60 protein-coding genes and 1 tRNA gene (2 of these 61 only partly in view) are annotated in these 55282 nt (G+C 73.0%); 25 read left to right on the top strand and 36 right to left on the bottom strand.

Annotation, left to right across the window (positions count from 1 at the left end; genetic code table 11):
* The 4 genes from FB388_RS27525 to FB388_RS27540 all read left to right on the top strand — a co-directional run.
* A protein-coding gene (locus FB388_RS27525) for a carbohydrate ABC transporter permease (protein ID WP_142105030.1) crosses the window boundary here: on the top strand, positions 1-657 show its 3' portion. It extends 261 nt beyond the left edge of the window; 657 of the gene's 918 nt are visible here — the last part of the coding sequence; its start codon lies beyond the left edge, outside the window; it ends in the stop codon at positions 655-657.
* Positions 654-1454, top strand: a complete 801-nt coding sequence (locus FB388_RS27530) for a carbohydrate ABC transporter permease (protein WP_142105031.1) — start codon at positions 654-656, stop codon at positions 1452-1454. The genes FB388_RS27525 and FB388_RS27530 overlap by 4 nt, the downstream gene beginning before the upstream one ends.
* A gap of 11 nt (positions 1455-1465) precedes the next feature.
* On the top strand, positions 1466-1825 hold the full coding sequence (locus FB388_RS27535) for an MmcQ/YjbR family DNA-binding protein (protein ID WP_142105032.1): 360 nt from the start codon (positions 1466-1468) through the stop codon (positions 1823-1825).
* Positions 1826-1921: 96 nt separating this feature from the next.
* A tRNA-Leu gene (locus FB388_RS27540) sits at positions 1922-1994 on the top strand.
* A 6-nt stretch (positions 1995-2000) separates the two neighbouring features.
* Here FB388_RS27540 and FB388_RS27545 read toward each other — a convergent pair.
* Positions 2001-2657: a TVP38/TMEM64 family protein gene (locus tag FB388_RS27545; RefSeq protein WP_142105033.1), complete on the bottom strand. Its 657-nt coding sequence runs from the start codon at positions 2655-2657 to the stop codon at positions 2001-2003.
* A 93-nt stretch (positions 2658-2750) separates the two neighbouring features.
* Between FB388_RS27545 and pcaC the strand changes: the two genes are divergently transcribed.
* Positions 2751-3149, top strand: a complete 399-nt coding sequence (pcaC, locus tag FB388_RS27550; protein ID WP_142105034.1) for a 4-carboxymuconolactone decarboxylase — start codon at positions 2751-2753, stop codon at positions 3147-3149.
* Between the two features lie 129 nt (positions 3150-3278).
* Here the strand turns inward: pcaC and rdgB are convergent, their stop codons facing one another.
* Positions 3279-3869, bottom strand: coding sequence for an RdgB/HAM1 family non-canonical purine NTP pyrophosphatase (gene rdgB / locus FB388_RS27555; protein ID WP_142105035.1), 591 nt, complete (start codon positions 3867-3869; stop codon positions 3279-3281).
* On the bottom strand, positions 3866-4618 hold the full coding sequence (rph, locus tag FB388_RS27560; RefSeq protein WP_142105036.1) for a ribonuclease PH: 753 nt from the start codon (positions 4616-4618) through the stop codon (positions 3866-3868). Before rph ends, rdgB begins: the two co-directional genes overlap by 4 nt.
* Before the next feature lie 57 nt (positions 4619-4675).
* Between rph and FB388_RS27565 the strand changes: the two genes are divergently transcribed.
* On the top strand, positions 4676-5170 hold the full coding sequence (locus FB388_RS27565; protein WP_142105037.1) for a DUF2231 domain-containing protein: 495 nt from the start codon (positions 4676-4678) through the stop codon (positions 5168-5170).
* Here the strand turns inward: FB388_RS27565 and FB388_RS27570 are convergent, their stop codons facing one another.
* The 5 genes from FB388_RS27570 to FB388_RS27590 are packed head-to-tail and all read right to left on the bottom strand — an operon-like array spanning position 5171 to position 8246.
* Entirely contained in the window at positions 5171-5959 is a 789-nt protein-coding gene (locus tag FB388_RS27570; RefSeq protein WP_142105038.1) for an MBL fold metallo-hydrolase, read from the bottom strand.
* A gap of 10 nt (positions 5960-5969) precedes the next feature.
* The gene (locus tag FB388_RS27575; protein WP_142105039.1) at positions 5970-6371 is read right to left on the bottom strand and encodes a hypothetical protein; all 402 of its coding nucleotides are present in this window, start codon (positions 6369-6371) and stop codon (positions 5970-5972) included.
* On the bottom strand, positions 6364-6726 hold the full coding sequence (locus FB388_RS27580; RefSeq protein ID WP_142105040.1) for a hypothetical protein: 363 nt from the start codon (positions 6724-6726) through the stop codon (positions 6364-6366). Before FB388_RS27580 ends, FB388_RS27575 begins: the two co-directional genes overlap by 8 nt.
* 50 nt (positions 6727-6776) lie before the next feature.
* A complete protein-coding gene (murI, locus tag FB388_RS27585) occupies positions 6777-7616 on the bottom strand; it encodes a glutamate racemase (RefSeq protein ID WP_142105041.1) in 840 nt (279 codons plus the stop codon).
* 9 nt (positions 7617-7625) lie between these two features.
* Positions 7626-8246 (bottom strand): rhomboid family intramembrane serine protease, encoded by a 621-nt coding sequence (locus FB388_RS27590; RefSeq protein ID WP_142105042.1) that lies wholly within the window; start codon positions 8244-8246, stop codon positions 7626-7628.
* 137 nt (positions 8247-8383) lie between these two features.
* Between FB388_RS27590 and FB388_RS27595 the strand changes: the two genes are divergently transcribed.
* The gene (locus tag FB388_RS27595; protein WP_142105043.1) at positions 8384-9049 is read left to right on the top strand and encodes a hypothetical protein; all 666 of its coding nucleotides are present in this window, start codon (positions 8384-8386) and stop codon (positions 9047-9049) included.
* Between the two features lie 10 nt (positions 9050-9059).
* On the opposite strand, the gene FB388_RS27600 is transcribed toward FB388_RS27595, so the two are convergent.
* The 3 genes from FB388_RS27600 to FB388_RS27610 are packed head-to-tail and all read right to left on the bottom strand — an operon-like array spanning position 9060 to position 10813.
* Positions 9060-10010 carry a PLP-dependent cysteine synthase family protein gene (locus FB388_RS27600; RefSeq protein ID WP_142105044.1) on the bottom strand — a complete coding sequence of 317 codons (951 nt, stop codon included), beginning with the start codon at positions 10008-10010 and terminating at the stop codon, positions 9060-9062.
* A gap of 19 nt (positions 10011-10029) precedes the next feature.
* Positions 10030-10308, bottom strand: a complete 279-nt coding sequence (locus tag FB388_RS27605; RefSeq protein ID WP_142105045.1) for a MoaD/ThiS family protein — start codon at positions 10306-10308, stop codon at positions 10030-10032.
* 49 nt (positions 10309-10357) lie between these two features.
* Positions 10358-10813: a M67 family metallopeptidase gene (locus FB388_RS27610; RefSeq protein WP_211362389.1), complete on the bottom strand. Its 456-nt coding sequence runs from the start codon at positions 10811-10813 to the stop codon at positions 10358-10360.
* Positions 10814-10889: 76 nt separating this feature from the next.
* Between FB388_RS27610 and FB388_RS40580 the strand changes: the two genes are divergently transcribed.
* On the top strand, positions 10890-11168 hold the full coding sequence (locus FB388_RS40580; RefSeq protein WP_246122461.1) for an Rdx family protein: 279 nt from the start codon (positions 10890-10892) through the stop codon (positions 11166-11168).
* 13 nt (positions 11169-11181) lie between these two features.
* Here the strand turns inward: FB388_RS40580 and FB388_RS27620 are convergent, their stop codons facing one another.
* Both FB388_RS27620 and clpS read right to left on the bottom strand, forming a co-directional pair.
* Positions 11182-11736, bottom strand: coding sequence for a DUF2017 domain-containing protein (locus FB388_RS27620; protein WP_142105047.1), 555 nt, complete (start codon positions 11734-11736; stop codon positions 11182-11184).
* Complete coding sequence (clpS, locus tag FB388_RS27625) at positions 11733-12029, bottom strand: ATP-dependent Clp protease adapter ClpS (protein ID WP_142106335.1); 297 nt, start codon at positions 12027-12029, stop codon at positions 11733-11735. Before clpS ends, FB388_RS27620 begins: the two co-directional genes overlap by 4 nt.
* 57 nt (positions 12030-12086) lie before the next feature.
* Between clpS and FB388_RS27630 the strand changes: the two genes are divergently transcribed.
* Both FB388_RS27630 and FB388_RS27635 read left to right on the top strand, forming a co-directional pair.
* The gene (locus tag FB388_RS27630) at positions 12087-13388 is read left to right on the top strand and encodes a nicotinate phosphoribosyltransferase (RefSeq protein WP_142105048.1); all 1302 of its coding nucleotides are present in this window, start codon (positions 12087-12089) and stop codon (positions 13386-13388) included.
* A 2-nt stretch (positions 13389-13390) separates the two neighbouring features.
* Positions 13391-13939, top strand: coding sequence for a nicotinamidase (locus tag FB388_RS27635; RefSeq protein WP_142105049.1), 549 nt, complete (start codon positions 13391-13393; stop codon positions 13937-13939).
* Between the two features lie 81 nt (positions 13940-14020).
* On the opposite strand, the gene FB388_RS27640 is transcribed toward FB388_RS27635, so the two are convergent.
* Positions 14021-14893 (bottom strand): acyl-CoA thioesterase, encoded by an 873-nt coding sequence (locus tag FB388_RS27640; RefSeq protein ID WP_170225854.1) that lies wholly within the window; start codon positions 14891-14893, stop codon positions 14021-14023.
* Positions 14894-15020: 127 nt separating this feature from the next.
* Here FB388_RS27640 and FB388_RS27645 point away from each other — a divergent pair, with 127 nt between their 5' ends.
* Positions 15021-17036: an ATP-dependent DNA helicase gene (locus FB388_RS27645; RefSeq protein ID WP_142105051.1), complete on the top strand. Its 2016-nt coding sequence runs from the start codon at positions 15021-15023 to the stop codon at positions 17034-17036.
* Here FB388_RS27645 and FB388_RS27650 read toward each other — a convergent pair whose 3' ends face one another.
* On the bottom strand, positions 17037-17465 hold the full coding sequence (locus FB388_RS27650; RefSeq protein ID WP_142105052.1) for a MarR family winged helix-turn-helix transcriptional regulator: 429 nt from the start codon (positions 17463-17465) through the stop codon (positions 17037-17039).
* A gap of 78 nt (positions 17466-17543) precedes the next feature.
* Between FB388_RS27650 and FB388_RS27655 the strand changes: the two genes are divergently transcribed.
* A complete protein-coding gene (locus FB388_RS27655; protein ID WP_142105053.1) occupies positions 17544-18476 on the top strand; it encodes an SDR family NAD(P)-dependent oxidoreductase in 933 nt (310 codons plus the stop codon).
* A gap of 749 nt (positions 18477-19225) precedes the next feature.
* Here the strand turns inward: FB388_RS27655 and FB388_RS27660 are convergent.
* Genes FB388_RS27660 through ctaD form a run of 4 tightly spaced genes read right to left on the bottom strand, consistent with a single transcriptional unit; the run spans position 19226 to position 24886 of the window.
* Complete coding sequence (locus FB388_RS27660) at positions 19226-19957, bottom strand: peptidyl-tRNA hydrolase (protein WP_425468575.1); 732 nt, start codon at positions 19955-19957, stop codon at positions 19226-19228.
* Between the two features lie 45 nt (positions 19958-20002).
* Positions 20003-21868 carry an SEC-C metal-binding domain-containing protein gene (locus tag FB388_RS27665; RefSeq protein WP_142105054.1) on the bottom strand — a complete coding sequence of 622 codons (1866 nt, stop codon included), beginning with the start codon at positions 21866-21868 and terminating at the stop codon, positions 20003-20005.
* A gap of 17 nt (positions 21869-21885) precedes the next feature.
* Positions 21886-23124, bottom strand: a complete 1239-nt coding sequence (serB, locus tag FB388_RS27670) for a phosphoserine phosphatase SerB (RefSeq protein ID WP_142105055.1) — start codon at positions 23122-23124, stop codon at positions 21886-21888.
* Positions 23125-23137: 13 nt separating this feature from the next.
* A complete protein-coding gene (gene ctaD, locus FB388_RS27675; protein ID WP_142105056.1) occupies positions 23138-24886 on the bottom strand; it encodes an aa3-type cytochrome oxidase subunit I in 1749 nt (582 codons plus the stop codon).
* Between the two features lie 168 nt (positions 24887-25054).
* Between ctaD and FB388_RS27680 the strand changes: the two genes are divergently transcribed.
* Positions 25055-25813 (top strand): ABC transporter permease, encoded by a 759-nt coding sequence (locus FB388_RS27680; protein WP_142105057.1) that lies wholly within the window; start codon positions 25055-25057, stop codon positions 25811-25813.
* Here FB388_RS27680 and FB388_RS27685 read toward each other — a convergent pair.
* Both FB388_RS27685 and FB388_RS27690 read right to left on the bottom strand, forming a co-directional pair.
* The gene (locus tag FB388_RS27685; protein ID WP_142105058.1) at positions 25797-26606 is read right to left on the bottom strand and encodes a PIG-L family deacetylase; all 810 of its coding nucleotides are present in this window, start codon (positions 26604-26606) and stop codon (positions 25797-25799) included. The genes FB388_RS27680 and FB388_RS27685 overlap by 17 nt on opposite strands.
* 71 nt (positions 26607-26677) lie before the next feature.
* Positions 26678-27022, bottom strand: a complete 345-nt coding sequence (locus FB388_RS27690) for a MerR family transcriptional regulator (RefSeq protein WP_142105059.1) — start codon at positions 27020-27022, stop codon at positions 26678-26680.
* Positions 27023-27080: 58 nt separating this feature from the next.
* Here FB388_RS27690 and FB388_RS27695 point away from each other — a divergent pair, with 58 nt between their 5' ends.
* Together FB388_RS27695 and FB388_RS27700 are read left to right on the top strand one after the other, a co-directional pair.
* A complete protein-coding gene (locus FB388_RS27695; protein ID WP_142105060.1) occupies positions 27081-27854 on the top strand; it encodes an alpha/beta fold hydrolase in 774 nt (257 codons plus the stop codon).
* 3 nt (positions 27855-27857) lie between these two features.
* Entirely contained in the window at positions 27858-28667 is an 810-nt protein-coding gene (locus FB388_RS27700; protein ID WP_142105061.1) for a TIGR03619 family F420-dependent LLM class oxidoreductase, read from the top strand.
* 4 nt (positions 28668-28671) lie between these two features.
* Here the strand turns inward: FB388_RS27700 and FB388_RS27705 are convergent, their stop codons facing one another.
* The 4 genes from FB388_RS27705 to FB388_RS27720 all read right to left on the bottom strand — a co-directional run bounded on the left by FB388_RS27705 (position 28672) and on the right by FB388_RS27720 (position 34418).
* Positions 28672-30555 (bottom strand): serine/threonine-protein kinase, encoded by a 1884-nt coding sequence (locus FB388_RS27705; protein WP_142105062.1) that lies wholly within the window; start codon positions 30553-30555, stop codon positions 28672-28674.
* A gap of 72 nt (positions 30556-30627) precedes the next feature.
* On the bottom strand, positions 30628-31431 hold the full coding sequence (locus FB388_RS27710) for an FHA domain-containing protein (RefSeq protein ID WP_246122462.1): 804 nt from the start codon (positions 31429-31431) through the stop codon (positions 30628-30630).
* A gap of 34 nt (positions 31432-31465) precedes the next feature.
* Complete coding sequence (locus tag FB388_RS27715) at positions 31466-33316, bottom strand: AAA family ATPase (protein WP_142105063.1); 1851 nt, start codon at positions 33314-33316, stop codon at positions 31466-31468.
* On the bottom strand, positions 33297-34418 hold the full coding sequence (locus FB388_RS27720) for an NDMA-dependent alcohol dehydrogenase (RefSeq protein ID WP_142105064.1): 1122 nt from the start codon (positions 34416-34418) through the stop codon (positions 33297-33299). Before FB388_RS27720 ends, FB388_RS27715 begins: the two co-directional genes overlap by 20 nt.
* Before the next feature lie 154 nt (positions 34419-34572).
* On the opposite strand from FB388_RS27720, the gene FB388_RS27725 reads away from it, so the two are divergent.
* The 3 genes from FB388_RS27725 to boxB all read left to right on the top strand — a co-directional run bounded on the left by FB388_RS27725 (position 34573) and on the right by boxB (position 39430).
* A complete protein-coding gene (locus FB388_RS27725; RefSeq protein ID WP_142105065.1) occupies positions 34573-36168 on the top strand; it encodes a benzoate-CoA ligase family protein in 1596 nt (531 codons plus the stop codon).
* A 152-nt stretch (positions 36169-36320) separates the two neighbouring features.
* On the top strand, positions 36321-38012 hold the full coding sequence (boxC, locus tag FB388_RS27730; RefSeq protein WP_142105066.1) for a 2,3-epoxybenzoyl-CoA dihydrolase: 1692 nt from the start codon (positions 36321-36323) through the stop codon (positions 38010-38012).
* 5 nt (positions 38013-38017) lie between these two features.
* Positions 38018-39430, top strand: coding sequence for a benzoyl-CoA 2,3-epoxidase subunit BoxB (gene boxB, locus FB388_RS27735; protein WP_142105067.1), 1413 nt, complete (start codon positions 38018-38020; stop codon positions 39428-39430).
* Between the two features lie 20 nt (positions 39431-39450).
* On the opposite strand, the gene FB388_RS27740 is transcribed toward boxB, so the two are convergent.
* Positions 39451-40410: a helix-turn-helix domain-containing protein gene (locus FB388_RS27740; RefSeq protein WP_142105068.1), complete on the bottom strand. Its 960-nt coding sequence runs from the start codon at positions 40408-40410 to the stop codon at positions 39451-39453.
* Between the two features lie 153 nt (positions 40411-40563).
* On the opposite strand from FB388_RS27740, the gene FB388_RS27745 reads away from it, so the two are divergent.
* Both FB388_RS27745 and FB388_RS27750 read left to right on the top strand, forming a co-directional pair.
* Positions 40564-41364: an alpha/beta hydrolase gene (locus tag FB388_RS27745; protein WP_142105069.1), complete on the top strand. Its 801-nt coding sequence runs from the start codon at positions 40564-40566 to the stop codon at positions 41362-41364.
* Positions 41361-42152 carry an MBL fold metallo-hydrolase gene (locus FB388_RS27750; protein ID WP_142105070.1) on the top strand — a complete coding sequence of 264 codons (792 nt, stop codon included), beginning with the start codon at positions 41361-41363 and terminating at the stop codon, positions 42150-42152. Before FB388_RS27745 ends, FB388_RS27750 begins: the two co-directional genes overlap by 4 nt.
* A gap of 24 nt (positions 42153-42176) precedes the next feature.
* Here FB388_RS27750 and FB388_RS27755 read toward each other — a convergent pair whose 3' ends face one another.
* Positions 42177-43226 (bottom strand): D-2-hydroxyacid dehydrogenase, encoded by a 1050-nt coding sequence (locus FB388_RS27755; RefSeq protein ID WP_211362240.1) that lies wholly within the window; start codon positions 43224-43226, stop codon positions 42177-42179.
* Positions 43227-43380: 154 nt separating this feature from the next.
* Here FB388_RS27755 and FB388_RS27760 point away from each other — a divergent pair, with 154 nt between their 5' ends.
* A complete protein-coding gene (locus FB388_RS27760; RefSeq protein WP_142105071.1) occupies positions 43381-44232 on the top strand; it encodes a helix-turn-helix transcriptional regulator in 852 nt (283 codons plus the stop codon).
* 7 nt (positions 44233-44239) lie between these two features.
* Here FB388_RS27760 and FB388_RS27765 read toward each other — a convergent pair whose 3' ends face one another.
* Positions 44240-45118 (bottom strand): alpha/beta fold hydrolase, encoded by an 879-nt coding sequence (locus FB388_RS27765; protein ID WP_142105072.1) that lies wholly within the window; start codon positions 45116-45118, stop codon positions 44240-44242.
* 54 nt (positions 45119-45172) lie between these two features.
* On the opposite strand from FB388_RS27765, the gene FB388_RS27770 reads away from it, so the two are divergent.
* Complete coding sequence (locus FB388_RS27770) at positions 45173-47119, top strand: AfsR/SARP family transcriptional regulator (RefSeq protein ID WP_142105073.1); 1947 nt, start codon at positions 45173-45175, stop codon at positions 47117-47119.
* Positions 47120-47125: 6 nt separating this feature from the next.
* Here the strand turns inward: FB388_RS27770 and FB388_RS27775 are convergent, their stop codons facing one another.
* Entirely contained in the window at positions 47126-47749 is a 624-nt protein-coding gene (locus FB388_RS27775; protein WP_170225855.1) for a DUF1707 SHOCT-like domain-containing protein, read from the bottom strand.
* A 16-nt stretch (positions 47750-47765) separates the two neighbouring features.
* Positions 47766-48980 (bottom strand): FAD-dependent oxidoreductase, encoded by a 1215-nt coding sequence (locus tag FB388_RS27780; protein ID WP_142105075.1) that lies wholly within the window; start codon positions 48978-48980, stop codon positions 47766-47768.
* A gap of 81 nt (positions 48981-49061) precedes the next feature.
* On the opposite strand from FB388_RS27780, the gene FB388_RS27785 reads away from it, so the two are divergent.
* The 3 genes from FB388_RS27785 (at position 49062) to FB388_RS27795 (ending at position 51141) form a co-directional block, all read left to right on the top strand.
* Entirely contained in the window at positions 49062-49559 is a 498-nt protein-coding gene (locus FB388_RS27785; protein WP_211362241.1) for a MarR family transcriptional regulator, read from the top strand.
* A 146-nt stretch (positions 49560-49705) separates the two neighbouring features.
* Positions 49706-50293 (top strand): class I SAM-dependent methyltransferase, encoded by a 588-nt coding sequence (locus FB388_RS27790; protein ID WP_142105076.1) that lies wholly within the window; start codon positions 49706-49708, stop codon positions 50291-50293.
* On the top strand, positions 50290-51141 hold the full coding sequence (locus FB388_RS27795) for an MOSC domain-containing protein (protein ID WP_142105077.1): 852 nt from the start codon (positions 50290-50292) through the stop codon (positions 51139-51141). The genes FB388_RS27790 and FB388_RS27795 overlap by 4 nt, the downstream gene beginning before the upstream one ends.
* Before the next feature lie 17 nt (positions 51142-51158).
* Here the strand turns inward: FB388_RS27795 and FB388_RS27800 are convergent, their stop codons facing one another.
* From FB388_RS27800 to FB388_RS27825, 6 genes are all read right to left on the bottom strand, one after another.
* Positions 51159-51695, bottom strand: coding sequence for a hypothetical protein (locus FB388_RS27800; protein ID WP_142105078.1), 537 nt, complete (start codon positions 51693-51695; stop codon positions 51159-51161).
* Positions 51696-51820: 125 nt separating this feature from the next.
* Positions 51821-52261, bottom strand: coding sequence for a hypothetical protein (locus FB388_RS27805; RefSeq protein ID WP_142105079.1), 441 nt, complete (start codon positions 52259-52261; stop codon positions 51821-51823).
* Positions 52262-52341: 80 nt separating this feature from the next.
* Positions 52342-53544 (bottom strand): glycoside hydrolase family 10-like protein, encoded by a 1203-nt coding sequence (locus FB388_RS27810; RefSeq protein WP_142105080.1) that lies wholly within the window; start codon positions 53542-53544, stop codon positions 52342-52344.
* 78 nt (positions 53545-53622) lie between these two features.
* Complete coding sequence (locus FB388_RS27815; RefSeq protein WP_142105081.1) at positions 53623-54000, bottom strand: VOC family protein; 378 nt, start codon at positions 53998-54000, stop codon at positions 53623-53625.
* Complete coding sequence (locus tag FB388_RS27820) at positions 53997-54764, bottom strand: SRPBCC family protein (RefSeq protein WP_142105082.1); 768 nt, start codon at positions 54762-54764, stop codon at positions 53997-53999. The genes FB388_RS27815 and FB388_RS27820 overlap by 4 nt, the downstream gene beginning before the upstream one ends.
* Positions 54761-55282, bottom strand: partial view of an ArsR/SmtB family transcription factor gene (locus FB388_RS27825; protein ID WP_142105083.1) — the 3' portion only. 69 nt of this gene lie beyond the right edge of the window; 522 of the gene's 591 nt are visible here — the last part of the coding sequence; its start codon lies off the right edge, out of view; the stop codon is at positions 54761-54763. The genes FB388_RS27820 and FB388_RS27825 overlap by 4 nt, the downstream gene beginning before the upstream one ends.

Below are 55282 nucleotides of genomic sequence, written 5' to 3' on the forward strand. Positions count from 1 at the left end.
CTCGTCCTGATCGTGTTCTTCGCGCTGCTGCCCACCGCGATCGGGCTCGTGCTGGCCGCCCTGCTCACCCGGGCGCGCCTGCGCGGCCTGCCGTTCTTCCGCACGGTCGTGTTCCTCCCGCAGGTGGTGGCCATGGTGGTGGTCGGCGTCGCGTGGCGGCAGCTCTACGCGCCCGACGGCTCGGTCAACGACCTGCTGTCGCTCGTCGGGCTGGGCGGGGTCGCCCGCGCCTGGCTCGGCGACCCGACGTTCGCGCTGCCGGCCGTCGGCGTCATCGGCACCTGGGTGCAGACCGGGCTCGTCACGCTCCTGCTGATGGCCGGCATCAGCCGCATCCCCGACCAGCTGTACGAGGCGGCCCGGCTCGACGGCGCAGGCCCGGTCCGGGAGTTCTTCGCGATCACGCTGCCGTCGGTGCGCGCCGAGCTGGCCGTCGCGCTGACGCTCACCGTGATCGCCGCGCTCAAGACGTTCGATCTCATCTACATCACCACCGGTGGCGGGCCGGGCAACCGCACGTCGGTGCCCTCGTACGAGGTCTACAACCGGGCGTTCCGGCTCGGCGAGGTCGGCTCTGCGGCCGCGGTGGGCGTCACGCTGACCGTGATCATCTTCGTGATCAACCTCGCGGTCGCGTGGATCGGCGAGCGCCGATGATCTCCCGCACCGAGCGGTCGGCCAACTACGCGATCCTGCTGCTCTTCGCCGTGTTCGCGCTGTGGCCGATCCTCACGATCCTCGCCGGCGCCCTCGGCCCCGACGACGCGGGCGGCCCGGGCGGCCTCGCGAACTTCCCGGCCGCGTGGGCGGAGGGCCGGTTCGGCGGCTCGATGCTCACCAGCGTCGCCGTGTCCGGCTTCGTCGTGGTCGTGGCCGGGGTGCTGTCGATCATGGCGGGCTACGCGTTCGGCACCATGCGCGTGCCCGGCGCCGCCGTGCTGTTCCCGCTGTTCCTGCTCGGACTGATGGTGCCCACCGAGGTCATCGTCGTCCCGCTGTACTTCGACCTGCGCACGTTCGGGCTCACCAACACGTTCTGGGGCATCGCCCTACCGCAGGTGGCGCAGTCGGTCGCCTTCGGCACGTTCTGGATGCGGGCCTACTTCCGGTCCCGCCCGCCGTCGCTGATCGAGGCCGGGCGGCTCGACGGCGCAGGCTCGTGGCGCATCCTCTGGCAGATCCTGGTGCCGCCCGGGCGCCCCGCGATCGTCACGATGGTGGTGCTGACGTTCATGTGGACCTGGAACGAGTTCCTCATCCCCCTCGTCATGGCCACGGACGAGAGCCTGCGCACCGCCCCGCTCGGCCTCGCGTTCTTCCAGGGGCAGTACACGTCCGGCCTCACGCTTCTCGCGGCGGCAGCGGTGATCGTCGCGGCACCGGTCGTGGTGGTGTACCTCTTCCTCCAGCGGCATTTCATCCGCGGCATGCTCGAGGGCGCCGTGCGGGAGTGAAAGGGGGACTCGTGGCCACCGACGACGACGTGCGCCGGATCGCGCTCGCCCTGCCGGGCGTGGAGGAGATCCCGAGCGAGGGCTTCGACTTCCGCGTGGGCGGCAAGGGCTTCGTGTGGTCCTACCCGGAGCGCGAGCCGGGCAGGCGGCGGGTGATCCGCACCGACGTCGCCGTGCTGTACGTCGGAGACGAGGCCGAGAAGCAGGCGCTGCTGCTCGGCGAGCCCGAGCTGTTCTTCACCCACCCCACCTACGACGGCCTGCCGCTGGTGATGGTGTGGCTGGAGAAGGTCAGCCTGGAGCGGCTGGAGGAGCTGGTCCTGGACGCCTGGCGCATGCGCGCTCCGGCGGAGCTGACTGTGGACCTGTGAGCCCGACTTCACACATCCAGCACCCACTTCGCACAGGGCGGGCGCTGTGTGAAGTCCGTGCTGGGTGTGTGAAGTGACCCCGTAGGCTCTCGGCGAGCCGGCGTAGCCCAACGGCAGAGGCGCGATCTTTAGGTGGTCGACAGTGCGGGTTCGAATCCCGCCGCCGGCACGACCCTCACTCGTCTGCGGTGGCCGGCAGTGCCGGCCGCCTCGCCGCGATCAGCGCCCCGGTGAGCCCGACCAGCCCTGAGGTCACCGACACCAGCAGCATCGCCGGGTGCGGGTTCCCACCCACCGCGGCATCGCCCAGGATCACGATCCCGATCGTCCCGGGCAGGACCCCCAGCACGGTGCCCAGCAGGTAGGGCGCGAAGCGCACACCCGAGAGCGCGGAGGCGTAGTTCATCGCCGAGAACGGCACGGCCGGGATCAAGCGCAGCGAGACCATCGCGAGCAGGCCCCTCCGGTCCAGCCGCTGGCGCACCCAGGTCATCACGCGGTGGTCGGCGTGCTTGCGGGCGAACCGGCCCCCCAGCAGCTTGACCAGGAAGAACGCGACGCTGGCGGCCAGCGACGTGCCCGCCACGGCGAGAACCACGCCGGCGATCCCCCCGAACAGCACGCCCGCGGCGACCGTGAACACGGTGCGCGGGACGGGGGTGACCGTGACCATGCCCTGCAGCAGCACGAACAGCAGCGGCGCCCAGAGCCCCGCGGCCTGCACGGCCGTGCGGATGTCCAGCAGGTCGGTGCCCGTCCGGAACAGCAGGAGGGCGACCACGGCGACCACGAGCACACCTGCGCCCGCAGCGGCGATCCGTCCCCAACTCACCCGACCGAAGGTACCGGCGAACGGGAGCGGCCCGTCGGGAAGGGTGGTGCTGGATACCGGCCGTTCACCTCAGCGGCAGCTACGGTGCGGTGCGTGACAACGGAGCAGCCCGCACTCGACCTCGACCCCGACGGCCTCGCCGTTCGCCGCGAGGTGCTCGGGGCCGAGCACGTCGACGCCTCGATCTCCCGCGCCGACGCCGTCACGGCCGACTTCCAGGAGCTGATCACCCGGTACGCGTGGGGCGGCATCTGGACCCGGCCCGGCCTCGACCGGCGGATGCGCAGCGCCATCACCCTCACCGCGCTCGTGGCCCACGGCCACTACACGGAGCTGGAGATGCACCTGCGCGCCGCCCTGCGCAACGGCCTCACCCGCGAGGAGATCGTGGAGGTGCTGCTCCAGAGCGCGATCTACTGCGGCGTCCCCGCCGCCAACTCCGCCTTCGCCGTGGCCCGCCGTGTCCTGGCGGAACCGGACCCGACGGACTGATCCGCACCCAGACCGCAACTCGCGCACACCCAGAGCGCGACTCGCGGATGTCAGGCGCACCACTCCCGCGAGTCGCGGTCTCAGTGCACGCGAGTCGCGGTCTCAGTGCACGCGAGTCGGGCCTGCAGGTCAGGTCAGGGCGTGCAGGTGGGGCAGGAGGGCGCGCATCGCGCGGCCGCGGTGGGAGGCGGCGTCCTTTTCCTCCGGGCCGAGCTCGGCGGAGGTGCGCTCCTCGCCGTCGGGAACGAAGATCGGGTCGTAGCCGAAGCCGTTGGTCCCGCGGGGGGCCCGCACGATCCGGCCGGACCACTCGCCGTGCACCACGGTCTCCGGCCCGCCCGGCACCACGAGCGCCGCCGCGCAGATGAACGCCGCGCCGCGCCGCTCGTCCGGCACGTCGCCGAGCTGGCCCAGCAGCAGCTCGAGGTTGGCGAGGTCGTCGCCGTGGCGACCGCACCAGCGCGCCGACAGCACCCCCGGCATCCCGTTCAGCGCATCGACCGCGAGGCCCGAGTCGTCCGCAACGGACGGCAGGCCCGTGGCGGCGGCGGCGTCCCGCGCCTTGGCGAGCGCGTTCTCGGCGAACGTGGCGCCGGTTTCGGGGGCCTCCGGGAACTCCGGCACGTCGGCGAGGCCGACGACCTCGACCGGGCCGTCGGCGAGCATCCGGCGCAGCTCGGCGAGCTTGCCCGCGTTGCGGGTGGCGAGCAGAACCTTCACGAGCGCCCCGGCAGGTCGCGCGGGTAGGGCTGCGCCAGCGCCTCGGTCTGCAGGTCAGACAGCTGCCGGATGCCGGCGAGCGCGATGTCGAGCATCGAGTCGAGCGTCTTGCGGGTGAACGTGGCTCCCTCGCCGGTGCCCTGCACCTCGATGAGCGTGCCGGTGTCGGTGGCGACGACGTTCGCATCGACCTCGGCGCGGGAGTCCTCCTCGTAGGGCAGGTCGAGCCGCACCCGCCCGTCCACCACCCCGACGCTGACGGCCGCGACCTGGCAGGACAGCGGCTTGGGGTCCGCGAGCGCGCCCTGCGCGCCGAGCCACGTGACGGCGTCGGCCAGCGCCACGTACGCGCCGGTGATCGCGGCGGTGCGGGTGCCGCCGTCGGCCTGGATGACGTCGCAGTCGAGCGCGATGGTGTTCTCGCCGAGCGCTGCGAGGTCGATGCAGGCGCGCAACGAGCGGCCGATCAGCCTGCTGATCTCGTGCGTGCGGCCGCCGACGCGACCCTTCACCGACTCGCGGTCGCTGCGGGTGTTCGTGGCCGACGGCAGCATCGCGTACTCCGCCGTGACCCAGCCGAGACCGGATCCCTTGCGCCAGCGCGGAACGCCCTCCGTGACGCTCGCCGCGCACAGCACCTTCGTGTCCCCGAACTCGACGAGCACCGAGCCCGCCGGGTGCTTCTGGAAGCCCCTGGTGATCTTCACCGGGCGGAGCTCGTCGTCCGACCTGCCGTCTGCGCGTGTCACGGAGCCACCCTATGACCCCGCCTGAACCGGACGTCGCGCCCGCCCGTTGAACGGGACATGTGGGTCATCGACGGCATCCCGCTGCACCCGCTCGTCGTGCACGCGGTCGTCGTGCTCCTGCCGCTCGCGGCGCTGGGTGCGGTCGTCATCGCGGTGCGACGCTCGTGGCGGCGCTCGCTCGGCATCCCGGTGCTGCTCATGGCGCTGGCCGGGGTCGCGGCGGTCCCGATGGCCGCCACCACGGGCACCCAGCTGCGGGCCGCGCTGGACGTGGACAACCCGTTGCTCGACGTGCACGAGCAGCGCGCCTCGTGGCTGCTGCCGATCGCCCTCGTGTTCCTCGTGCTCCTGGCCGCCGCCGTGTTCACCGAGATGGCGGCCGTGCGCGCCGAGGTCGGGGCGCACGCCGCTCAGCCGGCCGGCCCCACCCGCCGCCGCGTGACCACCGGGCTGTCGGTGCTCGCCGCGCTGGCGGGCGTCGCCGTCACCGCCGTCGTCGCGTGGGTCGGCCACGCGGGCTCGGTCGTGGTGTGGCAGGGCATCGGCCAGTAGTCAGATGTCGTAGGCGGCGTCGGGCGCCACCAGCTCGACCGGCCCGTCGAAGGCCGCCTTGGCCTCGGCCAGCAGTTCGTCCCCGTCGAACCAGCTCGGCACGTGGGTGATGAGCAGGCGCCCGACCCCGGCCGCCGCGGCGTGCTCGCCGGCCTGCCGTCCCGACAGGTGCACCCCGGTGGGCGGTTCGTCTCCCCACTGCGGCATGACGTGCGGCCACGTGGCCTCGCACAGCAGCACGTCGGCGCCTCGGGCGAGCTCCACGAGCGCCGTGCACGGACCGGTGTCGCCGCTGTAGACGAGGCTCTTCCCGCCCACGTCGATCCGCAGGCCGTACGCCTCGCAGAGGTGGTCGACGCGGCGGGCCGTGAGCGTGGCGGCCCCAACGCCGGACATCCCGCCGTCGGCGAGCGCGTGGAACGTGAACACGTCGGTGAGGTCGGTCTCGGCCCGCTCGGCGGCCGAGGGGGCGTACGCGGCGGCGAACCGGTCGGGCGCCTCGGCCGGGGCGTGCACCGGCAGCGGGCGCGCGGCGGGGTCGTACGGCGGGCGCGGGTGGTAGCGGCGGTGCACCACGAGCGATGTGAAGTCGGCGCAGTGGTCCGGGTGCAGGTGGGAGAAGGCGACGGCGTCGAGCTCCCACGGGTCGAGGTGGCGCTGCAGGGCGCCGAACGTGCCGTTGCCCAGGTCGAGCACGAGCCGTGCGTCCCCGGTGTCGACGAGGTAGCCGGATGCCGGCGCGTCGGGCCCCGGCCCGCTGCCCGAGCACCCGAGCACGATCAGCCGCATGCGGCGAACGTTAACGCGCGCGTGTGTGCCGCAGCCACCACAGCCCGATGAGGGGGAGCACGAGCGGCACGAAGCCGTAGCCGCGCCCGTACCCGGACCAGACGGTGTCGTCGGGGAAGTCGCCGCTGTCGAACACGGTGAGCGTTCCGACGGCGAGCACGCCGACGAGCTCGAACACCACGGCTCCCCATGCGAGCCGGCGGGCGGCGGGCCCGTGACCGGCGAGCCCGATCGTGGCGAGGATGTAGACGACACCGGCGAGCGCCGACAGCAGGTACGGCACGGGCGCCTCGCCGAACCGGGTGGCGATCTGCACGCCTGCGCGCGCCGTGGCCGAGAGCGCGAACACCCCGTACACGGCGATCAGCACCCGGCCCGGGCCGGACGACGTGGCGCGCGCGGCCTCAGGCACCGGGCACCCAGAGCCCCTGCAGCCGCCAGACCGCGACGGCCGTGGCGATCGCCCCCACCGCGACGACCGCCCCGCCCCACCGCGTCGGCTCGGCGGTGGCGAACTGCGTGGCGATGGGGAGCACGCACACGGACACGACGAGGTAGATGAGGAACGTGCTGGTTTCGGGCAGCGCGGTACCGGAGAAGACCTGCACCGCACCGATCGCGGCCTGCAGCAGGAGCAGCGCGACCACGGCGCCCGCCGCGCGCTTGGTCCACACGTCCGGGGGCCGGTTCAGCACGGTGAGGACAACGCCGTAGACCGCCAGCGCCACGAGCGCGACCAGGACCACGACGACGAGAGCGCCGATCACGCCGCGACGCTACCCGAGCCGAGCAATCCGACGAGCGGCGCGTTCGTCGCCTAGGTTCCGACGAACGCGCCGCTCGTCGGAAGGGTGTGGAGGCCTGCGACCGCGCCGATCTCGGGACCCAGGAAGCGGCGGCCCAGTCGGCGGAACGGCTCCGGGTCGCCCGTGGCGAGGAAGCGGTGTGCAGCGGGCGGCGGGCCGGCGGGGTCGCGGGCGAGGTCGTGCTCCATGAGCACGCGCACGACGTCCTTGGCCGTCTCGTCCGCGCTGGAGACGAGCGTGACGTCCGGCCCGGCCACGATCTGGAGCACGCCTGCGAGCAGCGGGTAGTGCGTGCAGCCGAGCACCAGCGTGTCGATCCGCGCCCGCTGCAGCGGCTCCAGGTAGCTCTGCGCGAGCCCGAGCACCTGGCGGCCGCTGGTCATGCCGCGCTCGACGAAGTCGACGAACCGCGGGCACGCGACTGCCGTGACCTCCGCGCCGGGCGCGGCGGCGAAGGCGTCCTGGTAGGCGCCCGATGCGATCGTCGCGCTGGTGCCGATCACGCCGATCCGCCCGCTGCGGGTGGTGGCGACGGCCCGGCGCACCGCCGGCCGCAGCACCTCCACGACCGGCACCGGGTAGCGCTCCCGGATGTCGGGCAGGCACGCCGCGGTGGCGGTGTTGCAGGCGACGACGAGCGCCTTGACGCCCTGTTCCATGAGCGCGTCACCGACGGCCAGCGCGTGCCGGCGCACGTCGGCGATCCGCAGCGGCCCGTACGGCCCGTGCGCGGTGTCACCGACGTACACGACCTGCTCGGCGGGCAGCTGGTCGATCACCGACCTCGCCACGGTGAGGCCACCGACGCCGGAGTCGAAGATGCCGATCGGGGCGTCGGGACCGGGGGGCACGCGGCGAGTTTAGGCGCCGCGCACCGCGCGACGGTCGGCGCGGGCGGCGAGCCGGGCCGCCAGCAGCCCGGCGAGCGCGCCGAACAGGTGGGCCTGCCACGAGATGCCCGGCTGCCCGGGCAGCACGCCGAACAGGATCCCGCCCCACACGAGGAAGAGCCCCACCGCCATGAGGATCTGCAGGCCGCTGCGGGCGAAGAAGCCGCGCGTGAGCAGGAAGACCAGCCAGCCGAAGATCAACCCGGAGGCCCCGATGTGGAAGCCGGAGCCGTAGCCGCCGGTGAGCCACACCCCGAGCCCGCCCAGGATCCAGATCATGGCGGTCACCACCACGAACTGCCGGACACCTCCGGCCATGGCCAGGAACCCGAGCACGAGGAACGGCACCGTGTTGGCGGCCAGGTGGCCCCAGTCGGCGTGCAGCAGCGGGGCGAACAGCACGCCGTCGAGCCCGTCGGCCTCGAGCGGCTCGATGCCGTAGTTCCGATCGAGCACGTGGCCGCTGACGACGTCGAACGCCTCGACGACGTACAGCCCGGCCGTGAACAGCAGCATGAACAGTGCCGAGGTGACCGGGTTGCGCGGCAGCACGCGGGCGGTCCGGCGGGGGGCGGGCGCAGGGGCGGCCATGCCACCGAGGTTACGCAGGCCGAGGCGCTCGGACGAAGCTGTGACCCACGTCACCGTGAGCAACCGGAAGATCATCCCTGCCGTCATCCGATCGGGGCTGCGGCGTGCGGCTCCGGTGGTCGATCGGGGGACCTCTCATGAACCACGCGATGCGTGCACTCGCCGCCGCGGCGGTGGCCGCAGCGGCACTCCTCCTCGTTCCCGGCGTCGCCGCCGCCCGCGAGCAGGCCGCCCTGGTGAGCACCGACGCCGACGTCGACGGGGACGGCCTCGCGGAGCCGGTGACGCTCCGGCAGCTCTCGCCGGGCACGCAGTTGCTGCGCATCGACCTGCCCAGCGGGTACGTCGAGGACCAGGTGCACGGCCTCGACGGCGCGGAGCTGCCGCTGGTCGTGCCGTCCGTGGTGGACGTCAACGGCGACGGGCGCGATGAGCTGGTCCTCACCCTCGCCCTCGGCGTCAACACCACGACGTTCGAGGTGTGGGGTTTCGACGACGACCGCCTGCACGCGCTCACCACCGAGGACCGCGCACCGTGGCGCCTCCACTCGGGCGGCGGGCAGTCCGCGATCGCCGAGTACGGGTGCGTCCCGGGGACGCCGGGGCGCCGGCTGCGCACCGTGCGGGCCGTCATCGACAACGGCGCAACCCGCGACGGAACGCCCCGCTACGACGGCGAGGTGGTGACCTACACCGTCGACGGCGGGGTCGCGCACCCGGCGGCGACCGACCACCTGGAGAACGTGACGCGTGAGGACCCGCGGGCGCAGGCCGACCCGGCGACCTGCGCGACCGTGGGCTGATGCGCGCGGCTCACGCCCAGAGGTGTCCGTCGATCCCCTCGGCCGCCTCGTCGAGCTCACCCGCGTAGGCGCCGGTGGACAGGTACTTCCACCCTCCGTCCGCGATGATGATCACGATGTCGGCGCTCTCCCCCGCCCCCGCCGCCTTCTCCGCGACGGCGAGCGCGGCGTGCAGGATCCCGCCGCTGGAGATGCCGGCGAAGATGCCCTCCTGCTCCACGAGCTGGCGGGTGCGGCGCAGGGCGTCGCGGCTGCCGACGGAGTAGCGGGCGGTGAGCACCTCGGGGTCGTACAGCTCCGGGACGAAGCCCTCGTCGAGGTTGCGCAGGCCGTACACCAGCTCGCCGTAGCGCGGCTCGGCCGCGACGATCTGGATGTCCGGCTTGTGCTCGCGCAGGTAGCGGCCGGTGCCGACGAGCGTGCCGGTGGTGCCGAGCCCGGCGACGAAGTGGGTGACCGTCGGCAGGTCGCGCAGGATCTCCGGGCCGGTGGTGCGGTAGTGCGCGTCGGCGTTGGCGGGGTTGCCGTACTGGTAGAGCATCACCCAGTCCGGGTGCTCGGCCGCCAGCTCCTTCGCCATCGCGACGGCCTGGTTGGAGCCGCCGGCCGCGGGCGAGGAGATGATCCGCGCGCCGTACATCTCGAGCAGCTGGCGCCGTTCGAGCGACGTGTTCTCCGGCATCACGCAGACCAGCTGGTAGCCCTTGAGCTTGCAGGCCATCGCGAGCGAGATGCCGGTGTTGCCGGAGGTCGGCTCCAGCACGGTGCAGCCGGGCTCCAGCAGCCCGTCCGCCTCGGCCTTCTCGATCATCGCGAGGGCGGGCCGGTCCTTGATCGAGCCGGTGGGGTTGCGGTCCTCCAGCTTCGCCCACAGCCGCACGTGCGGAGCGGGCGACAGCGACGGCAGGCCGACCAGCGGGGTGTCGCCGACCGCTTGCAGCAGGGAGTCGTACCGTGCCATGACGCCTCCTGGCGAAGGACTAGCGCATGCCGCCGGCGACCGCGGGCAGGATCGTGACGGTGGAGTTCTCCCCCACCGGCGCCTCGAGCCCGCCGGCGAAGCGGACGTCCTCGTCGTCGACGTAGATGTTGACGAAGCGGTGCAGGTTCCCGTTGTTCACCAGGCGCTTGGCGATGCCGCTGTGGCGGGAGTCGAGGTCGTCGATCACCTCGGCGACGGTGCTCCCCTTCGCCTCGACGGCCTTCTCGCCGCCGGTGTGGGTGCGCAGGATGGTCGGGATGGACACGGTGACGGCCATGCTGGTGCTCCAGGTGGATCGGTCGTGGATCGGACGCGGCAGACGTCGATCAGGCGTGGTCCGGGACGTCGTCAGCGCCCGTGTGCGAGAACATGTAACTCTCCACGACCTCGACGTCTTCCTCGGTGACCACACCGTCCACGATCCGGAACGACCGGAACTCGTGCGTGGCGGGCTCGCGCGTCGACACGAGCACGTAATGCGCCTCCGGTTCGGAGGCGTATGAGATGTCGGTGCGCGACGGGTAGGCCTCCGTTGCCGTGTGCGAGTGGTAGATCACCACGGGCACCTCGCCACGCGAGTCCATGTCGCGGTAGAGCCGCAGCAGGTCGCCCGAGTCGAACTCGTAGAACGTGGGCGAGCGGGCAGCGTTGAGCATCGGGATGAAGCGCTCCGGCCGGTCCGATCCCTCGGGACCGGCGATGACCCCGCACGCCTCGTCGGGGTGGTCCCGGCGGGCGTGGGCCACGATCTCGTCCACGAGATCGGCTCGGATCACCAGCACGCCGTCCAGACTACGTTCCGGATCCGGCCGGGTGCACATCCCTGGACGCGGCTCACACCTCTGCCAGACTCGCCGGGTGCCCGCACCCCGCCTCGAGATCACCTACTGCACGCAGTGCCGCTGGCTGCTCCGCGCCGGATGGACGGCTCAGGAGCTGCTCACGACGTTCCCGGCCGACCTCGGCGAGGTCGCGCTGGTGCCCGGAACCGGCGGCGTCTTCCAGGTGCGGCTCGACGACGACGTGCTGTGGGACCGCGCCGCCGAGGGCGGCTTCCCGGAGCTCGCCCAGCTCAAGCAGCTCGTGCGCGACCGGGTGGCACCCGACCGCAGCCTCGGCCACTCCGACCGGCGTTGACCGGGAGGGCCCGTCAGCGACGCACCTGCATGCGCGTCTGCACCAGGGAGTCCTGCACGTACGTGAGCCAGTGGTAGACGCCGAGGTGAGCGGCCCGCGGGTCGTCGAGGGGCAGGTCCTCCGGCATGTCCTCGCTGACGTCGAGCGCGGTGCCGAGCGCGAGGCGCACGTCGTTCAGCGCCATCATCCAGGTGTCGGCCTGCTCGGGCGTGAGCTCGACGCGGCCCCCGGCCTCGGGGAGGGTGTCGAGCACCAGCGCGGCCGCGGCGTCCTTGGCCTCGATCAGCTCGGGCTCGTGCAGTGAGCGCATGCCCGCGGAGAGGTCGGGGTCGTCGGGCGAGAAGTCGGGGAGCAGGCGGGCGAGCACCCGGTCGTCGGGGCGGGTGGACGGGCCCGTGCGCATCCCGGTGAGCACCGCCAGCTCGTCGGCGGGGTTGTCGGCGGAGCGGCCGGCGAGCATCTGCCGGACCTCTCCCACCAGCCCGCGCAGGACGGCGGCCTCCTGGGCGTCGAAGGTGCTCGCGAGCCGCGTCTTGCCGCCGCGCCCCGCCTTCTTCCAGCCGTTCATGACTTCTGCATCGTGGCCCAGAGACCCGCGGCGTGCAGCTTCGCGACGTCTGCCTCGATCTTGTCCTTGTCCCCTGACGACACCGCGGCCTTGCCCTTGTGGTGCACGTCGAGCATCAGCGCGGTGGCCTTGGACTCGGGGTAACCGAACAGCTTCTGGAACACGTAGGTGACGTATGACATCAGGTTGACGGGATCGTTCCAGACGATCGCCTGCCAGGGGACGTCCGCCGACGAGTCCTCGAAGAGGTCCGGCTCCACCTGGCGCGTGGGTACGGGTAGCGGGGCGGCCATGTTCTCCATGGTGACACCTCGCCCGTTCTGCCCGCACGGCACATAGGCTCTCGATCCATGACTGGCAGTCCGTCGTCGGCCGGGGTGTCCACCGCCCTGTTCACCGACCGGTACGAGCTGACCATGGCGGCCACCGCGCTCGCCGACGGCACCGCGCACCGGCACTGCGTGTTCGAGGTGTTCGCGCGCCGGCTGCCCGAGGGACGCCGCTACGGCGTCGTCGCGGGCACCGGCCGCCTGCTGGAGTCGATCGAGCGGTTCCGGTTCGGCGAGCAGGAGCTCGCGATGCTGGACGGCATCGTGGACGACGACACGTTGTCCTGGCTGGCCGACTACCGCTTCTCCGGTGACATCGACGGCTACCCCGAGGGTGAGCTGTACTTCCCGGGGTCGCCGATCCTCACCGTCACCGGCACGTTCGTCGACGCGGTGCTGCTCGAGACGCTCGTGCTGTCGATCCTCAACCACGACAGCGCAGTCGCATCGGCCGCGGCCCGGATGGTCACGGCGGCCGCCGGGCGACCCATCATCGAGATGGGGTCGCGGCGCACCCACGAGGCCGCGGCCGTGGCGTCCGCGCGGGCCACCTACCTCGCCGGGTTCGCCACCACCTCGAACCTGGAGGCGCAGCGCCGGCACGGCATCCCCACCGCCGGCACCGCCGCGCACGCGTGGGTGCTGCTGCACGACGACGAGCTGGCGGCGTTCACGAGCCAGGTGAAGGCGCTCGGGGCCGACACCACCCTGCTCGTCGACACCTACGACATCCGCCGCGGCGTGGAGCTGGCGGTCGAGGCCGCCGGCACCGGGCTCGGGGCGATCCGGATCGACTCCGGTGACCTCGGCGAGCTCGCCCGCCAGGCCCGCGACCAGCTCGACGCGCTGGGCGCCACCGACACGAAGATCGTGCTGTCCGGTGACCTCGACGAGTACGCGATCGCCTCGCTGCGCGCGGAGCCCGTCGACTCGTACGGCGTGGGCACCTCGGTCGTCACCGGCTCCGGCGCGCCGACCGCGGGGATGGTCTACAAGCTGGTTGAGGTCGACGGCAGGCCGGTCGCCAAGCGCAGCGAGTCGAAGGAGTCGCGGGGCGGGCGCAAGTCGGCGATCCGCCGCTACAAGCCGACGGGCACCGCGATCGAGGAGGTCGTGCACCAGGCCGAGAACCCGCCCGCGCTCGGCCCGCACGACCGGGTCGTCCCGATCCCGCTGGTCCGGGGCGGCGAGCAGGTGTCGGGCCTGCCCACCCTCGAGGAGTCCCGCGAGCACCTGCGCGCCGCACTGGTGTCCGTGCCGTGGGAGGGCCTCAAGCTCTCCCGCGGCGAGCCCGCCCTGCCCACCGTCTTCGAGGGGATGTGACGATGCGCGCGCTGATCGTCGTCGACGTGCAGAACGACTTCTGCGAGGGCGGCTCGCTGGCCGTCGCGGGCGGCGCGGCGGTGGCCGCCGCGATCTCGGGCCACCTGCGCACCGCCTCGTACGACCACGTGGTCGCCACACGCGACCACCACGTCGACCCGGGAGCCCACTTCTCGGCCGATCCCGACTTCGTCGACAGCTGGCCGCCGCACTGCCGCACGGGCACACCGGGAGCGTCGTTCCACCCGGAGCTGGACGTGGCCCCGATCGAGGCCGTGTTCAGCAAGGGCGAGCACGCCGCCGCCTACTCCGGGTTCGAGGGTGCCGAGCCAGGTGGGACGGGCCTCGCCGACTGGCTGCGCGCCCGCGGCGTGGACAGCGTCGACGTCGTCGGCATCGCCACCGACCACTGCGTGCGCGCCACGGCGCTGGACGCCGCGAAGGCGGGCTTCACGACGAAGGTGCTCCTGGACCTGTGCGCCGGGGTGGCCCCGGAGACGACGGACCGCGCCCTGAAGGAGATGCAAGCAGCGGGCGTGCAGGTGGCCTGAGCGAACTTCACAGACCCGGTCCCCGCTTCACACAGGGCGGGCCCTGTGTGAAGCGGGGAGGCGGTCTGTGAAGTGGCGCGTTCAGACCTGCCGCATCCGGAAGGGCTCCAGGAGGGTGCCCAGGTCGCCTACCACGCCCTGCTCGTCCAGCACGCGGTGAGCGCCCACGGCGTCGGCCAGTCCGATGCAGCGGGGGCCGTCGAACAGGCCGCAGGCGTAGCGGGCGGTGGTGTCGTCGAGGTCCACCACACCGACCCGGAGCTGGTAGATGCCGGGGTAGTGCACCTCGTCCAGGTACTGCACCGACAGTGTGCTCGGCGCGAGGCCGTCGAGCGGCCCGCCCGTCGGGTAGCCGAGCACGTCGAGGTGCAGCTCGGCGAGGCCGTCGAGGTACCAGCCGGCGAGCCGGACGTTGTTGACGTGGCGGTTGGTGTCGAGGTCGCCGAAGCGGGTGCGCACGTCGAGCCGGAACGGGTAGGCCTCGCGCACGCGGCGGGCCGGGTCGATCTCGGGGCGTTCGACGCGCGGGCCGCCGACCCGCAGCTCCTCGAGCGCTGCGCGGACGGGCGCCGGCAGCGGGGCGGGGCGCCCGCCGGAGGAGTGGACGCTGACCGACTCGCCGGTGGCCACGCACTCGTCGTCGGCGAAGACGCCGTAGGAGTACGCGAAGGACGACGTGCCGATGTGCGTCACGGCGAGGCCGATGCGGTAGCTGCGGGTGACGCGCAGCGGAGCGAGCACGTCGACGCGCACGGAGGCGAGCAGCAGGCGCATGCGGCCGGTCAGGTCGGCGCCGAAGCGGGTGCGCTCCACGGCGACACGGGCGTCCTCGAACCACCGCACGAGCGCGTCCCGGCCGATGCGACGGCTCGGGTCCAGATCGCTGTAGCGGGCGTCGTGCTCGAGCAGCACGGGGTAGGACGTCGGGGGGAGCAGAACTTGCGTCGATGTCACCCCGCCCATGATGGCGCGGTGATCGTGACGGCGGGTTACGCGAAGTTGTTCATCACGTGTGAGCCGTGCAACGGCGGATGGTGACGTTCCGCCCCGCGGTGTCAGGCGCGCCCGGTAACCTCGCCCGGTGCCTACCGCGACGAAACTGCCAGGAGTTGCGGAGCTACTCGAAGCGGCCGTCACCTCGGTAGGTGGCACTCGCCGCGAGGGTCAGGACGCGATGGCGCAGGCCGTGCGCAAGGCGCTCGTGAGCGGCGAGCACGTGGCCGTGCAGGCCGGCACGGGCACCGGCAAGTCGCTCGCCTACCTGGTGCCCGCCATCCACCACGCCGTCGGCAAGGGCGCCACGGTCGTCGTCTCCACGGCCACCATCGCGCTGCAGCGCCAGCTCGTCGACCGCGACCTGCCGCGCCTGGCCAAGGCGCTCAAGCCGTTGCTCGGCCGCGCGCCCACGTTCGCGATCCTCAAGGGCAGGCGCAACTACCTGTGCCTCAACAAGCTGCACGGGGGCGACGACACCGACCCGGCCGACGAGCTGTTCGACCCGTTCGCGATCTCGGCGATGGGGCGGGCGGTCAAGCGGATCCACGAGTGGGCCGACACCACCGAGACCGGCGACCGCGACGAGCTCGTGCCCGGCGTGCAGGACTCGGTGTGGCGCCAGGTGTCGGTCACCGCGCGCGAGTGCCTCGGGGCGGCGAAGTGCCCGGTGGGCGAGGACTGCTTCGCCGAGAAGGCCAGGGGCGTCGCCGGGCAGGCCGACATCGTCGTCACCAACCACGCCCTGCTCGCGATCGACGCCCTCGAAGGGCGGCCGGTGCTGCCCGAGCACGACGTCGTGGTCGTCGACGAGGCGCACGAGCTGGTCGACCGCGTCACTGGCGTGGCCACCGCCGAGCTCACCGCCGGGATGATCGGCGCCACCGCCCGGCGGCTCGGCAAGCTCGTCGACCAGGCCATCGCCGACCGGCTCGCCGAGGCGGGCGAGGGCCTCGGGTTCGTTCTGGACGACCTGCCGCCCGGGCGCTGGGAGTCGCTCCCCCGGGCCGCGGCGGGCGCCCTGTCCGCCGTCCGCGACGCCGCCGGATCCTGCAAGCAGGCGCTGGGCTCCGACCGCCGCGAGGACCCGGAGGTGGCCGCGGGCCGCAAGATCGCACAGGCGTCCCTCGACGAGGTGGCCGACACCGCGGTACGGCTGCTCGGCGCGTTCGACGAGGCCGACCCGGCGAAGCGGCACGACGTCGTGTGGCTCGCCGAGCAGGGCCCCGACGGCGCGCGCCACAAGTCGCTGCACGCGGCGCCGCTGTGGGTGGGCGGGCTGCTGCGGGAGCGGCTCTTCGGCCGCTCCACCGTGGTGCTGACGTCCGCCACGCTCGCGCTCGGCGGCAACTTCGACGCGTTGGCCCGGCAGTGGGGGCTCCCGCCGGAGAAGGCAGCGGAGAAGACCGACGACCCGGTGCCCGACCCCGACGCACCGCGGTGGTCCGGCCTCGACGTCGGCTCGCCGTTCGCCCACGCCAAGAGCGGCATCCTCTACGTCGCCAAGCGGCTGCCGCCGCCGGGGCGCGACGGTCTGCCGCCGTCGTACCTGGACGAGATCGTCGGGCTCGTCGAGGCCGCAGGCGGTCGCACCCTCGGCCTGTTCTCCTCGATGCGGGCGGCCAAGCAGGCCACCGAGGCGCTGCGCGGCCGGCTGGACACGCCGCTCCTGTGCCAGGGCGAGGACTCCACCATGCAGCTGGTGGAGAAGTTCGCCGCCGACGAGGCCACCTCGCTCTTCGGCACGCTGTCGCTGTGGCAGGGCGTCGACGTGCCGGGCCCTTCGCTGTCGTGCGTGATCATCGACCGGATCCCGTTCCCGCGCCCGGACGACCCGCTCGTCGCGGCCCGCCAGCGCGCCACCGACGCCCGCGGCGGCAACGGCTTCCTGTCGGTGTCGGCCACCCACGCGGCGCTGCTGCTCGCCCAGGGTGCGGGGCGGCTGCTGCGCGGCATGGACGACCGCGGCGTAGTCGCGATCCTCGACTCGCGGCTGGCCACGGCCCGCTACGGCGGGTTCCTCCGGGCGAGCCTGCCCCCGTTCTGGGCCACCGACGACCGGGAGAAGGTGCACGCAGCGCTGCGCCGGCTGCGGGGAGCCTGATCAGCCCTTCCGGTCCGCCAGCGCGACGGCCAGCAGCTCCTGCAGCTGCCGCTGCTGCTCCCCGTCGAGCGCGGCGAGCGGGGGGCGCTGCTGCACGTGGTCGAGCAGCTTGCGGCGCGCCGCCACACCGGCGGGGGTGAGCACGAGCGTGCGGACGCGCCCGTCGGCGGGGTGCGGGCGGCGCTCGGCGAGGCCCTTCTTCTCCAGCTGGTCGCTGAGCAACGTGACGTTGGACGGGTCGCAGCGCAACCGCTCGGCCACCTGTCGCAGCGGCACCGGGTCGGCGTCGGGGTCGAGCACCCAGACGAGGTGGGCGACCGACTCGCTCAGTCCGAGCTCGCGGACGGCCGCCTTGAGCTCCTGCACGATCGCCATGGCCACGGCCATCACCTGCTCGACGAGCGCGGGAGTGGTCTTGGCACCAGACACGATCACAGCGTAACCCCTTGACAATCTCTTTGAGTAGCTCAAGCATACCGTTGAGCTACTCAAGGATGGGGGGATCCTGTGAGCACCTGGGATCTGCGCGACGTCCCGGATCAGCAGGGCCGCCGCGTCGTCGTCACCGGAGCGAGCAGCGGCCTCGGACTCGTCGTCGCCCGTGAGCTGGCGAAGCGCGGAGCACGGGTGGTGATGGCGGTGCGCGACGTCGCCAAGGCCGGCCGGCACCGCGCCGAGCTGCTGTCCGAGCACCGGGCGGCCACCGTGGACGTCCTGCCGCTCGACCTGCTCGACCCGGCGTCCATCCGGGAGTTCGCCGCCGCCGTCACGGCCGAGCCGGTCGACGCGCTGCTCAACGTGGCCGGCATCGCCGGCACCCCGCTGCGGCACAACGCGCAGGGCTGGGAGAGCCAGTTCGCGACCAACCACCTCGGGCACTTCGCCCTCACCACGCTCCTGCTCGACGCCCTCGACCGCGGGTGGGAGCCGCGCGTGGTCACGGTGGCGTCGGCGGTGTACCGCTACGGGAAGCTCGACCTGGACGGTGCCGACCACCTGACCGGCGGACGGCGCTACTCCCCCATGCGCGCCTACGCGCGCTCCAAGCTCGCCAACATGCTGTTCGGGCTCGAACTCGACCGCAGGCTGCGCGCCACGTCCTCCCCGGTCCGCAGCGTGCTCGCCCACCCCGGCATGGCCAGTACGCCGATGAACACCAACCGCTGCCACACGCTGCTCGACCACCTCATCGCGCCGGTCGCCACCGTCGTGGCCCGCGCCCCGGAGGACGCTGCCCTCCCTATCCTGTACGCCGCCACGGTGCCGGAGCTCGAGGGCGGGACGTTCGTCGGACCGCACACCGAGTTCCGCGGCCCGATGCGCGTCACCCGCCGCCCGGTGCGCCCGCCCGCCGACGACCGGGACCTCGCCGAACGCCTGTGGGCGGTGTCCGAGGAGCTCACCGGTATGCGCTCGGCGATGCTCTCGCGGGCCTGTTAGCGCCGGCGCCCCAACGCCCCTCCGGGTGGTCGAGTAGGGACGGCGCCCCAGCGCCGGCCGGTATCGAGACCACCAGGCCGTCTCCTACCAGGCCTTCAGCGGTGGCACGCCCGGTCCTGGCAACCTCCCACCAGGCCTTCAGTGGCGCCGCGCATCGTGCCGGGGCCGCCCTCACGCCTCAAGGGCGCTCCGCGTCGCTCCGCGATCGCTACGCGACCCTTGACCCGCGAGCCTCTGCGGCCCCTTTCGGGCCCGCTTCGCGGGCAGGCCACGGGCCTGCCCTTTCGGCGCGCGGCGCCACCGAAGGCGGTCTCCCGGGCATGATCGCCGTTTCGGCGCGTTCTCCGGCGGAGTTCGTCGGGAAATGCGCCCAACTGCCGATCATGCTCCCACCCACCCACTGGTCGGCCCGAGACGCACACCACGGCGGCCAACCAGGCCCTCATGTGCTGCTCGCACTGCTCTTCGCCGGCCACGCACCCCCTACTCGGCCCACGCTGCCCGTCGACGGGCAGCGTGACCTCACACGGGGTGCGCGAGCACGAACCGGGTGCGCGAGGGCACGCAGATCCGGCGACACCGGCCTCCTGGCGGCGCCGCGCACCCAGGAGGCCATAAGAAGGCAAGACCTTGGGGCAGGAGGACCTCGAGGCGGGAGGCCTTGACCGAGGAGGCCCGGCGCAACGTGGCGCTGTCTCGATACGCGCCGGCCCGGGGGGCCGGCGCTGCTCGAGCTCTGCGGAAGGTTGTCAGCCGGGGGTGGCGATGCAGGTGATCGTGCCGGGCGCCACCTCGGTGAACCCCGCGTCCCGGACGGCGACCGCCTCGCCGCGCCCGACCGCGGCGCACAGCTGCGCCCACCGGTCCGCGTCGGCGTCGCGCACCGCGAAGTGCGGCACTTCGACGAGGTCGTGGGCGGCGGCGTAGAGCATCGATGCGTGACCGACCTGCGCGGCCGCCTTGCCGACGGACAGGTCGAGGGCGGCGTTCACCCAGATCACCGGAACGCCCGGCGGTGGCGGGCCCGGCTCGTCGGGTTCCAGCTCGGTGCCGCCGATCTGCAGCCGCGAGACGACCCGGGGCACGTCGTCGACCGGTCCGGGAAGCAGCGCCCGCGCCTGCCCGCCGTCGACCTCCCACGTCACGCCCGGCAGCTCCTGCACGGCCGCCCAGTGCGCGCCACGCGCCCGGCGGGCGATCTTGCGGATCTGCGTGCCCACCCACACCGCGACGGTGTCGTGCCACTCGCCTCCCGGCTGCGAACGCGGATCCAGGCACACGGCCAGCGCCGCGGCGGCCGCGGCCTCCAGCACCGGCGTGCGGGCGGCAGGCGGGCGCTCCAGCCGCAGGATGATCGGCATCGCGCGCACGATGCCGTCCGACACCGGCGCTGCTCCCCGGGCGTAGCGGGCCGCGAGCGGCGCGAGCACACCAACGGCCGGCCGGTCGGCGAGTCCGGTCCCGGACAGTTCCTCGGTCACGCCCGGGACCAACGCATCCGCCCCTGCTCTGCTTCCGCGGGACTCTCAGGGATCTCCGAGCTGCGCCAGCAGCTCGCGCTCGGCGCCCCGCGGCACCGCGACCGCCCCGACGAGCAGGCGCCCCGATCCCGAGCCGTCCGGCAGCGCCCTGGCGAGGACGAGCTCGCCCATGCCCGGGCTCACCCCGGTGGTGGGCCGGACGTCGACCCGGCCGTCGCCGCGGAGGTCCCGCAGCGTCACGCCCTCGCCGAAGCGGACCCGCTCCACCTCGTACAGGCCGGGCACCACGGTCGCCCACGAGGCCGCCAGCTCGGCCTCGTCGGCCGGGAGCAGGGGCCCGCGCTCGGCGAGGAACCTGTCGCCCCAGCCGCCCTCGTCCAGCACCGCGTCCATGACCTCGGGCGCATCCCAGTCGACGTCGAGGGTGTCGGCCCACCAGGCCAGCTCGGCGGTGGCGGCGCCCCCGCGACGCTCCAGGAACGTCACCGCCTTGCGGTAGAGCCAGCCGGCCCGCTCCGGGAGCTCGGCATGGGCGGGCCGGCCGAGGTGGCACTGCTTGTACTTGCGGCCCGATCCGCACCAGCACGGGTCGTTGCGGCCGGGTTCGGGGCCGGCGGGGGCGGCGAAGGGACGGACGGCAGCGAGATCCGGATCGTCGGCGGGCACCTCTATCGCCGTCCACCGGGCGGCAGCGGCCACGGCGTCGCCGCGGTCCGACTCGTACCAGGCCAACCGGTCCTCCACGAGCGGCCAGCCCGGTGCCGCGACGGCCGCGGCCCGCAGGTGCGACTCGGCGTCCAGCACCCGGCCGTCCCGCTCGGCGGCGACCGCGGCGACCCACCGCGCCACGGCCTCGCGGGGGGACCGACCGGCGACGGCGACGAGGCGCTCGGCGAGCGCAACGGTGGCCCGCACCCGCTCACCGTCCTCGTCGGGTTCGCGCAGCAGCTCCTCGACGACGGATTCGAGGACGTCCGGGTCCTGCATAAGGCCGAGCGCCTCCCGCAGCGCGGTCGGACCCTGTGCATCGGCGAGCAGCGCGAACGCCCGGACCGCCGCCTCCCCCTGCTCCTCGGTATCGACCCGGGTGACCAGCCGCAACTCCTGGTCGACCGCCTCCGCCTCCGTCCACACCGACTCGTGGTGGGCGAACTCGTCGCCGCGCCGCAGCAGGCCCGCCGCGGCGGCCAGCTCGGTGAGCGGCGGGCGCGGTTCGGCGAAGGCGGCGCGGTCGCCGTGCAGCAGGCCGAGGACGAGCGTCTCCGCCGGCACCGGGAGACCGGGTTCCTCCAGCTCGGCCTCGTACACCGCCCGCAGCGCCGCCACGAGCTCCGCCGGTGCGGCCGGCTCTTCGTCCAACGCCGAGATCGTCACGGCACCGTCCTGCGTGGCCCGCACGGCGAGCAGCGCATCGGCGGTCAACCCCGACAGCCAGTCGGGCGGCCCGCCCCACCGGACCGGCTCGTCGCCGTCCGGCTCGTCCACGTGCAGCGGCCCGCCGTCGACGTGCGGGTCGGGGCAGCGCAGGAACCCGGCGAGGTCGGTGTCGAGGTCGAGGTGCTCGTCGGCCAGCTCGGCGGCGGAGAGCCGGTGGGTGAGCACGATGCCGTCGGTCAACGCGGGCGCGTGCACCAGGACGTCGGGAGCGAGCATCGTCACCGGGCCGGTCGGGTCGTCCAGGACGTCTTCCTCGACCTCGTCGACGAGCCGCTCAGCGTCGGGATCCGAGAGGTCGAGCCCCACCCGGGCGGAGAGCAGCCGCATCAGCTCCTGGTGGCCGACCACCACCTGCTCCCGCACCACCTCGCGGTAGGCGGTCCAGACCGCCTCGAACCGCGCTTCCTCGGTGCTCTCGGCATGAGGCTCGGGCGCCCCGCGACCGACCAGGAGCCGCTGCCGGGACCCGGCCACGGTTCAGCGCCCGCCCGTCATGCGATAGGCACCCGGCGCAGGAGGCCCTCGGCGGCGTCGGCGCGCTCGACCTCGTCGCGCGTGATGCCGAGGACGAACAGGACGACGTCCAGGTACGGGTGCGACAACGCGGTGTCGGCCACCTCGCGCAGCGCGGGCTTGGCGTTGAAGGCCACGCCGAGCCCGGCCGTGGACAGCATGTCGATGTCGTTGGCCCCGTCACCCACCGCCACGCACTGCTCGAGCGGCACGCCGAAGCTGTCGGCGAACCGGCGCAGCGCCACCGCCTTGCCCGGGCGGTCGACGATCTCGCCCACGACGTTGCCCGTGAGCCGGCCGTCCACGATCTCCAGCTCGTTCGCGGCGCAGAAGTCCAGCCCCAGCTCTTCCACGAGGCCCTTGATCACCCGCGTGAACCCGCCGGAGACGACGCCGCACCGGAAGCCGAGCCGCTTCAGCGTGCGGATCGTGGTGCGGGCGCCCGGAGTCAGCTCCAGCCGGGCGGCCACCTCGTCGAGCACGGTCTCGGGCAGGCCGGCCAGCACCGCGACTCGGCGGCGCAGCGACTCGGCGAAGTCCAGCTCGCCGCGCATCGCCGCCTCGGTGACGGCACGGACCTCGGCCTCGGCTCCCGCATGCGCCGCGAGCATCTCGATGACCTCGCCCTGCACGAGCGTCGAGTCGACGTCGAAGACGATCAGCCGCTTGCTGCGGCGGGCGAGCCCGGCCCGCTCGACGGCGACGTCGACGCCCGCGGTGCGCGCGACCTCGACGAGCCGCGCGCGCAGCGTGCCGGGCGGGTAGTTCTCGCTCCCACCGCCCGGCTCGGGGGAGACCATCAGCTCCAGCCCGGTGACCGGGTAGTCGGCGACCCGGCGGATCGAGTCGATGTTCGCACCGACGGCGGCGAGCGCGGCCGCGACCGAACCGAACGCCCTCGCCGTGATCGGCCTGCCGAGCACCACCACGACATGCGTGGAGTGCCGCCGGACGGCCGGGTCGTCGCGCACCTCGAGCGTGGTGTGCACCTGCATCGCGATGCTCGCCATCGCCTGCTCGACGGCCTCCTGCAGGCCCTCGGGGTCGCGGTGGGCCTTCACCACCACCCCGAGGGTGAGCCGGCCGCGGATCACGACCTGCTCGACGTCGACCAGGTCGACCCCGTGCCGGGTGAGCGCCGCGAACAGCACGGAACTCACCCCCGGCCGGTCCGGGCCCGTGACGGTGATGAGGACGCTGGTGCCCGTGTCCGTCATGGCAGCAGATCGATCAGCGCGACTTCGGATCGTCGTTCGGTTGCGTCTCCGGGCCCACGCCCTGCGAGATCAGCTCGCCGGGGTCGGGGTGGCCGAGGTGCGCCTCCGCCCGGAAACGCTCGACCAGGTGCGGGTAGTGCAGCTCGAAGGCCGGGCGCTCCGACCGGATCCGCGGCAGCTCGGTGAAGTTGTGCCGCGGCGGCGGGCAGGACGTGGCCCACTCCAGGGAGTTGCCGAAGCCCCACGGGTCGTCGACGGTGACCACTCGCCCGTAGCGGTAGCTGCGGAACACGTTCCACAGGAACGGCAGCGTGGACGCGCCCAGCACGAACGCCCCGATCGAGGAGATCGCGTTCAGCACGTTGAAGCCGTCGATCGGCAGGTAGTCGGCGTAGCGGCGGGGGAAGCCCTCGTTGCCCAGCCAGTGCTGCACCAGGAACGTCAGGTGGAACCCGACGAACGTGAGCCAGAAGTGGACCTTGCCGAGCGTCTCGTCGAGGAACCGGCCGGTCATCTTCGGGAACCAGAAGTAGATCCCGGCGTAGGTGGCGAACACGATCGTGCCGAACAGCACGTAGTGGAAGTGCGCCACCACGAAGTAGGTGTCCGAGACGTGGAAGTCGACCGGCGGTGAGGCCAGCAGGATGCCGGTGAGGCCACCGAACAGGAAGGTGGCGAGGAAGCCGACGCTGAACAGCATCGGCGTCTCGAACGTCAGCCTGCCCCTCCACATGGTGCCGATCCAGTTCACGAACTTGACGCCCGTGGGCACCGCGATGAGGAACGTGGTGAGCGAGAAGAACGCGAGGAGCACCGCACCGGTGGCGTACATGTGGTGCGCCCACACGGCCACGGACAGCGCCGCGATGGCAATCGTCGCGTAGATCAGCGTCTTGTAGCCGAACAGCGGCTTGCGGCTGAACACCGGGAAGATCTCGCTGACGATGCCGAAGAACGGCAGCGCCACGATGTAGACCTCGGGGTGGCCGAAGAACCAGAACAGGTGCTGCCAGAGGATCACGCCGCCGTTGGCCGGGTCGAACACGTGGGCGCCGAAGTGGCGGTCGGCGAGCAGGCCCAGCAGCGCGGCGGTGAGCACCGGGAACGCGATCAGGATCAGGATCGCCGTCACGAGGATGTTCCACGTGAAGATCGGCATCCGGAACATCGTCATGCCGGGCGCGCGCATGCAGACGATCGTGGTGATGAAGTTGACGCCACCGAGGATCGTGCCGAGACCACCGACGACGAGGCCGACGATCCACAGGTCGGCGCCGGCACCGGGCGAGCGGATGCCGTCCGAGAGCGGGGTGTAGGCGAACCACCCGAAGTCCGCGGCGCCGCCGGGCGTCAGGAACCCGGAAAGCACCGTGAGCCCGCCGAACAGGAACAGCCAGTAGGAGAAGGCGTTCAGCCGCGGGAACGCCACGTCCGGGGCGCCGATCTGCAGCGGCACGATGTAGTTCGCGAACCCGAACAGGATCGGCGTCGCGTACAGCAGCAGCATGATCGTGCCGTGCATCGTGAACAGCTGGTTGTACTGCTCGGTGGAGAGGAACTGCAGGCCCGGCACGGCGAGCTCGCCACGGATCAGCAGCGCCATCGCGCCGCCGGCGAGGAAGAACCCGAACGACGTGACCAGGTACAGGATCGCGATGTCCTTGGGGTCCGTCGTCCGCAGCATCTTCAGGAAGGTCGAGCCCTTGGGCGACTGTCGCGCTGGATACTCCGGCGCGATCGGCTTGGGGGCGACGGCGGTCACTGGTCCTCCTGGAACTGCCGGCGGCACGGGCGGCGGGCCGGGTGGCCCAGCTCGCGATGTTAGCTCTACCCGTCGTCGAAGGCGCGGCCTGGGTGGCGGGATCCACGTCTGCGCGACACGTCGTGCACGGGCCGACACCCGCCGCGCAGAACCGCGATGATCCCCGGCATGGGGTCGGCGACGGTGGTGATCGGGCCGGGGCTCGCCGTGGCAGGCGGGCTCGCGGTGCTACTCGCGGCCGCCATCGCGGCGGCGGCGCGCCTCGGGACCGGCCGCGCGACCGTCGTCGCCGGCGTGCGGGCCGTGGTGCAGCTCGGCGCGGTCTCGCTGCTGATCGGTGCGATCGTCGGCTCGGTGCTGCTCAGCGCGGCGTTCGTGCTGGTCATGGTGGGTGTGGCCGCCTGGACCGCCGCGCGGCGCATCACGCCGCACCGCAGCGGCTGGTGGGCCGTGCTGCCGATCGCGGTGGCCCCGCTCCCGGTCACGGCCCTGCTCGTGCTCTCGGGAGTCGTGCCGCCGGTCGGGATCGCGGTGATCCCGATGGCCGGCATCCTCATCGGCGGCACGATGACCGCCACATCGCTGGCCGGCCGACGCGTCCTCGACGAGCTCCGGACCCGGCACGGCGAGGTCGAGGCCGCCCTGTCGCTGGGGTTCCTGCCCCGCGACGCGGCCATGGAGATCGCCCGGCCGAGTGCGGGCCAGGCGCTGGTGCCCGCGATCGACCAGACCCGCACGGTCGGGCTGGTCACCCTGCCCGGCGCGTTCGTCGGCATGCTGCTGGGCGGCGCCACACCGCTGCAGGCGGGCGCCGTCCAGGTGCTCGTACTGGTGCTCCTGCTGGTCGTCGAGACGGTCGCGGTGGCGCTGATGCTGGAGCTGGTGTGCCGCGGGCTGGTGCGCAGAGCGCCTACCGCAGCGGGGTGAACAGCTCCTCGAACAGCTCCGGCGCCGCCGCCGGGCTGGGCGCCGGGTCGACGATGTAGAACTCCGTGCCCATCCCGAACGCGAAGATCGGGTCCGGCATCGCGAGCAGGAAGTGCTCCGGCGACATCTGGCTCGCGTGCGCCCGCATGGAGGCGCGCTTCTGATCGACGAAGTCGACGGCCTCGACGCGGTGGGTGATCTCCGCCTCCGGCTTGCCGAACGTCGGCTCGTCGAAGTCGGGGGGCTGCCATCCCTCCGGCAGCTCACCGGACTCGGCCATGCCGCGCATCCCGCGGACCATCCAGTCGCGGTTGATCGTGTGCTGCACCACCACCGGGACGGCCGACAGGTCCGCGGCGCGCATGCCGACCCGGTGCACCTGGATGTGGTCGGGGTGGCCGTAACCGCCGTTGTCGTCGTAGACGGTGAGGATGTCCGGCTCCTCCTCGTCGAGGATCACCGCGAGACGGCGCGCGGCGTGCTCGACGTCGGCCTGCCAGAAGCAGAACGGGGCCGCGTTGCTCGGCTCGCCCATCATCCCCGAGTCGGTGTAGCCGAGGAACTCCACGCGCTTCGCCCCGATCGCCGCCGCGGACGCGTAGCACTCCGCGGAGCGGCGCATGGACAGCAGCTCACCCGGCTCGAGCACACCCGGGACGGGCTCGCCGAGCTCCCCGCGGGTGGCGAAGACCAGGACGACCCGATGACCCGCGGCGGCAGCCCTGGCGAGGGTGCCCGCGGTGCCGATGGACTCGTCGTCGGGGTGTGCATGGAAGGAGACGATGGTTCCCACGTAGCCACCCTACGCAGCGCCGGGATTCACCCGGCCGGGTCACCGGCGCCTCTGCCGCACGGGTGGGACGGTCAGCCCGGCAGGTACCCGGCGAGGGTGCTGCGGCTGCACTGCAGCTCCCCGATCCGGGCATCCATCTGCGCGAGCTCGCGTCGGATCGTGCGCACCAGGTCGGGGCACAGATCCATCTCGATCGGGTCGCCACCGACGACGCAGGGCAGGACGTCGCGGATCACGTCGGTGGACAGGCCGGCGGCGAGCAGGGCGCGGATCCGGGCCACCGTGCGCACCGAGTCGGGCGGGTAGCGCCGATAGCCGTGCACGTCACGCTCCGCGAACAGCAGGCCTTGCTGCTCGTAGTACCGGAGCGACCGCTGGCTCACCCCTGTCCGCTTCGCGAGCTCGCCGATCAGCACGTGATCTCTCCCACCCCGGGTTGGCCCTGACACTGGTGTCAAACGCCAACCTCAGGGCATGGCCGAACATTTCGCGCACGTCGTCATGGGCTCCGGCCCGGGGATCCTGCTCGCCCACGGCGGGGGCGGCAGCATCGCGGGCAACTACGGCCCGATCCTCGACGACCTCGCCACGACCCACACCGTGATCGGGCCGGACTACCCGGGTTCCGGCGACACGCCACGCAGCCCGGAGCCGCTCGTCCTCGACGACGTGGCCGACGCGCTCGTCCGCACCGCGGTCGACGCCGGGGTCGACCGCTTCACGGTGCTGGGCTACTCGCTCGGCACGGCCGTCGCGGTGCGGATCGCGGTGCGGTACCCGGAGCGGGTCACCGGGCTCGTGCTCACGGCCGGCTTCACGTACCCGGACAACCGGATGCGGCTCGCGGTGCAGGTCTGGCGGGACCTGCTCGCCGCGGGCGACCGGACGCTCCTCGCTCGCTACCTCACCCTGCTCGGCACCGGCGCCACCCACCTGAACGGGCTCTCGCCCGCCGACCTCGAGGCCGGCGTCGCCGCGCTCGCCGGCTTCATCCCCGAGGGCAGCCCCGAACACGTCGGCCTCGTGGCGGGCGTCGACACCCGGGCCGACCTGCCGAAGGTCACCGCACCCACCCTCGTCGTCGCCACCACCGAGGACGCCCTCGCCACGCCGGAGCACTCCCGGCAGCTCGCCGCGGGCATCCCGGATGCCGAGATCGTCGAGATCGCTGCCGGGCACGGCATCGCGACGGAGGCCCGCGACGAGTGGCTCGCCGCGATCCGCACGCTCCTCGCACGGGTGGGATGAGCCGTGGACCTCGAAGTGGTGCTCCCAGACGAGTCGACCGACATCGCGCCCGGCACGTTCGTGGAGCTCGCGCAGGCAGCGGAACGACTGGGCTACCGCACCCTCTACCTGCCCGACCACCTCCTCCCGCCCGCGCCGTACGGCGCCACGTACGGCGGGGTGTACGAGCCGCTGGTGACGCTCGCCCACATCGCGGCCCGCACGTCCACCATCCGGCTCGGCACGTCCGTGCTGGTGCTGCCGATGCGCAACCCGTTCGTCGTGGCGAAGCAGGTGGCCACGCTCGACCAGCTCTCCGCCGGCCGGACGGTGCTCGGGGTGGGAGTCGGTTGGGATCCGGTCGAGTTCGCCGCCGTGGGCGCCGACTTCGCCACCAGGGGCGCCCGCACCGACGAGGACATCGCCCTGCTGCGCCACCTGTTCCGCGGCGGGGGCGCGTTCCACGGCCGGTTCCACCACGTCGAGCGGGGCGTGTTCGCGCCGGTGCCCGCGCAGCCCGTGCCGATCATGGTCGGCGGCACGAGCGGGGCAGCGCTGCGCCGGGCCGCGGCGCTCGCGGACGAGTGGCAGGGCGTCGCCGTCGACGCGGCCGCGTTCGCGCGCTGCGCGGCACGACTGCGCGAGCTGTCCGAGCGCACGCCCCGGCTGGGCACCCGCCTGGCCTGGAGCGGCGGTCCCGACGACCTGAAGCGCACCGTCGAGGAAGCCCATGCCCTTGCTGCGGCCGGCGCCGACGCCGTGGCCGTCTGGTTCGGCGCCGCCGATGGTGCCGCTGACCGGATGGCGGAGTTCGCCGCCGCGTTCCGATCCTGAGGTCTCAGCTGGGCGGCGGCAGGCGGCTCGCCGCCGCCGTTGCGAGGTTGGTGGCGATCCGGCAGAGCTGGTCGCCGGGTTCGGAGCCCCAGTAGGTCACCCAGACGGCCTCGACCCGGTCGGTGCCCCGTGCCGTGTAGGAGCGCTGCACGAACTGCACCCAGCAGTTCCCCTCCCGCGCGAGCACCGCGCCGGGGTGGCCGGCGAAATCGGCGGCGGTGCCGTCCTCGTTGCCGAGCGGATAGCCGCGGTAGTACGTCACCACGACGCTGTCGCCGAGCCCGTAGGAGTTCCAGTTGCAGCCCCAGTCGCCGAAATGCGGCTGCGGCGGCGTGGTGTCGATCATGGCGGTGGCGATGTCCTCCGCCGTCAGCAGGCTGCAGGCGGGGATGCCGGCCAGCGGGCTGGTGGCGGTGAGCGGCTGTCGCTCGCCGATGCCCGTGGTCAGCAGCCGGGAGAGCGCGGCGACGCGCCCGGCCGTGGCGATCGCGCAGAGATCCGTGGTGCCCGACGGGTCCTCGTACCTCACGGCGGACACCAGCACGGCGTTCCCGTCGCCCAGCAGGATCCGCTGCTCGCAGAAGTTCTCACCGGGCGGGTAGCGCACGATGGGGTAACCCGACTCCTCCCAGCGGGTCCCGCCGGCGATCTGCTTCGTCTCGAGCTGGTTCTCGAACGCGACCGTGAGCCCGACCGCGCCGCCGTCGGGTCGCGCGATGTCGGCACGGCATCCGGCGAACAGGACGTTGTCCGGGTCGAGCGACGGGGACCCGAAGCCCTTCACCGACTCCAAGTCCAGCAGCGAGCACGGGTCCGCCGTGTCCGGGTTCGCGATGATCGCGGTGGCGGGCGCCGTCGTCGGAGCCGCGGCGGGCGGGTCGGCCGGGCCTGCGCCGGGCCGGGAGACGGCGACGGCCACGACCACACCGGCGACCACGACGAGCGCGGCGGCCACCGCGGCCGCGACCCGCGGGCCGCGACGCGGCCGCTTCACGGCGGGCGCGGCGTCGAGCCCGGCGGGGGGCGGACCGGCCTGGGCCCTGCCGTCCGCGATCGCCCGGAGGGCGGTGTGGGCCTGGGTCGCGGTCGGCCGGGCCGCGGGATCGTCGGCCGTGAGGTGGCGCAGCACCTCGGCGAGCGGCCCGGCCTTCTGCGGAAGGGGCGCACCGCCGCGGCCGATCCGGGCCAGCAGCGCGAGGACGTTGCCGGTGTCCGTGCCGAACGGTGGGCGCCCCTCGACGGCGGCGTACAGGGTGGCGCCGAGCGAGTAGACGTCGCTGCGGGCGTCGGTGCCCTCCCCGCGCGCGGTCTCGGGCGCGAAGTACGCCGGGGTGCCGGTGAGCACGTGGGTGGCCGTGATCGCGGGGGCCGCCGCGGTGTGGGCGATGCCGAAGTCGGTGAGCTTGACGACCGGGCCAGCGGCCGATGGGCGGGAGAGCAGCACGTTGTCCGGCTTGACGTCCCGGTGCACGATGCCGGCGGCGTGGGCGGCGGCCAGTGCGGCGGCCACGTCCGCCCCGATGCCGGCGACCTCGATCGGCGGGAGCGTGCCGCGTTCGGCGAGCACGCTGCCGAGGCTGCGGGAAGGCAGGAACTCCAGCACCAGCCAGGGTTCGCCGTCCTCGAGGACCACGTCGAAGATCGAGACGATGTGGGGGTGGTGCAGCGCGGCGGCGATCCGCGCCTCGCGCATGATCCGCTCGCGGGCGAGCGCGATGTCGGAGGCCGGCTGGTCGGCCAGGCGCACCTGTTTGAGCGCCACCTCGCGGCCCAGCAGCTCGTCGCCCGCCCGCCACACGGCACCCATGCCACCGGTCCCGACGAGCTCGCGCAGCCGGTAGCGGCCCGCGACGACGGCGACCGGAGCGCCGTCCGGGATCCCGGTCATCCTCACTCCCCCCAAGGCGTGACCGCCGGAGGATAGAGCAGGGCACCCGGTGCCCTCGCATGATCGCGGCGATCAGCCCGGGGTTTCCAGGCGGCGCAGGTCCGGCGGCACCAGCGTGGTGGAACGCACGAGCTCGGTGAGCAGGTTGTGGTTGAGCGCGTTGCCGACCGGACCGGCCACCTCCTCCCTCGTGAGGCCCGGCACCCCGCCACGCGACAGCCGGGCGCGCACCCGTCCCACCAGGTGCTCCACCCGCTTCGCCGACCACTGCGACGCGGGCGGCTGCAGCTCGCCGATCTGCTCGGCCGCCTGCCGCCACGTCAGCGGCTGCGGGTTCGGCTCGTGCAGCAGGTAGTGCTGGCCGAGCACGACCAGCGCGAGCTTCTCGTCGGCCGACAGCGGCCACGTGGACGGGGCGATCGTCGCCCTCGCGTGATCGGCGGCACGACGGTCGCCGGCCAGGCCGACGACGTAGACCTCGAGCAGGTGCTCGCGCGAGCCGGGCAGGAACACCGGCGTGTACCCGTCGGCGAGCGGTAGCGGTTCCTCCGCCGGGAACAGCCTGCGCTCGGGCAGCCGGATCGGGGCGCGTCCGAGGTTGTGCAGCCACCAGCGCTCGCCGTCGCAGCGCAGCTCGCCGTGCCGGCGGCTCACCCGGCGGTCGTCCGCGCCGATGCACACGTGCACCTCGTCGACGTTGCGTCCGAACAGCACGCTGCGGCCCGGCTTCGGCCCCACCGTGATGCCGCCGTCCACCGACTTCGCGACCAACGTCCCGGACGTCGTCGACCAGCCGCCGCGGGCCAGGCTGCCCACCGCCGGTGGCAACGGCTCGGCCCACGACCGGTCGATCGCGCCAACGCTCCCCTGCACCACGACGTCACGATATGTCCCGCCACCGACGGCGCTCCTACCCGAGCACGCGGGTGAGTGCGGGACCCACCTCGGCGAGCCGGCGCACGGTCTGCGCCCGCCCTCCCCGCCGCGCGGCGAGCGCTGCCGCGGCGGCCTCGGCGTCCGCTCCCCCGAGCGGGACGAGCACCTGCAGCCGGTCGATACCGCCCAGCGCCGTGGCGGGGTCGTCGCCCGCCGTGTGGATGCAGTCCGACAGCAGGACGACGAGCCGCTCGTCGGCGACGGCCCCCGCGAGCTGCCCCGCGGCCTCGCGCAGCCCGGCGGCGAGGTCGGTGGTGCCGTGGCCGCGCAGCGCGACGAGCTCGGACAGCAGCTCCTCGGGTGGGCGCCGCACGCCTTGGGCCTGCAGCAGGCGTACCCCGGTTCCGAACGCGACCACGGCCGGGACGAGCGCGTCCCCGGCTGCCAGCACCACCCCGGCGGCCGCCACGGCGGCGAGGGCGACGGCCTGCCCCTGCATCGACCCGGACACGTCCACGACGAGGGCGACTGCTCGTCGCGACGCCGTCCAGTGGCGCGTGACGACGTCCGCGGGCCCGGGACGGCGGGTCGGACCCGGTTCCCAGGCGTCGAGGGTGCGGTCGAGGTCGAGGTCCCCGTCGCCACGGGGTGCCGGGGCGAGCCGCCGGGTACCGCGGGCCCTGGCCGGGCCGACGCGCCCCAGTCGCAGGAACACCCGCCCGGCGAGCTGCCGGGCGGCGGCGCGCAGCCCCTCGTCGGTGGCTACCGCGAGGTCGGCGAGCAGGGCGGCCCCGGCCTCGGGGTCCCGGGCCAGCAGCGCGTCGAACGCGGCGGCGTCGAGCGCACCCACCCCCGGCGACACGTCGGCGAACGCGGCGTGCTGCGCCGCGAGCTGGGCGCGGCCGTGGGTGCGCCCGGCGCGGTCACGCCCGGGGCGGGACCGCGGCCGGAAGCCCGCCGCCGGATCCGGCGGCGGGCCGTCACCTTTTCCCGGGCCGTCCGGCGCCTCTTCGGCGGGCCACAGCGCATCGAGCAGCTCGTCGATCACCGACTCAGGGGTGCGGTCCACCCCGTCGGCGATCCGGATCCGGCCGGACAGGGCCGCATACGCCGCATCGCGGCCGGTCTCGCGCTCTGGCTCGGCCTCGCCGCGCAGCTCCGCGAGCCCGGTGAGCACGAGCGCCATGTCGATCGCGCCGCGCACCGAGGAGCCCATCCGCACGTCGCGGTGGGTCCGCGTGGCCCGCACCATGCCGACCGCCAGCTCCACGACCTCGCCGTTCAGCCCCGTCACGGCGTTGGTGATCGCCCGCTCGGCCGGCTCGTCCTGGTAACCGAGGACGACCCGGCACATCCGGTCGGCGATCGCCTGGCTCACGCGCGCCGTGCCGACCGCGTCGAACGGGTTCATCGCGGCGATGAGGCGGAACTCGGGCCCCGCCCGAACCGGGCCGAGCCTCGGCACCGCGATCTCGCCCTCGGCGAGCACGGTGATCAGGACGTTGAGCGTCTCCTCCGGGACGCGGTTGAGCTCCTCGAGGTAGAGCAGACCGCCCTCACGCATGGCCGTGAGCAGCGGGCCGTCCACGAAGCTCGCCGGGTGGTAGCCCTCGGCAAGCACCTGCGCCGGGTCGAACTGCCCGACCAGCCGGGCGGGCGTCAGCTCGGCGTTGCCCTCGACGAACACGACCGCCCGCCCGTTCTGCCGGGCGATCGAGCGCAGCAACGTCGACTTGCCGGTGCCGGGCGGGCCCTCGATGACGACGTGCCGGCCCGTCGCGAGCGCGACCGTGAGGACCTCGCGCTCGCGACGGAGACCGACGACCGGCGTTCCCGTGCCGTTCGTTCGTTCCGGCGAGCTCCGCTCAGTAGATGATGACGCCACGGATGTTCTTGCCGTCGTGCATGTCCTGGTAGCCCTGCCCGATCTCGTCCAGCGAGTAGGTCTTCGTGACCAGCTCGTCCAGCTTGAGCACGCCCTCGCGGTAGAGCTGCAGCTGCCGCAGGATGTCCCAGTTCGGGTTGGACGCGCCGAACATCGCGCCCTGCAGGCGCTTCTGGAAGAGCGTCAGCTCCGAGATCGCGATGGGCAGCCCGACCTCGCTGATGTCACCGAGTCCGGTCACCACACACGTCCCCGCCTTCCGGATAGCCCCGAAGGCCTGCGCGACGTGTTCGGGCTTCGTGACGCCGACGGTGACGATCGCGGAGTCGGCGCCCTGCCCGTTGGTGAACTGCTTGGCCAGCTCGGTGGCCTCGTCCATGTTCTCGACCGCGTGCGTGGCACCCAGCTCCTGCGCCTTCTCCCGCTTGAAGGCCACCGGGTCCACCGCGATCACGTTGGACGCCCCGGCGTGCGCGGCGCCCTGGACCGCGTTGATGCCGATGCCGCCGATACCCATGACGATCACGGTGTGGCCGGGCTGGACCTGCGCGGAGTTGACCGCCGAGCCCCAGCCGGTGCCCACGCCGCACCCGACCAGGCACGCCTTGTCCAGTGGGATGTCGTCGGGCACCTTGACCGCGGAGTCGGCGGACACCGTGGTGGTCTGCAGGAACGTCGAGATCCCGCACATCTGGCCGACGGGCTGGCCACCGTCGGCCAGCTTCAGCCGGTAGTCGGTGGGGTCGCCCCACCGGGAGCCGGCGAGCAGGCCCGCGCCCAGGTCGCACAGGTTCTGCATGCCCGAGGCGCACCAGCGGCAGTGCCCGCAGGCCGGCAGGAACGAGAAGACGACGTGGTCGCCCTCCTTCAGGCCCTTGGTGTTCACCCCGGCCTTGGTGACGATGCCGGCCCCTTCGTGGCCGCCTGCGAAGGGGTAGACGCCGACCGGGATGTCGCCGGTGGCGACGTGGTCGTCGGAGTGGCACAGGCCCGACGCCACCATCTGGACCTGGACCTCGTTCTCACGGGGGTCGTCTACCTCGAGGTCGACGACCTCGTACTTGCCCGGTGCCTGCCGGACGATGGCGCCACGGGTCTGCATCGCTGATCTCCTTTGACGAGCGGCCGGACGTCGTTCATAGCAGCGCGCGCATGGATGTGGAAAGCACGGCTAACGGGAAACTTCTACGGATCGTTGACGGAGCGTGAGCAACCAGTAGAGTTCTGGCCCACCCGTTCGGACCGGAGCCGCTCCCATGACGGAACTGTTCAACGCCGCTGCCTACCTCTCCGAGCGCCGTGTCGACGCCGGCGGCGGTGAGCGGATCGCCCTCCGCCATCCGCGGGGTACCCACACCTACTTCCAGCTGACCGCCGAGGTCCGCCGCATCGCCGCGGGTCTGGTCGGCATCGGCGTGCGCCCCGAGGAGCGCGTGCTCCTGTGCATGGCCGACGACGTCGAGCTGGCCACCGGCATCCTCGCCGCGATGTACGTGGGCGCGGTGGCCGTACCGGCCTCCACCATGCTCACGGCCCGGGAGCTGGCCGCGCTCGTCGTCGACTCGCGGGCCCGGGTGATCGTGGGCAGCCCGCAGTTCGCCGACGCGGTCACCACCGCCGCCGCGGGCGCGCCGGACCTGCGCCACGTCGTACTGACCGGCGACACCGCGCCGGACGTGCCCGGCAAGACCTGCCTCACCTGGGACGACCTGCGCACGGCCGACCCCCTCACCGCGCCGTACGCGACGTGGGACGAGTCGCCCGCGCTGTGGCTCTACACGTCCGGCACCACGGGCAAGCCCAAGGGCGCGATGCACCGCCACGTCGACATCCGCCACGTGTGCGAGACCTACGCCGCCCAGGTGCTCGGCATGGGCCCGGACGACGTGTGCCTGTCGGTGGCGAAGCTGTTCTTCGCCTACGGCATCGGCAACTCGCTGTTCTTCCCCCTCTCGGTGGGGGGGAGCAGCGTGCTGGAACCGTCCCGGCCGAACCCCGCCCTGTACGCGCAGCGGGTGGCCGAGCACGGCGTCACGCTCTTCTTCGGCGGCCCCAGCTTCTGGGGCCCCCTGATGGCCGCCGACCTGCCGCCGGAGACCTTCTCGACCGTCCGCAACGGGGTGTCGGCGGGCGAGGCGCTCCCGCCGCGGATGTTCCACGGCGTCCGTGACCAGTACGGCTTCGAGATCCTCGACGGCATCGGTTCCACCGAGGCGCTGCACATCTTCATCTCCAACGTCCCGGGGAAGGTCGTGCCAGGCAGCTCCGGGTTCCCCGTGCCCGGGTACGAGGTGCAGCTGCGCCGCCCCGACGGCAGCGTCATCGAGGGCGCGGGCGAGCCCGGGATGCTCTACGTGGCGGGCGAGTCGCTCTGCACCGGCTACTGGTGCCGCACGAGCGTGAACCGCGCGGTGTTCCACGGGGAGTGGATGCGCACCGGCGACCAGTACGTCCGCAACGACGACGGCAGCTGGACCTGCCTCGGCCGCGCCGACGACGTGCTCAAGGTCGGCGGGATCTGGGTGAGCCCGTCGGAGGTCGAGGCGCGGCTCCTGGAGCACCCGGCGCTCGCCGAGGCCGTGGTCGTCGGCGTGCCGGACGAGGACGGGCTGGACAAGCCGGTGGCCTACGTCGTGGCGCGGCCCGGGGAGACGGTCGACCCGGACGAGGTCGTGGCGTTCTGCCGCGCCGGGCTCGCGGCGTTCAAACGCCCCCGGCTCGTCGTACAGGTCGACGAGCTGCCCCGCACGGCGACGGGGAAGATCCAGCGCTACCGCCTGCGGGAGCGGGCCGCCGCGACGGTCACGCCGCCGACGGCGACGGCGGACGAGGTGGCGGAGGCGAAGGCCTGACCGACTTCGCACATCCGGTGCCGGCTTCGCACGGGGCCCGCCTTGCGCGAAGTCGGTGCACGGTGTGCGAAGTGCCAATGTTCTACAACAGGTTGCCGACCTGACGCATCGCTGTAGAATGACAGCCAGTCCGCCTCGGGAGGTCGTCGCCGATGACGAGCAGCGCAGAGCCCGCCTCAGACCCGCACGTCTCCTTCGACACCGACCCGTCGCGCTACCGCCACTGGCAGCTCGACGTGCGGGGGGAGGTCGCGTACCTGCGCCTCGACGTCGCCGAGGACGGCGGGCTGGTGCCGGGCTACGAGCTGAAGATGAACAGCTACGACCTCGGCGTCGACATCGAGCTGCACGACGCCGTGCAGCGGCTGCGCTTCTCGCACCCGCAGGTGCGGGCGGTGGTGCTCACCAGCGCGAAGGACCGCAACTTCTGCGCGGGCGCGAACATCCGGATGCTCGCCCAGAGCAGCCATCCGTGGAAGGTGAACTTCTGCAAGTTCACCAACGAGACCCGCAACGAGATCGAGGACGCCACCGCCCACTCGGGGCAGACGTGGATCGCGGCCGTCAACGGCACCGCTGCGGGCGGCGGGTACGAGCTGGCGCTCGCGTGCGAGCAGATCCTGCTGATCGACGACAACTCCTCCGCGGTCGCGCTGCCGGAGGTGCCGCTGCTCGGCGTGCTCCCGGGCACCGGTGGGCTCACCCGCGTCACCGACAAGCGCAAGGTGCGCAAGGACCGCGCCGACGTCTTCGCCACGCGCGCCGAGGGCATCCGCGGGCGGCAGGCCGTCGAGTGGCGGCTGGTCGACGAGGTGATCTCCAAGCGGCAGTGGGACGAGACCGTGGCCAAGCGCGCCGAGGAGGTCGCCGCCCGCTCCACCCGTCCGGCCGACGCCGTCGGCATCGAGCTGCCCCCGCTGCAACGGGAGGAGTCCCCCGACGGGCTGCGCTACGAGCACGTCGATGCGCGCTACGACCGGGAGAACGGCCTCGTCGAGATCACCGTGCACGGCCCGGAGGGCGACGTGCCCGACACGGTGGAGCGCGTGCACGAGCTGGGTGCGCGGTTCTGGCCCCTCGCGATGACCCGTGAGCTGGACGACCTGATCCTGCGGTTGCGCGCCAACGAGCGGGACCTCGGCACGTGGGTGGTCCGCACGAAGGGCGACGTCGAGGACGCGCTCGCCTTCGAGCGCGTGATCGCGCGGTACTCCAGGGACGACTGGCTGGTCAACGAGATCCGGCACTACTTCAAGCGCGTGCTCAAGCGGCTCGACGTCACGTCCCGGTCGCTGGTCGCGCTGATCGAGCCGGGCTCCTGCTTCGCGGGCGCACTGCTGGAGCTGGCGCTGGCCTGCGACCGGCAGTACATGCTCGACGGCTTCCTGGAGGAGGACTCGCAGGAGGGCGAGCCCGCCCAGATCGTGCTGTCCGACAGCAACTTCGGCGTCTTCCCCATGGGCAACGGCCTGTCCCGGGTCGCGAGCCGCTTCTACGGCGACGACGACCACGTCGCCAAGCTGCGCCAGGAGACCGGCCGCCGGATCGACGCGGCCGAGGCGCTGGAGCTGGGGCTCGTCACCGACGCCCCCGACGACATCGACTGGGACGACGAGGTCCGGATCATGCTGGAGGAGCGGGCGTCCCTCTCCCCGGACGCACTGACCGGCATGGAGGCCAACCACCGGTTCGTCGGCCCGGAGACGATGGAGTCGCGGATCTTCGGGCGGCTCACGGCGTGGCAGAACTGGATCTTCGTTCGACCGAACGCGGCGGGCCCGGAGGGTGCGCTGCGCCGTTACGGCACGGGCCGCAGGGCCGACTTCGACCGCAGGCGGGTGTGACAGCGATGGCCATCGACTACAGCGAGAAGATCCCGAACAACGTCGACCTGGCGGGCAACCGCAAGCTGCAGCGGGCGCTGGAGAGCTGGCAGCCCAACTTCCTCAACTGGTGGAAGACCATGGGCCCGGCGGTGCCCACCGAGGACGTGTACCTGCGCACGGCCGTCGCGGTCGGGCGCGAGGGCTGGGCCCACTTCGACCACGTTCCGATGGACGAGTACCGCTGGGGTGTGTTCCTCGCCGAGCGCAACAGCGACCGCCGCATCGCCTTCGGCGAGCAGAAGGGCGAGCCGGTGTGGCAGCAGGTGCCCGGCGAGTACCGCGCCGACCTGCAGCGGCTCATCGTCATCCAGGGCGACACGGAGCCTGCGTCGGTGGAGCAGCAGCGCCGCCTCGGCGAGACCGCCCCGAGCCTGTACGACCTGCGCAACCTGTTCCAGGTCAACGTCGAGGAGGGCCGTCACCTGTGGGCGATGGTGTACCTCCTGCACGCCTACTTCGGCCGGGCGGGGCGGGAGGAGGCGGAGGCGCTGCTGCAGCGCAACTCCGGTGACATCGACTCGCCGCGCATCCTCGGCGCGTTCAACGAGGAGACGCCGGACTGGCTGTCGTTCTACATGTTCACCTACTTCACCGACCGGGACGGGAAGTACCAGCTCGGCACGCTGAAGGAGTCGGCGTTCGACCCCCTGAGCAGGACCTGCGAGTTCATGCTCAAGGAGGAGGCGCACCACATGTTCGTCGGCACCACGGGTATCGACCGCGTGGTGGCGCGGAGCGCGGAGCTGATGCGCGAGCACGACACCGAGGACATCGCGCCGCACGGCGGCATCCCGCTCGACGTGATCCAGAAGTACATCAACTTCCACTACTCGGTGTCGCTCGACCTGTTCGGCTCGGAGCGGTCCACCAACGCGGCCAACTACTTCACCGCCGGGCTCAAGGGCCGCTGGCAGGAGGAGCGGCGCAAGGACGACCACGTGCTCACCGAGGACGCGGCGCACATCGACGTCGTCCGGGACGGCGAGATCACCACCGACGAGGTCTCGGCGCTGCTCGCGCTCAACCACGACCTGCGCCGCGAGTACATCGCCGACTGCGAGACCGGCCTCAAGCGCTGGAACCGCGTGCTGGAGAAGGGCGGCGTCGACCGGCGCCTGTACCTGCCGCACGTCGGGTTCAACCGCCACGTCGGCGTGTTCGCCGGCAACCACGTCACCCCGAAGGGCGACCTCGTCGGCGAGGACGTGTGGGAGGCCAACCGGGACAGGTGGCTCCCGAGCGATGGCGACAAGACCCACGTCCGGTCGCTGATGCGGCCGGTCTACGAGCCGGGCAAGATCGCGGGCTGGATCGCGCCGCCGTCGAAGGGCATCAACGACAAGCCGATCGAGTACGAGTACGTCCACTTCCCCTGACGGTTACGGGGCGCCGGCTCTCAGCCGTCAGCTTCGGACCGGCGTCGCCATTCGGTCGGTGTCACGCCGTACGCGGACAGGAACCGGCGGGCGAAATGGGTCGGGTCGCGGAACCCCCAGCTGCGCGCGATCGCCGCGATGGACCGTTGCCGGCTCTCGGGCCGCAGGAGCTCTTCCCGCGCGCCCCGGAGCCGTTCTGCGATGATCCACTGCTCGAGGCTGCGGTCGGCCCGCGCGAAGACCTTGTAGAGGTGGCGCAGCGAGACGTTGTGCGCTGCGGCGATCGTGGCGGCGCGGAGGTCGGGATCCTTGAGGTGCTGGCGCACGTATGCCCGCACCCGCGTGAGGAGCGTTTCGGCGAGTACCTCGCGTGAGTGCCGGTCGGCGTGGGCGGCGGAGAGCAGGAGTGCGCGGGCCAGTTCGATGGTGGCGGCACCGAGATCGGCTGCCGCGGGGTCGGCGCTGAGCCGGTCGGCATTCACCGCCAGATGGGCGACGTGGTCGGCGACCAAGCGGTACATCGGGCTGTTGTGAAGACCGCCCACCGCGCGACGGACGACGTCGATCGGAAGGCCGAGCTGATCGATGGGAATCTGGACGCATCCGGCGGCCCCGTCGCCTGACCAGGAGAAGTCGTACGGCGCTGACAGGTCGACGGCCATCAGCCCGCCGGGCGCGACGATCGCCTGCCGGGCGAGCTGCTCGTGTCGTCCGACCGACTGCTGCTGGGCGGACAGGGCTACGACCGGCATCACGTCCTGCTTGGCCTGCTTGGCCGTGCGCAGCAGCCGGATCCCTGACGCCCGGGTGGTGAAGATGTTGGCGGGGCCCAGATCCCACAGTCCCATCCGGGCATGGACGTCGCCGCCCTGCGCCTCGTGGATCACGTAGCAGGGCGCCGACGCCTGCGTCATCGCCACGTGAACGGCCTCGGCCCGGTCGCCCGGCGGTATGCCCGCCGTGTCGAGGACGTAGGGCATGGGCGCCGCCTTCGCTCGTTCCGAACCGGGCCAGTGTGCACGGTCAGCCGAGAACGGTGCACCGACAGCCGAGTGGCGGGACGCCGACCGCACCTACCGTCTGAACCGGTCATGATGCGGAGCAGTCCTGCTCGCGTTCCTGAGGAGCCATGCATGAGCGCGCCCGACACGATCGTCCTCGTCCACGGCTTCTGGGTCACGCCGCGCAGCTGGGAGAACTGGGTCACGCACTACGAGCGGCGCGGCTTCCGGGTGCTCGCCCCCGCGTACCCCGGCTTCGAGGTGGAGGTCGAGGCGTTGAACGCCGACCCGACCCCGATCGCGGAGGTGACGGTACCGAAGATCATCGCGCACCTCACCGCCGTGATCGAGGAGCTGCCCGCACCACCGATCATCATCGGGCACTCGGCCGGTGGAGCGTTCACCCAGATCCTGCTCGACCACGGCCTCGGCGCCGCGGGCGTGGCGCTCAACTCCGCGCCGACCGAGGGCGTGCGCGTGGTTCCGCTGTCGCAGCTGAAGTCCACGTTCCCGGTGTTCAAGAACCCCACCAACCGGCACAAGGCGGTCGGGCTCTCGTTCGAGGAGTGGCGCTACGCCTTCACCAACACGTTCAGCGAGGAGGAGGCCCGCGCCCTCTACGAGCGCTACCACATCCCGGCGGCCGGCTCGATCGTGTGGGGCGGCGTGCTCGCCAACTTCCGGCCCGGCCACCAGGACACCTGGGTCGACTACCACAACGACGACCGGGCGCCGCTGCTCTTCGTCTCCGGCAGCGAGGACCACATCATGCCGCCGGCGATCCAGCAGTCCAACGCCAAGCACTACAAGTCGAACACCCTCACCGAGATCGAGGAGCACGAGGGCTACGCCCACCTGCTGCCCGCCCAGAAGGGCTGGGAGGAGATCGCCGACCGCGTACTCGACTGGGCGCTGGAGCACGCCCGGAAGTGACGGGGATCCGTGTCACCCACGTCGGCGGGCCGACCGCGCTCCTCGAGATCGGTGGCTGGCGGATCCTGACCGACCCGACGTTCGACCCACCCGGCCGCCGGTACGCGTTCGGGTGGGGCACGTCGTCGCGCAAACTCGCCGGCCCGGCGGTCGCCGCCGAGGCACTCGGGCCGATCGATGCGGTGCTGCTGACGCACGACCACCACGGCGACAACCTCGACGACGCCGGCCGTGCGCTGCTGCCGTCGGCCGGCACGGTCCTGACCACGGCCTCCGGGGCGTCGCGGCTCGGCGGCAACGCACAGGGCGTCGAGCCGTGGTCGTCGACACGGCTCGAGCGCCCCGGCCTGCCGACGATCGAGATCACGGCCACCCCGTGCCGGCACGGCCCGCCGCTCTCCGGACCGATCGTCGGCGACGTCGTCGGGTTCGCGCTGCGATGGGCCGGCCAGCGGGACGGGGTGCTGTGGATATCCGGCGATACCGTCCTGTACGGCGGGGTCCGGGAGGTCGCCGACCGGCTGCGGGTCAGCGTCGCGCTGCTGCACCTCGGCGGAGTGCGGTTCCCGGTCACCGGGCCCGTGCGCTACACGATGACCGCCCGCCGGGCCGTTGCCCTGTGCCGCCTCGTCCGGCCGCGCACGGTCATCCCGGTCCACTACGAGGGCTGGAAGCACTTCCAAGAGCCGCGCCGGACGATCGAACGCGAGTTCACGAGTGCCCCGGCCGACGTGCGGGGCAGTATTCGCTGGCTACCCATCGGCACGCCGACCACGCTCGACGTCTGATCCGCCTCACCTGTCCGCACGACCTCAGTAGAACTCGACCGTGTTCACCACGTTTCGCAACGGCCTGCCGTCCAGCAGGCGGGCGGCGTTGTCGGCGAAGAGCTCCGCGATCCGCTTCCCCTCCGCGGGCGTGAGCGCGGCGTTGTGCGGGCTGATCAGCACGTTCGGCAGCTCCCACAGCGGGCTCGCCGGGTCGAGCGGTTCGGCGGCGAACACGTCGAGCGCGGCGAACCCGATCCGCCCGTCGCGCAGCGCCTCCACCAGCGCGTCCTCGTCGATCACGCTGCCGCGCCCGACGTTCACGAGGGTGGTGCCGGGCCGGACGGCGGCGAGCACGTCGGCGCTCACCAGCCGCTCGGTGGCGGCGGTGCCGGGCAGCGTGACGACGATCCCGTCCACCCGCCCCACCACCGCGGCGAGCTCGGAGGGGTGCACCAGCTCGGTGACGCCCTCGACCGGCTCGCCGCGCCGGCTCGTGCCGATAACCCGCGTGCCGAACGCCGCGAGCAGGCGGGCCACCTCGCGGCCGATCCCGCCGAGGCCGACGACCAGCACGGTCTGCTCCCGCAGCTGGCCCATCAGCCAGCGGTCCGGCCACTCGTGCCGGGCGGCGTCGGCCTGCAGGCGGGGCAGGTTCTTGGCCCCTGCGAGCAGCCCGAACAGGGCGTACTCGGCGAGCGGGCCGCCGTGCACCCCGGCCGACGTCGTGAACGTGACGCGCTCGAGCTGCTCGGCCGACAGGCCGGCGGCCTTCACCAGCGCGCCGCCGCCCGCGGCCATCGTGTGCACCCAGCGCAGGCGGGGGTTGGAATCGACCGCTCGCCGCAGCGCCACCGGGTCCTCACCCGGCACGCCGTAGAGCGCTTCGGCCTCGGCGATGATCTCCGCGAAGCGTCGTTCCTGGGCCGGGGTGCGGGTGAACGAGGGATCGCCGTGGTGGTCGGCCGGGTACCGGACGGGCGGCAGCAGCTCCTGCTCGCACACGAGGTCCACCCGCGGCTCGAGCCGCGGGACGAGCTCCGCCAGCTCCTCGCTGAGAGGCGTCACCACGGCCACACGCAGTCGATCACTCACGGCCCCAGCATCTCAGGCCCGACACGTACCGACGAACGGCGCGTTCGTCGGTACCTATCCGACGAACGCGCCGTTCGTCGATGTGCAGCAGGGACCGGGACCGGGGGATCAGCTGTACCAGGCTCCGAGCCCGGTCGCGCGGCATGCTGGACGCATGGATCGCGTCGAGGTCGGGATCGCGCTGCGCACGTGGCGGGAGCGGCTGCGCCCGGCCGACGTCGGGCTGCCGGCTGGCGTGCGGCGGCGCACGCCCGGGCTGCGGCGCGAGGAGGTCGCCGGCCTCGCCGGGATGTCGGTGGACTACCTGACCCGCGTCGAGCAGGGGCGCGGCCCGCGCCCGTCGGAGGCCGTTCTGGGCGGGCTGGCCAGGGCGCTGCGCCTCACGGACGCCGAGCGCGAGCACCTGTTCGAGCTCGCCGGGGTCGCGCCGCCCCCGCCGGGACGCATCCGCAGCGCGGTGCGACCCAGCGTGCAACGGATGATGGACCGCTTCACCGACCTCCCGGTCGTGCTGCTCGACGCCAAGTGCGACGTGCTCGCCTGGAACCCACTGGCCGCCGCCCTGCTCGGGGACATGTCCGCCGTCCCGCTCGCACAGCGCAACCTCGTGTGGCAGGCGTTCCTCGGTCAGGGCGGGCGGGTCGACGTGAACTCCGAGGATCGTGAGCGGCTCGACCGCGCGATCGCGTCCGACCTGCGCCGCACGGCCGCCCGCTACCCCGACGACCCGGGCCTGGCCCGGCTGATCGCCGAGCTGCGCGCCGGGAGCGACCGGTTCGAGCGCCTCTGGACGCTGCGCGAGCTCAACGAGCACCACGACGACACCAAGCGGATCCGCCACCCCGAGCTCGGTGTGCTCGAGCTGGACTGCAACGTGCTGCACGTCCAGGGCGACGACCAGGTGCTGATCGTCTACTCGGCCCCGCCGGGGAGCCGGGAGGCCGAGGCGCTCGCTCTGCTCGGTGTGGTCGGGCTGCAGGAGATCGGGGCGACGGCGGACGGCTGACGGGCGGTCACCGCTCGAGCAGGTCCAGGACCAGCCGTGCGACGTCCTCCGGCGCCGACTCGGCCATGAAGTGCCCGGCCCGGGTGGTGAAGTGCTGGAGGTCGGCGACCCAGGGGCGCCAGATCGCGGCGGCGTCGAACCCCAGCTGCGCGCCCCAGTCCTGCTGGACGACCATCACGGGCATCGTGAGCTGGTTGCCGGCGTCGAGGTCGGCCTGGTCGTGCTCGATGTCGACGGTCGCGGTTGCCCGGTAGTCGGCGACGATCGACGGGACGGCGTCCCGGCAGGCGCGCAGGTACTCGGCGCGCACGTCGGCGGGGATGGCGTCGGGGCCGGTGGCCCAGGCGTCGAGGAAGTGGCCGAAGAACGCGTCGGAGCTGTTCGCGATCATCTGCTCGGGCAGGCCGGGCGGCTGGGCCATCAGGTAGAGGTGGAAGGCCACGGCCGCGCTGACCCCGTGGAGGACGTTCCAGGTGTCCAGCGTGGGGACGATGTCCAGGATCCCGAGGTGGCTCACCCGGTCGGGGTGGTCGAGGCCCGCCCGGAACGCCACGTGCGCGCCGCGGTCGTGCCCCACGAGCGCGAACCGGTGGATCCCGAGTGCGTCGGCCAGGCCGACGACGTCGGCCGCCATCGTCCGCTTCGAGTAGGTGCTCTCGTCGACGGCTTCGGGCTTGCTGCTGGCGCCGTAGCCGCGGAGGTCGGGGCAGATCACGGTGTGGTGCTCGGCGAGGACGGGGGCGACGTGCCGCCACATCAGGTGGGTCTGGGGAAAGCCGTGCAACAGCACGAGCGCGGGGCCGTCCCCGCCGACCGCGGCGTTCAGCTCGATGCCGTCGGCGACGGCGATCGATTCGGTCTCGAATCCCGGAACGGTGATGCTCATGCTCGGAGGATCGGGCACCCGGATCAGCAGCGGGTCAGCGGCGACAATGGCCGCGTGGAGATCCACGTCAGGGTGCTCGGGCCCGTCGAGGTCCGGGACGCCGGTGGCCGCCCGATCGCGGTGGGCAGCAGGCGCCGCCGCGAGCTGCTCGGACGGCTGGTCGCGGCAGGCGGCCGGCCCGTCCCGCTCGAGGTGCTGGTCGACGACCTCTGGGAGGATCACCCGCACACCGCTGCCGGCACGGTGCGCACCTTCGTCGGCGAGCTGCGGCGCGCGCTCGAACCGGACCGCCGCCCACGGACCCGGTCGCAGGTCATCGAGACCGTCGGCACCGGGTACGCCCTCCGGATCCCCCGGGCACGGGTCGACGCCCACCGTTTCGAGGACACGCTGCGGGCCGTGCGCGACGAGCACAGCCGCGAGGCCGTCGGCCCGCTGACCGATGCGCTCTCGTGGTGGGCGGGCGAGCCGTACACCGACCTCGACGCCTCGCCGTGGCTGACGCAGGAGCGCGCCCGCCTCGCCGAGCTCCACCGGCAGGCCGTCGAGCTGCGCGCCGGCGCCGTGCTCGACCTCGGGCGTGGCGCGTCCCTCGTCCCGGAGCTGGAGGCGTTCGCAGCCGCCCATCCCTGGCGGGAGAGCTCGTGGGTGCTGCTCGCCCACGCCCTCTACCAGGCCGACCGCCAGGTCGACGCACTGGCGTCGCTGCGCGCTGCACGGGCGAGGCTGCTCGACCGGTACGGGCTGGAGTCGGCGGACAGCCTCGACCACCTGGAACGCGACATCCTCCGGCACGCCCCGCACCTGAGACCCTCACCGCGGGACGAGGACCGGCTGCGCCTGCTCACCCGCACGGAGGCGACGGGGACCTACACCCGGCTGCGCTCGATGAGCGCCGTGGCCCGGGCAGCGGCGGTGACCGGCGGCGCCAACCTCGTGCTCGCACAGGAACAGCGGGCCGCCGCGGTGGCGGAAGCGGAACGCACGGGCGACCCCCTCCTCACCGCGCGGGTGATCACCGCCTACGACGTGCCGACCATCTGGACGCGCGTGGACGACCCCGGACGATCCGAAGCGCTGGTCGCGACCACCCGACGCACCCTCGACAGACTCGGGCCGGAGGCACCACCTGCGCTTCGCGCGCGTCTGCTCGCCACCGTCGGGCTCGAGCACCGGGGATCCCGGGACCGCTGGGCGGCCGACGCGGCCACGGAGGCCGAGCGGCTCGCCCGGGACCTGCAGGACCCGGGCGTGCTGGCGCTCGCGCTCAACGCCCGGTTCGTGCAGTCGTTCCAGCGACCGGGGCGCACCGGGGAACGCCACGCCATCGGCGCCGAGCTCATCGAGCTCTCCGTGCGGCACGAACTCCCCACGTTCGAGGTCCTAGGCCATCTCGTCGAGATCCAGGTCCAAGCGGCCCGCGGCGACACCGAGGCCGCGGAGCGCCACGTCGTGGCGGCCGAGCGGCTCGCCACCGTCCACGAGGCGCCGGTCGTCCACGTGCTCGCTGCCGCGTTCCGGACGATGCAGCTGGCGGCGCGGTCCAGCGACCCCGCCGAGGTCGCGCACGCCTACCGCGCGGTGGCCACCGAGCTGGCCGGGGCCGGTATGCCCGGGGTGGAGGCGGGCTTCCTCCCGCTCGCGCTGCTCTCGGTGCGCATCCGCCACGGGCGTCCCGCGCCGACGACTCCCGACCTCGACTGGGGCCCCCACCGCCTCTGGGTCCGGCCGCTGCTCGACCACGCCCGTGGCGACCTCGCGGCCGCCCGGCAGGCCGCCGCCACCCTGCCCGCACCCGCCGCCGACCACCTGTACGACGCGCTGTGGGCCGTCAACGCGCACACGGCGGTCCTGCTCGGCGACGACGCACTCGCCGCGCGAGCCCGTGCCGCCCTCGACCCACTGCGCGGTGAGATCGCGGGCGGGGTCACCGCCATGATCACCTTCGGGCCGATCGACGACATCCTCGCGACGCTTGACGAGCACCTCGATGCGCGATAGCTCGCTCTAGTCGTCGTCATCGTCATCGTCGTCGCGGTCGGGCTCACCGGGGCGCAGGATGTCGACGCTGCCGAACGCACCCGTGGCGTCGACCACGACCTCCTGGCCGGTTCCGGTGCAGGCCAGTGCGCAGTCGGTGCTGCCGAAGATCACCGCTCCCTCGGGCCGCGCCCGCATGCCCTCCGGGACGACGACGTCGACGCTGCCGAAGAGCATGCCCACCTCGACGCGGTCCTGGCCGGGCGCGACGGTGACCTGCCGGTTGCCGAAGACGGCCGCGCCGTCGGTCGCCGTGACGACGTGCACGCCGCCGAAGATCACGGCCCCGATGGCCGCGATCCCGACCAGCGACCCGCCGAGCCGCTGCCCGAGGCTCTTCGACGGCCCCTTCTCGGGAACCGCCGCCACGACCGCGGTGGGCTGCTCGCCGGGACCCGGTCGGTACGGAGGCAGGTCGCGAACCAGCTCGTCCAGGTCGCCCTGGGTGCGGGCGGCCCAGCACGACGCGGCGCGCTCGTCGTACTCGATGAGGGTGAGCACGCCGTCGCCGTGCGCCTGCTGCAGGTGCGCGTCGGTGGCGCGGCGTTCGCGGTCGCCGATGCGCAGCTCGGGTCCTCGTGGTTCGTCCACGACCCCCATAGTGGCGCTAACGGCGGCCGGCCGGCACCGTGGCGGGTACGACCTGGGCGTCCCAGTCGATGTGGTACCCGTGCAGCCACGCCTCGGCCTGCGCTCCCTGCCGGCGGAGGAAGAGCGGCAGCAGCGCGTCGCGCAGCACCCGCGCCACCGGCCCGGCCGCCTTCGCGTTGCTCGACCGCGCGCCGTTCGCCACCACCCGCTCCACCCGGAACCGCCGCAACTGCTCGTAGGCGGCGAAGGCGGCATCTGGTTCGGGGAGGTCGCGCAGGCACCGGCCGAGCTCGACGGCGTCCTCGATCGCCATCGAGGCGCCCTGCCCGGACGCGGGCGACGTGGCGTGCGCGGCGTCGCCGATCAGCACCATGCGATCGCGGTGCCACCGCCGTACCGACGGCAGGTCGTAGGTGGCCCATCCCTCCAGCTCCCCCGGTGTGGCGGCGATGATCTCGCAGGCCGGGGTGCGGTCGCCCGCGAAGAGCTCCGCCAGCCGGGCCCGCCAGTGCGCCGTGCCGAGCCCGGAGAGCTCGCCCGGTGCCGGCTCGGAACGCTGCGGCGGGTTGGCGAACCACCAGACGGCCCCGTCCGGCGCGACCACGTACCCGAAGAACGCCCGTTTGCCGAACACCATCTCGTAGCCGCCCTGCACCCCGTCGACGGCGATAGCAGGGGCGAAGCCGCCAATGTTGAGCACGGGCACGTAGCGCGCGGGGGCCGCTCCCGGATCGATGACCTGGCGGACCCGGGACCGGATCCCGTCGGCGCCGACGAGCAGCTCGGCCGTGGCCGACGTCCCGTCGGCGAACTCGGCGCGGACGCCGCCGGGTACCGGCCGCACCTCCACGAGCCTGCGCCCGTGCTCGATCGTGATGCCCTGCTGCCGCGCCTCGTCGCGCAGCGCGCGGTAGAGGTCGCTGCGCTTCAGCGTGACGCCGACGGTGCCGTCCGGAAGGGCCGCGCCCGTGCTCACCTCACCGAGCAGCTTCCCGGTGCCGCTGCGGAAGCGCATGCTCGGGGTGGGGAAACCGATCCCGGCGACGACGTGACCGACGCCGAGCGTGCGCAGCGCGTCGATGCCGTTGACCTGCAGCGTCAGGAACGCGCCCAGCTCGTCGGCCGTGCTCTCGCGGGCCTCGTACACCGTGGGGGTGATGCCTGCCCGCTGGAGCGCGATCGCCGCCACCGGCCCCGCGATCCCCGCTCCGATCACCAGCGCCGTCCGCATGTCCTACCCTTTCCTCGCCATGCCGAATATCTCGCCGTCTCGAGTATCTTGGCGTCGCGAGATAAAAGTCAAGGAGGTCGAGTGGTCGCCGACGAGTTGCGGGCCGCCATCCAGCGGTCGACCCTGCGCTTCATCGCGGGAGTCGTGCTGCACAACCACGCCGTGGCGCAACGGGTGGGGCTCGGGGCGAGCGACTCGCAGCTCATCTCGCTGCTCAACCTGCACGGCCCGCTGACCCCGGGCCGGCTCGCGGACATGACCGGCCTCACCACCGGCACCGTGACGGGCGTGATCGACCGCCTGGAGCGCGCCGGATTCGTGCGCCGCGAACGGGACACGACCGACCGCCGGAAGGTGCTCGTGACCCCGGTGCCCGAGGCCATGGCGACCCTGGCCGACCACTACCGGCACCACGGCGAGCTGCTGGAAGCCGTGCTCAGCACCCGCGACGAGACTCAGCTGCGGGTGATCGCCGCCTTCCTCGCGGACCTGACCGACCCGGACGCCGGAGCCTTGGTGGCCCCGCCACCCTCGGCAGGCGGGCGCGGGAGTGGCACCGGGAGCAGCAACGGCAGCTGACCGGGCGCCGCGCGGTTGGGGCGGCGTACGTGGCCCATCACCCACCCGGTGCGCCGAGGATGCCCGTGCACGAAGGACACTCCCATCACCTCCGACACCGAGTTCAGCACAGGGGTCGGACATTCGGGGGCTCCTAGCATTGCCACGTGCCCGCTCCCGCGCTGTTCGACGCATCCGCCGACACCTACGACCACGACCCGCACCACCTCGTGATCGCCCGGCTCCTGGTGGCCGGCCTGCAGCAGGCGCCGGAGCCCGACCTGGTCGTCGACGTCGCCACCGGCACCGGGTTCGCCGCCATCGCCGCGCTCGAAACGCTCGCACCGCGGCGGGTACTGGCGATCGACATCTCGCCGCGGATGATCGAGAAGGCAGCGGCGAAGACGGGCCGGGTCGAGTGGCGGGTCGCGCCCGCCGTACCGCTCGACCTGCCGGACGGAGCGGCCGACGTGGTGCTCTGCGCGTCCGCGCTGCACCTCATCGGCGCCTCCGCCCTGCCCGAGTGGCGCCGCGTGCTGCGGCCGGGCGGGCAGGTGGCGTTCAGCATCCCGGTGGCCGCGGACTTCCACCCCTCCCCCGAGCTCGCGGCATCGCTGCCGACCGACCTCGCCGTACCCGCCGACGAGGCAGGTGCCGAGCGCATCGCCCGTGCCGCCGGCTTCGAGTCCGTGCGGGTGACGACCACCGCGTCCCCGCGCCGCTCGTTCCTCGTGTTCGCGGAGGTTCCCGCATGAGCGCCCGCGTCGTCTCGCTGCACACCTATCCGATCAAGGGCTGCGCCGGAGTGCCGCTGACCAGCGCGTACCTCACTCCGGCCGGGCTCACCCACGACCGGACGTTCATGATCGTCGACGAGCACGGGGTCTTCCGCAGCCAGCGCAGGGAGGCGCAACTCGCGCCGATCCGGCCGGAGGTGCTCGACGACGGCCGGGAGCTGCGGCTGCACGCCCCCGGCACCGACGGCGTGCGGGTGGCGGTGGACCTCGACGGCCCCCGGCGCCCCGTCGAGATGTTCGGGCAGCCGTACCGGGCCATCGATCAGGGCGACGCGGTCGCACGATGGCTCACGCGCGTGGTCGGGTCTCCGAGCCGGCTCGTGCGGGTCCCGCCGGAGCACGACCGCGTCACCGACGGGGAGACGCCCGGCCGGGCCGGGTTCGCCGACAGCGGCGCCCTGCTGGTCGCGAGCCGCGCGTCCTTGGCCGAGCTGAACCGGCGGATCGCCGACCGCGGTGCGACCGGGGTGCCCATCGACCGGTTCCGCCCCAACATCGTCGTGGACGGGTGGGCCGAGCCGCACGTCGAGGACGAGGCCCGCGAGCTGACCGTCGGCGACGCCGAGCTGGCGTTCGCCAAGCAGGCGATCCGGTGCGCGGTGACGCTGGTCGACCAGCTCACCGGCGTGCGGACCGGGCCGGAGCCGCTTCGGACCCTCGCCGACTACCGCCGCGTCCCGGGCAAGGGCGTCGCGTTCGGCGCGAAGTTCTCCGTGCTCACGCCCGGGCAGCTCGCGGTAGGGGACGACGTCGTCGTGCGGCGGTGGTCGGGCACGGCGGTCACCGCCCAGCCGAGCACGTCCTAGTGCCCGGCCCTAGCTGATCACGCTCTCGCGCCCGGCCCGGGACCCGCGTCGACCCGGCGCACCCGGCCCCACGGCCGGTAGACGGCCAGCACCGTGGCGACCACCAGCGACGCGCCGGAGACGATCGGCGGGAACACCAGGTTCGGCAGGCCGCCGTCGACCGGCAGGCCGGCCGCGAGCAGCCGGCCGGCGTGCGCCGCGTCGTCCATGGCGGGGCCCAGCAGCACGAGGACCAGCGCCGTGAGCACGACGTTCAGCACCAGCTTCACCAGCACCCACCAGTGGCGCACCAGCCCGTGGTGGGTGCCCATGCCGAGCACGACGCCGGTGACCAGGCTGGTCAGGCCGCTCACCAGGATCGGCCAGAACAGCAGCGGCATCGCCTGGTAGCAGAGTGCGGTGACGGCGGGGTCGGTCGTGAGCAGCGGCGTGAAGACCAGCACGCCGAGCATCACGTCGAGCCCGATCCACGCCCCGACCCCCACGATGTGGGCCACCAGGACACCCTTGCGGGTGCGGGGCCGCATCCGTCCCCTGACCAGCGTCGTCGCCATGGACTCATCGTCGCGGGCGCGAACCCGCTCCGCGTCCGCGTGCGGGCGGCGGGATACGTGCGTCCGCCGCGGTAGCGCAGCCGCGGCCGGTACCCCCCGCGGCGTACCCGGCTCTCGGCCGCGGATCAGCCGGCCGGCGTCAACGCCATGATCCACATGTTGAGCTGGTCACGCACCGACCGCAGCTCCGCGACCCACGGCGCCAGGTTCTCCACCGCACGCACGGACCGGAACGCGCCGGGCGTGGCCTGCCGGGGGAACGCGAGCCGCACGGCGACGTGCAACATCTGGAAATGCAGCAGCACGATGTCGGACAGGCGCCGCTCCAGCGAGCCGTCGCCCGCGGTGGGCGCGAAGTCCATCGACCAGGTCCACAGCCGCTGGTACTCGCTCGCCACCCGGGTGCCCTCCCGGGCCACGAACTGCGCCGACTCCCCCGGTGACGCGCACGCCTGCAGCACGGCTTCGGCCCGTTCCTGCAGGAGGATGGCCTGGTCGGCGATGGCGAGGAGGGCGAGCAGGTCGGCGAGCACGCGTTCGGGCCGCTCCTGGATCGCCATGCGCATTCACCCCATCGTGGCCGCCTGGTCACGGGAGCCTAATGGCCACCCGGACAGCGGACGAGTAGTGCTAGCTGGAATCAGCGCTAACCGGATGGCGGGCAGGAGTAGTGGTCGGTCCGCACCCGGTCCATGGCGGCGGCCGCGTTCGTGGACAGGGAACGCGCGCTGAAGTAGACCTCGCCGCGCACCTCGGGGTGGTTACGGTCGAGGGCCAGGTGCGCGCTGAGCTCACCGTCCCCCCAGGCCGGGCCGGTGCCCACCTTGTACGCCGCCTGCCCCGTGTAGAGCTGGACGCGGGTGCCGGCCACGACCCGAGCCCACCACGGCACGAGCGTCGCGTAGTCCGCGGTCGCGTGGCCGATCTCCCAGTAGATCTGCGGGACGATGTAGTCCACCCAGCCCTCGCGCACCCACGTCCAGCTGTCGGCGTAGGTCGTGTCGTAGGACTGGATGCCGGTGGTCGCCGATCCGCGCGGGTCCGCGGCCTCGTTGCGCCAGATCCCGAACGGGCTGACCCCGAACGCGATGCCCTTGTCGAGCGCGCGGAGCCGCTCCGACACGCCCTTGACCAGCTCGTCGACGTTGTGCCGCCGCCAGTCCCCGATGTCGGGGAAGCCCGCGCCGTGCCCGGCGAACGCCGCGGCGTCCGGGAGCTGCTCACCCTCGACGGGGTACGGGTAGAAGTAGTCGTCGAAGTGCACCCCGTCGATGGGGTAGCGCTCCGCGACGTCCAGCACCACGTCGGCCACGAGCTCGCGGACCGCGGGCTCCCCCGGGTCGTAGTAGAGCTGGCCCCCGTAGGTGAACACCCAGTCCGGGTGCTGCCTGGCCGGGTGCTCGGGCACCAGCTGCGCCGGGTCGGCCTGCTTGCTCACGCGGAACGGGTTGAACCAGGCGTGGAACTTCAGGCCGCGCGCGTGCGCCTCCTCCACGAGGAAGGCGAGCGGGTCGTAGCCGGGGTCCTTCCCCTGCACGCCGGTGAGCCAGTGCGACCACGGCTCGTACGGCGACGGCCACAGCGCGTCCGCGGTCGGACGGACCTGCACGATCACGGTGTTCAGCCCGTGCCGCTGCACGTCGTCGAGGAGCGTCCGGTACTCCTGTTGCTGGTCGGCGACGGGGAGGCCCGGCGTGCTCGGCCAGTCGATGTTGCCGACGCTGGCGACCCACGCCGCCCGCGTCTCCCCGTCGTCACATGTGGCAGGGGCAGCTGCCGGCACCGCGCCCCACGCGCCGAGCGCGAGCACGAGGGCCGCCACACCCCACTGCACCACCCGAGCCCGCATGATCGTCAGTATCGGGTGTAGATGGCCGGTAGCACCGCCATGGACGCCCGAAAGTGCGGATCTCGGCCCACCAGAGGGCTAATCGCAGGTCGTTCCCCGCTCGATGAGCGCGAGCACGGCGCCTGAGGGGTCGCGGATCACCGCGTAGCCGCCCTCACCCTCGCCCTTCGGGCCCGCCACCACCTCGCCGCCGTGCTCCCGCGCCGCGGCGACGCACGCGTCGAGGTCGTCGACGGCGATGTAGGCCAGCCACTGCGGCGGCAGGTCGGCGTTCTCGCCGCGCGCGTGACAGATCCCCGTCACGGGTGTGCCGTCGGGCGCGAGCATCATCCAGTCGTCGCCGAGCGGCTCGGGCTTCCAGCCGACGACTGCGGAGTAGAAGTCCCGCATGCCGGGCGCGTCGGGCACGGTCAGGTCCAGGTGCACGAAGGTGCCGGGCTTCCAGTTCTCGCTCATGACTTCCCCTCTTCGATGATCTTCTCCAGCCAGTGCTGCCAGTCGGACGTGAGCGCTTCGGTGTCGACCGGACGGCCGTAGACGTAGTGGTAGGCGCTCACGCCGCAGCCGTTCTCACCCTCGACGCCGATGCGGTGCAGGCCGTGCTCCGAGCGGACACCGAGGAACTCCTCGTCGGCGACGTCCACCACGCCGGTGATCGGAGCGGGCCCGTCGGGCGCCAGCGTGGTGGTTCCGCCGACGGCGGGTTGCCCGGCGATGCCGAGCGCGCGGTGCAGCACCGGCCAGATGTCGCGCGCGCTCCCGGGCGTGTAGCTCATGGCGACGGCGTTCCGGACGGGTAGCCCCGCGAAGTAGCGCAGGTAGCTGGACAGGTTGTGGAGGAACAGGGACCAACCGGCGTCGAAGCTGTCGTACTCGTCGTCCCAGTCGGCGCCGTCGAGGAACCCGCTCTGCACGAAACGCAGCACCGTGCCACCGCCGTCGCGGCCCTCCACGAGGAACTCGTACGCGTAGTTCGGCCGCCCGTCCTCGGGCTGCCCGAAGGCGCCGTAGGCGAACCGGCGGCCCGGTTCCCACGCGGTGACCCGGCCCTCCGTGGTGAACCCGCCGCCGTAGTCCTGCTCGACGGCGCCTCCCTCGCGGGGCTCGACCGCGTGGGGGACGAACCAGGTGGCGATCCCCGGCCCCGTTGCGATGGCCTCCCACAACTGCTCGGGAGAGGCGTCGAGGTCGACGTGCTTCTCCAGCCGGCGCTCGGTCACGTCCCTTCCGCCTGCAGCTCGGGGTGGACCGCGACGACCACCCGGTAGCGGCGTCCGCCGGGCGCGGTCTCGTCGTGGTACCTGCCGACCAGGTCGGTGACGGCCCGGGCGAGCTCGTCGGCGAACGCGGCCCGGTCGGCCGGGGTGGCGAACCGCACCTCGCCGTCGATCGCGAACGTCGCCAGCCGCTTGCGGGCCTTGGTCGCACCCGCGAGCAGCTCGCCGACCTCCCGCACGACCCGCGCGGCGACGGCGATGAGCCATTGGGCCGAGAGCCGGTCGGGCGACCGCGCCGGATCCGGTGCGACGGAGCCGAGCGCCGCGGGAGAGATCACGTAGCTCGCGGCGGTGGCCTGGAGGACCCGCTCGGTCATGTTGCCCTTGCGCCGCTCGGCGACGAGCTCGACCAGGCCGTGCTGCTCCAGGGTTCGCAGGTGGTAGTTGACCTTCTGCCGGGCCAGGCCGACCTTGCTCGCGAGGCTGCTGGCCGATCCGGGCTCGACCAGCTCCGCGAGCAG

It is taken from the genome of Pseudonocardia cypriaca (assembly GCF_006717045.1).
Classification (GTDB): domain Bacteria; phylum Actinomycetota; class Actinomycetes; order Mycobacteriales; family Pseudonocardiaceae; genus Pseudonocardia; species Pseudonocardia cypriaca.

What these genes read in the sequence shown, in the direction of transcription:
- FB388_RS27725 (WP_142105065.1), top strand. Translation starts at nt 34,573, where the DNA reads ATGACGGAACTGTTCAACGCCGCTGCCTACCTCTCCGAGCGCCGTGTC.
- FB388_RS27705 (WP_142105062.1), bottom strand. Translation starts at nt 30,555, where the DNA reads ATGACCGGGATCCCGGACGGCGCTCCGGTCGCCGTCGTCGCGGGCCGC.
- FB388_RS27695 (WP_142105060.1), top strand. Translation starts at nt 27,081, where the DNA reads ATGGCCGAACATTTCGCGCACGTCGTCATGGGCTCCGGCCCGGGGATC.
- FB388_RS27815 (WP_142105081.1), bottom strand. Translation starts at nt 54,000, where the DNA reads ATGAGCGAGAACTGGAAGCCCGGCACCTTCGTGCACCTGGACCTGACC.
- FB388_RS27605 (WP_142105045.1), bottom strand. Translation starts at nt 10,308, where the DNA reads ATGGCCGTCACCGTGTCCATCCCGACCATCCTGCGCACCCACACCGGC.
- FB388_RS27570 (WP_142105038.1), bottom strand. Translation starts at nt 5,959, where the DNA reads ATGCGGCTGATCGTGCTCGGGTGCTCGGGCAGCGGGCCGGGGCCCGAC.
- boxC (WP_142105066.1), top strand. Translation starts at nt 36,321, where the DNA reads ATGACGAGCAGCGCAGAGCCCGCCTCAGACCCGCACGTCTCCTTCGAC.
- FB388_RS27800 (WP_142105078.1), bottom strand. Translation starts at nt 51,695, where the DNA reads ATGGCGACGACGCTGGTCAGGGGACGGATGCGGCCCCGCACCCGCAAG.
- serB (WP_142105055.1), bottom strand. Translation starts at nt 23,124, where the DNA reads ATGACGGACACGGGCACCAGCGTCCTCATCACCGTCACGGGCCCGGAC.
- FB388_RS27635 (WP_142105049.1), top strand. Translation starts at nt 13,391, where the DNA reads ATGCGCGCGCTGATCGTCGTCGACGTGCAGAACGACTTCTGCGAGGGC.
- FB388_RS27600 (WP_142105044.1), bottom strand. Translation starts at nt 10,010, where the DNA reads ATGGCACGGTACGACTCCCTGCTGCAAGCGGTCGGCGACACCCCGCTG.
- FB388_RS27620 (WP_142105047.1), bottom strand. Translation starts at nt 11,736, where the DNA reads ATGAACGGCTGGAAGAAGGCGGGGCGCGGCGGCAAGACGCGGCTCGCG.
- FB388_RS27595 (WP_142105043.1), top strand. Translation starts at nt 8,384, where the DNA reads ATGAACCACGCGATGCGTGCACTCGCCGCCGCGGCGGTGGCCGCAGCG.
- FB388_RS27810 (WP_142105080.1), bottom strand. Translation starts at nt 53,544, where the DNA reads ATGCGGGCTCGGGTGGTGCAGTGGGGTGTGGCGGCCCTCGTGCTCGCG.
- FB388_RS27530 (WP_142105031.1), top strand. Translation starts at nt 654, where the DNA reads ATGATCTCCCGCACCGAGCGGTCGGCCAACTACGCGATCCTGCTGCTC.
- FB388_RS27780 (WP_142105075.1), bottom strand. Translation starts at nt 48,980, where the DNA reads ATGCGGACGGCGCTGGTGATCGGAGCGGGGATCGCGGGGCCGGTGGCG.
- FB388_RS27745 (WP_142105069.1), top strand. Translation starts at nt 40,564, where the DNA reads ATGAGCGCGCCCGACACGATCGTCCTCGTCCACGGCTTCTGGGTCACG.
- FB388_RS27565 (WP_142105037.1), top strand. Translation starts at nt 4,676, where the DNA reads ATGTGGGTCATCGACGGCATCCCGCTGCACCCGCTCGTCGTGCACGCG.
- FB388_RS27740 (WP_142105068.1), bottom strand. Translation starts at nt 40,410, where the DNA reads ATGCCCTACGTCCTCGACACGGCGGGCATACCGCCGGGCGACCGGGCC.
- clpS (WP_142106335.1), bottom strand. Translation starts at nt 12,029, where the DNA reads ATGGCCGCCCCGCTACCCGTACCCACGCGCCAGGTGGAGCCGGACCTC.
- FB388_RS27680 (WP_142105057.1), top strand. Translation starts at nt 25,055, where the DNA reads ATGGGGTCGGCGACGGTGGTGATCGGGCCGGGGCTCGCCGTGGCAGGC.
- FB388_RS27805 (WP_142105079.1), bottom strand. Translation starts at nt 52,261, where the DNA reads ATGCGCATGGCGATCCAGGAGCGGCCCGAACGCGTGCTCGCCGACCTG.
- FB388_RS27765 (WP_142105072.1), bottom strand. Translation starts at nt 45,118, where the DNA reads ATGAGCATCACCGTTCCGGGATTCGAGACCGAATCGATCGCCGTCGCC.
- FB388_RS27795 (WP_142105077.1), top strand. Translation starts at nt 50,290, where the DNA reads ATGAGCGCCCGCGTCGTCTCGCTGCACACCTATCCGATCAAGGGCTGC.
- FB388_RS27760 (WP_142105071.1), top strand. Translation starts at nt 43,381, where the DNA reads ATGGATCGCGTCGAGGTCGGGATCGCGCTGCGCACGTGGCGGGAGCGG.
- FB388_RS27590 (WP_142105042.1), bottom strand. Translation starts at nt 8,246, where the DNA reads ATGGCCGCCCCTGCGCCCGCCCCCCGCCGGACCGCCCGCGTGCTGCCG.
- boxB (WP_142105067.1), top strand. Translation starts at nt 38,018, where the DNA reads ATGGCCATCGACTACAGCGAGAAGATCCCGAACAACGTCGACCTGGCG.
- FB388_RS27720 (WP_142105064.1), bottom strand. Translation starts at nt 34,418, where the DNA reads ATGCAGACCCGTGGCGCCATCGTCCGGCAGGCACCGGGCAAGTACGAG.
- FB388_RS27630 (WP_142105048.1), top strand. Translation starts at nt 12,087, where the DNA reads ATGACTGGCAGTCCGTCGTCGGCCGGGGTGTCCACCGCCCTGTTCACC.